Raw genomic sequence first — 57671 nt, 5'->3', positions numbered from 1 at the left:
ACCGCACCGTTTCTTCTGACGGCATGGCTGCAACAGCCCACAAGACAAATTTCCATATGCATGATGTGGCGCCGGGTGGCAATAAAGCCGTATTGATACTTGCAGACGGCAGCAACATTGTACTGGACAGTGCACGAAACGGCACCCTGATACAACAGGGCAAAACAAAAATATCCAAGCCGGAAGATGGCCGGCTGACTTATAGCCCCGGTCAAAGCGGCACAGCAGAAATACTCTACAATACCATTGCTACGCCCCGTGGCGGTGAATACGAACTCGTGCTGGCCGATGGCACCAAAGTATGGATGAATGCTGCTTCTTCCCTGCATTTTCCTACCACATTTCATGGTAAAGAAAGAAGAGTGGTGCTAACAGGGGAAGCCTATTTCGAAGTGGCTAAAAACCCGGATATGCCATTTAAGGTAACCGTAAATGATATGGAAGTAGCCGTGTTGGGTACACATTTTAACGTCAATGCCTATACGGATGAAAACAGCATCCGGACCACCCTGCTGGAAGGGGCCGTGAAAGTAACTGCAACAGCTGCTTCCACCGGTCAGCAACCCATGTTGCTTAAGCCGGGACAGCAGGCGCAGGTAAATAAAGAAGGGCAGCTGCAGCTGGTTAAAAACGTGAATGTAGATGTTGCTACCGCCTGGAAAAATGGTCGCTTTGAATTCGATGATAATTCTTTACCGTCTGTTATGCGCCAGATTACAAGATGGTATAATGTAGACGTAGTGTATGAAGGAAACATACCGGATATCAGTTTTTCCGGCGCTATCTCCCGCCAGGAGAATGTGTCACAGGTCTTAACTATGTTGGAACTGACACATATGATCCGTTTCAGGCTGGAGGGAAAAACCATCCATATCATGCGCTGATATAAGCGTCCCGACTATTAACAATGAAAAAGAACACGTATATGATTTTTTCTGTGCCATAACAGTGAACTGGCATGAAGAAGCTGATTGGCTCAAAGAAAACCGGATCCGATGGGGGTCGGACCCGGTGAATAGCTGAGTCAATGCATTAACACAATCGACTAGGACTGCTCTCCCGGCTTCAATTGCTATTGGGCCGGGATGGAAATTATTGAACTCAAACACCACAAAAGTATGCAATTAACTGTTCTTTGGAAATTCCTGCTTCAGGTAAGGCGGTTTCCAAATGCCCAAACACTGTTGAGTATGAAGCTAACGGTTGTTCTATTGCTGGCCGCCACCCTCCAGGTAACTGCCAGCGCCTATGCACAACGGATCACTTTATCCGTTAAAGATGCACCCCTTGAAACTGTTTTCAGGGATATCCGCACACAAACAGGATACCTGTTTTTGTATAGCAGGCAGATGTTGGATAATGCCAATAAGGTAAATATCCAGGTCAGAAATGCCACTATTGAAGAGGTGTTACGAATGTCTTTTAGAGATCAACCCCTGGAGTACACCATCCTGAATAAAAATGTTATTGTACGGAAAGCAACTGCGAAACCTCTGTCTGAGGTGGCATTGCTGCCGGTAGCAACAAAGGTAACCGGCAAGGTGTACGATGTATCCGGGAAACCATTGATCGGCGCTACGGTGAAAATAAAGAACAGTAACCTCGGCGCAGGAACCGATGCCAACGGACAATACACCATAGAAGCCCCCGAAGATGCTGTGTTGGTTTTCTCTTTCATCGGCTATCAGACAAAGGAGGTAGCCGTTGCAGGAAAATCCGTGATCGATGTAATCCTGCAGGTAGCTGAAAGTAACCTGGACCAGGTAGTGGTAGTGGGATATGGTACACAGAAAAAAGTTAATCTCACCGGTGCTATTGAAACATTAGACCTGGAAGATATAAAAAGCAGACCGCTCACCAATGCCAGCCTGGCATTGCAGGGTAAGGTGGCCGGTGCTTTCATCTCTCAGAATTCAGGACAACCCGGCCACGATAACGCCGAGATCCGGATAAGGGGAGTAGGTACCTTCAATAACGCATCCCCCCTGGTGATTATTGATGGTATTGAAGCCGGTTTAAATGATGTGAACCCCAAGGATATTGCCACGATCTCGGTTTTGAAAGATGCCGCTTCGGCAGCGATATATGGTAACAGGGCTGCCAATGGCGTGATATTGATCACCACCAAACGGGGTAAACAGGATAAGCTGAATGTAGAGTACACCGGGTATTACGGACAGCAACGGGTCACCTCCATGCCAAAGGTACTCCAGGGGCTTGACTACCTGGAATTGAAAGCTGAAGCCTATAAGAATACCAATGAACGTTATCCCACATGGTATACCGATAAATACATGGATAATTACAGAAATAATGTTGATCCCATCATGTTTCCATTGGACTTTGACTGGGTAAGTGCACTATTCAAACCAGCAGGCATGCACGATCATTATGTGTCTGTTTCCGGTGGCTCAAAAACCTTTCAGCATGCCACTTCTATCGGCTACCTGGACCAGGATGGTATTGCCATTGGTAATAACACCAAAAAGCTGACCTTCCGCTCCAACCTTTCTTCCAGTTTTTTACAGGATCACCTGCGCATTAATATCCAGGTATCAGGTCATGAACAAACAATAGATGACCTGGTAGATGGGATGAGCAGCGCCATCTATTTTGCATACATAGCACCACCTACTATCAGAATGGAAGTACCGGGCGTAGGCTATAGCAACTATGGCTATAGTTACGGCGCAAAAGCGGCAGGAGGGCTTAATCAGATCAAGTCCGGCCCGCTCAACCTGAGAGGATCGGTAGCACTGAATGTGGTAAAAGGATTGGAAGTGAATGTCTCCTATGGTATCTACAAATCGTTCTGGCAACAAAAAATATTCCGGCCTACTGTACAACTCCAGGCGCTGAATGATGATGGCTCCGTTGTTTTACCTACTCCGCGGGTATCTGACCTGTCTTTAAACCGGTCAGAATCTATTACCAAAACGTTCAACGCCTATACGAACTATACCAAAAACATTAGAGGCGGTCACAATATTTCAGCTATGGTTGGTTTTGAATCCAGGGAATTTAATACCGGCAACTACGGCCTTTCCCGCACCAACTTATCTGTAAATCTTCCCCAGTTCGATTTTGGCGACCCTACAACACAACTCAATAACAGCGGCGCTTCCTCCATTGCATGGCTTTCACAGTTTGGAAGACTGGGCTATAACTACAAAGGAAAATACCTGGTGGAAACAAATTTACGCTATGATGGCAGCTCCCGGTTTGAAAAGAAATGGGGACTTTTCCCTTCTGTTTCTGCCGGATGGAGAATATCAGAGGAACCATTTATGAAAAACAATTTTCCTGTCATCAACAACCTGAAGTTCCGTACTTCCTGGGGACGGTTGGGTAATGAAAGTATAGGTCAATATTATGCAGCTTCTGATGAACTCAGTCTCAACTTACTGATGAATTTCAATAACCAGTTGGTGTCCGCCGGCGCCGTTACCAAACTCGCCAACCGGAATACCTCGTGGGAAACAGCCGAGCAATATAACTGGGGACTTGATTTCGATATACTCAACAGCAAGTTTTCCGGTAGTGTGGATTATTTTATCAAGAACACCTATAACATCCTGATGCAGATTCCTGTTTCCAGTACGTTGGGATTGACCACCACGCCGTATCAGAACGTAGGAAAAATGAGGAACAAGGGTATTGAGATGAATGTGAAATACACCGGCAGTCTCGGCCCCGTAGGATTGAATGTAAACGTTATGGCATCACATGTGCAGAACCGGGTATCAGACCTGGCAGGACGTAATCCTATTATCAATGGCGATCTTATCTGGAAAGAAGGCTATCCCTATAATTCATTTTATGGTTTCCAGACAGAAGGTATATACCAGTCGCAGGAAGAAATCAATAACCACCTGATTGTTAAAAATAAGGATGGCGACCAGGTGAATGCATATGCGGGTTTGATTCCAGTACCAGGTGATATCCGGTTTAAAGATCAGATAACTGAAGATACCAACGGAGACGGTATTCCTGATTCAAGGGATGGGGTTATCAACGAAGACGACAAAGTGATTATGGGAAAATCGTATCCCGACTGGACCTTCTCTTCCACTTTTGCATTTGACTGGAAAGGCTTCGATATCTCCTTGTTCTTTCAGGGGGTGTATGGTATAAACTCGCTTAACCAGGGAATGGTAACCGCACCGTTTCACGGCGGCGAAGCCAACACCGGCGCCTGGTACAAGGATGGCTGGACAGCAGAACATCCAAGTAAAACCATCCAGCGCGTATACAGCGATCCATCAAGATTCTCCATTGTTTCCGGTTATTACCTGGAGGATGCTTCTTACCTGCGCTTGAAAAATGTGGAAGTAGGGTATACATTATCCGATCAGTGGATAAGAAAGATTGGCTTGAATCCCGGCAATTCCAGGCTGAGGGTCTATGCGAATATCCAGAACGCCATTACCTGGACCAGGATGCGGTTTGGCTTTGATCCTGAAAAGCCTGCCGGGATTGTGAATACACTGCAATATCCCCAGACACGTATTTATTCAATGGGTGTAAATGTTAAATTTTAAAGCGCCATGATCATGAAATTTATACAACAAATAGTGCTGCCGGGAATCCTGATATTATGTATTTCCTGTAGTAAAGATTTTCTCAATAAAGTTCCACAGGATTTTATCTCTCCTGATAATTATCTCACCAATGAAGCACAGGCTGAAATCCTCCTCAATGGGGTGTATAATAGTCTCGATTACATAGAGAACCCCAATGAAAACCAGCGGATGTTTCCACTTCATTTCGACACCATGTCGGATGATGTGTTTGACGCACAGCCCTGGCACAATACTACGGAGTGGGCAAGGGGACAGGGCAATGCAAACAGTCCCTGGGCGAGGTGGAAATGGGACCTGAATTACCAGGGCGTTTCCAGGGCCAATGTTTTTCTGAGTTCTATTGTAAATGCTGATTTTAAATCAAATAATATCAAGCGTTATACAGGAGAAGCAAAATTCCTGAGAGCCTGGTTTTATAATGACCTGGCAACTTTTTACGGAGACATTCCTTTAATACTGCTCCCCGGTGATCTGAGTAACAGTCGCCCGTTCCGCACACCTAAGAAAGAGGTGGTAGAACAGATCCTGAAAGATCTCGACGAAGCAATCGAAGTGCTGCCCGTGAAATATGATAATGATAAAGACAGGGGAAGAATTACGAAAGGCGCTGCGATGGGCTTTAAAGCAAGAGTACTGCTGTACAATGCACAATGGGAAAAGGCCGCTGCTGCTGCGAAAGCAGTAATGGACCTGGGTGTATATAGTTTATACCCTGACTACCAGGGGTTGTTCCTGGAAAAGAATGAAGCATCCATTGATCAGGAAATCATGTTGCAGGTTTTTTATACACCGGACATCATGCCTTCGTTTTTATATTACCCGCTGGGAGAATACCCGGCCTTTTCACCTACGCTGCAACTGGTCAACGCCTACTATATGAAGAACGGCCTGCCCATTGATAATCCCCGGTCAGGCTATGATCCTAAAAACCCGCATATGAACAGGGATCCGAGATTGAAGGCATCCATTTTTTATCCCGGTTCGCGATATCTGAATTTTATGATCAAATCACCTGATCCTGCGGTATCCAAAGATTCCATTGAAACACCCGTGTGGTTGCTGAATATAAGTGGTTTCCGGGCCAAGAAACATCTTGATGGAACCTTGACTGCCGCTACTAAAGAAGGACGTAATAAATACTTTTTAAGATATGCAGAGGTGTTGCTCACTTATGCGGAAGCAGAGAATGAAGCACACGGTCCGGCCAATGCCTATGATGCTATTGACCAGCTCAGGAGAAGAGTAGCGATGACTACACTGACGCAAGCCATGCCCGGCTTGTCGAAAGAAGACATGCGGAAAGTGATAAGAAATGAACGTCGTATTGAATTAGCATTTGAAGGACTGCGGTTGCCCGATATCTGGCGCTGGAGGATAGGAGAAGAGGTGATGGTAAATGCCCGCGGATATGATAATACAAAGCTGATCACTTATCCTGGTGATGGTATGGGTACTACCAATCTCTGGAAATACGAAACCCTGATCATTGACAACAGGCAGTTCAATCCGGCCAGGGATTACCTGTGGCCTATCCCGCGGAGTGAAATGAATTCCAATCCAAACATGGTGCAGAATCCGGGCTATTATTAAACAGGCCGCGAATGCCTGATTTAAAATTAACCGGCCTTTGTAAGGTGAACAATCCTTCATTATTTAAAGCTTACAGCGATGTTTAAAAATCATCTTTTAATACGATTACTAATCACTGTTTTTATATTTTCTGTACTGGGGGGATGTAAAAAAGATACCGCACTTCCCATGATTTCAAAAACCTACCTGAAGGGCGTGGGCCCTACGTATGCGGACGTACAGGGTAGGGTATACATTGAAGGCAGCTCGGCTATTGAACAGCGGGGTGTTTGCTGGGTGCTGAAAAATACAGCAGGACCCGGAGAAACACTTCAGTTCCCTACTATCACTAACGATACCATGAACATAGATGGAAGCACCGGTCTTGTGAATGTGCGTATCCGCGGACTGGTACCTGATACGGCCTATTTCGCCTGTTTTTATGCAAAGAACAGCGAGGGTATAAAATATAGTTATCCGGTACTGATCCGTACCCCGGCTATTCCCGATGGATTTGTTTTTGTGGAAGGAGGTGATTTTGAAATGGGTAATATCCTCGGTGAGGATGATGAAAAGCCGGTACACATGGTAACACTGGAGAATTATTTTATCGCTGCCAAAGAAGTGACCAATACCCAATACTGTAAATTCCTGAATGAAATAGAACTGGCTGCCGATGGTAGCGACGGGGGGATGAAATACATTGATATGGGTCATGCGGAAACGCTGATCACGCACAATGGTACACAGTTTATACCGGTTGCGGGTTTTGAAAATTATCCGGCTATCAGGATATCATGGTATGGCGCCAAAGCTTACTGCAATTGGGCTGGCGGGCGGTTGCCTACGGAAGCGGAATGGGAGTTTGCGGCACGCGGTGGTATAAAATCAACAGGTTTTGTTTATGCCGGCAGCAATGCGCCGGGTGATGTAGCGTGGTATGCGGCGAATGCTGCGGGTAAGTTGCATCCGGGTGGCGAAAAAACCGCGAATGAACTGGGCACATACGATATGAACGGCAATGTTTGGGAGTGGTGTGATGACTGGTATGACGCCAGCTATTATGGCGGCAGCCCTGTTGAAAAACCAGGTGGTCCATCTTCAGGCGCTGATAAAGTGCTGCGGGGCGGCTCTTACCTGGAAGGTGCCAGGTACACTACCAGCAGGTTCCGGGACAAGCCGGAAGCCACTACCAGCAACATCGGCTTCAGAGTGAAGATCGCTATATAAGCATCTCATGTAAAAAAATGCTTCCGTTAAAGGACAGCAATAATATCTACATCTTATTATAAAAATAACATGAAAAAAATACTGATATTATTATCCGGAGCAATCATGTTGGTGCTGGCATGTAAGAAGGATAAGATTAAATATAACGCGGGCGTTACACCCGCAGTAGTGACCACCTACCCCGTAAACGTAACGGCCACGTCAGCAGCATTGACGGGTATATCACTAACAGGTGGTAAAGGAATAACCAGACAGGGTTTTTATACCGTGATGGTGTCCCCGGATATGTATGACACCCGGGGGGAACTGGATATGACACGGGTAGACAGCCTGGTGGTCAGAAACGGGGTGCATGTGGAAGCGCCTGTGAAAGGGGATTTTGAGGCAACCATCACGGGACTGACCGGTGATACCATTTATTTTGTAAAAGCATATGCCGCAAATGATGCGGGTGTAACCTACGGTGAATCTGTGTTGTTCCGTTCTTCCAAACTGGTTCCTCCTGTAGTAATGCTGGCGAAGGAGTATATAAATATCGGTGATTCTGCGGCGGTTATTACGGGAGAAGTAACCGCTGTTGGCGGAGATGTGGTGACAGAGCGAGGCCTTGTATGGAGCACGCATGAAAACCCGGAAGTAACAGATCAGAAAGTCAAACTGGGCACCGACCAGGGTAGCTTTACAGATACTATTCCTTCTCTGCTTACGTTTGTAAAATACTATGTAAGGGCCTATGCTATTAATCGTTTTGGTACTGCTTACAGTGAGCAGCTGGTCGTAATATTTTTGCCGCCTTCTTTTACGGATCCCCGTGACGGAGAGGAATACACCATCAAACAATATGGCAACGCGGTATGGATGACACAGAATTTCCGCCATATTCCCGCAACAGGTTTCGGTACAGAAATGTGGATGCAGGATTATAATGGTACAGATGGCGGTGAAGCAAAAAAGAATAAATACTATCACGAGTATGGTTGTCTGTATACCTATGATAAAGCGGTGGCCGTGGCGCCCGCAGGCTGGCACCTGGCTACAGATGAAGAATGGAAACAGCTGGAAATACTCACAGGACTTACCAGAAAAGAAGCAGACGACGTAGAATGGAGAGGTGGATCAAATGAGAAATTGAAGTCGAACCTGTGGCCCGGTCAGGAAAGCGGTGCGATGGAATTTAATATTCATCCCGGCGGGAAACAGTGGTGTGGCGGCGCTTTCCAGGATTTCCAGAGCATGGCGTTCTATTGGACCGGGTTGGATGAAGGCGTTGCATCTGGTGAAAGCCCTTATTACAGATTTTACCCTCCGGGTAATGGAACCGGCCGGTGGAATAACTGGCCGAACTGTGTAGGCTTGTCGGTAAGGTATGTAAGGGATTGATATTGATAACATGCCATCCGGGTTCGTAGCATTGACCCGGATGGTTGTTTTCTCCTTCTGTAAAATAGTTTTAAAAGATTGATATGAATAAACTGTTGTTCGTATGTGCTGTTTGTTGCAGCATGGCTTTCCGGCTGCCTGGTACCAATCCGGCGCTCCGGCATGCAGATGAAAAAATAAGCCTGGAGAACAAAAAGGTAGCACTGGTATTTGATAAAAAAACAGGGATGTTGAGCAGCCTTGTTAATAAAATTACGGGAGATAATTACCTGAAAACCCCATCTGGCGGCAACCTGTTCCGGTTGTTTGTAAACACAACATCGATGCCTGCATTATCGGCGGGTGCACATAATGACAACTACGGCGGTAGTATGATAGATCCATCCACTTGTGTACTAAAGGATTTTTCTTTTGCTGCAAAAGCAGGCGCGCGTGAATTGACGTTAAAGATGACAACCGCAAAATCACTCACCGTGTTGTTGACCATAACATTACCGGATACAGCATCTTTTTTTGATTGTAAACTGGTAGTAGTTAATAACAGTAATACTTCCTGTGCAGTATATTCTTCGTTCCCTTACTTTTCCGGCATTAGCCTGGGAGAAGAACCAGCTACCAACCTGGCTGTTAATATGTGGGACAGGGGTTATCCCGGTATAAAAGCCTGGGCTGCCAACAGTGGCGGTGTATATGGAAGGGATGTGCAAATGCAATGGCAATGCGTATATGAGCCGGCATTGAAAGAAGGACTTGCTTTTATTACCATGGATACAACCTTCCGTAATAAGATCCTGACCTGCTTTCCAGGAGGCGGCATGCAGTCGTTGTATTTTGATCAGGAAACGATTCGTCAGGGCGAGGCACGCGATTGGCCGGCTGCGCGGGTACTTGTATTTAACGGCAACTGGCGTATCGCAGCAATGGCCTACCGGTCATGGGTAAACGAAAATATGCAACCAAGACCGGTACCTGCCTGGTATACAAAAGAAGTGGCTATGCGGTCAAGCACCTGGATACCGACAAAAGAAGCGGTAGAAAAAGAAAAGCTGGCGAAAGGTACCGGTGTCATCACCTCTTTTGAACAACTGCCCAAACAGTATGCCGGTGGTTACAGCGATTGCCTGGAAATGGGCATGTGGAATGAAGGGGTAAACCTGTGGCCCGAAACCTACGGCCCCTGGATGTCTTCAGGCTTTATAGATTTCCGTTCAGACCTGGGTGGCCGCACAGCATTTGTAAAAGGCGTAAAAAATGTACATCAATACGGTCGCAAAGTAGCCATGTATGTGGCGGGATATGGCATCAGAACCACCAGCCCTTTATTTAAAGGAGACGATTGGAAGAACTGGGCGATCATGACAAATGCCCAGGGTAAGATCAGTTTTGAATACAGGGGAGAGAAAGACGACGAAGTATTCGGCATCTTTACCTGTCCTGGTTATAAACCCTGGCAGGATAATATGATCAGGGTATGCACCATGCTGGCAAAAGCCGGTGTAGATGAAATAAGACTGGATGAAATAGGCTTTCCTTTCCGCCCATGCTTTAATCCGGCGCATCACCATGAAAGTCCGTATGATTGTCACCGCTGGATGCGGGAGTACCTGCGCAGGATCCGCGAAGCGGTGGATAAGATCAACCCGGATATGGTGATTTCTACAGAATTTTTTATGGATTATTTTCATACTTATACTAACGGTGCGCTGGTAATGGATTGTAGCGGAAGCGAAATAGATGCGATGAAAGTAGCGATGCCTTCTTACCTGGCTTTATCATATCATGCCGGTGCAGCGGAAGCAGCTATTACCGGTGCCGTAATGAGCAAGCCGGAAAGTCACCGGCTGAACTGGGCCTGGGGGCATGTAGGCACATCGAGCCCGGCTGATTACCCGCCAGGGCCGGGAGCCGCTTTACCCTGGTATGAACTTTATCCGCTTTTCGCCACTGCATTAACCCGCGGTGATCTGACGGAATGGGACCCCGTTTCCCTGAACGATTCCGGATGGATCGGACATTTATGGAAAGATACCAACTACTGGGTACTTACCGGCGGGCATGAAGATGCTACGCCATTGGTATCCGGCGGAGCAGAGATTCAATTGCCGGAACTACCGCCGGAAATTACACATGCCTTTGAGTTTGATGTAGCTACTGCGGCTATGCATGAAATACCCATTGTACGAAACGGGAAAGGTATTTTCATCCGGTTACAACACGCTGTATCAGCGGTATTCTTTCCTTTGCCGGATTGCCCGCCTTTACCCATGATAGCGCAACTGCAACAAAAGAACGGCGCTTCAGCTGCATTGGAAGTAAAGTTAAAATTATTTGCACCCTGGAAACCGGAAAGCGAAAAAAAGAACATGGCTGCTTTAGTATTGAAAGCACCGGGATTTACTGTTTCCAAAAAGCAGGTACAAGGAAATACGGCGTTATTTGAAATCAAAACGCCGCAAAAAACAGACAACGCCCATTACTTTTTTCAGGTAACCGGAAATTGTTTGCCCTTAAAGAAGTGGTTCAGCATAGGGATTTAGAAATTTTTTGATTTGTGAATTTAGGGATTTGAAATGCAGCGGAGATTTAAGCGTACATATTTATATATCCGCTGCATTTCAAATCCCTAAATTCGTAAATCAAAAAATCCCCAAATTTTAATCGTATTTCATCGCGTCATAACCCAATTGTCTGCGCAATAATCCTAACTGGCCAATACAGTATGATTCCCTATCTACGCAGAATATAATCGAATCAAGGAAGGTGTAATCGCCTCCCGGCATCTTCATAGGATCGGGCCCGTTCAGGGCTTCTTCACTCAAATTGGCAAAAGCATCTTTTAATACCTGCGAAATAGCATCCCAGTCTTTTATATATTCAGCAAGCGGCGGATAGGTAACATTGTCCTGTATGCCTTTGAAGTTTTCGAAAAATTGGGGGGAAGTCTGTTGAAGGTTTATTCCCACTGTTTCACCTAAAAAATACCTTTGCTGAAGAAGGCTGCCCGCAATCCATGCCATATGGTTCGCTTTTGTGTTCAACCGGTTATTGGCATCTTTATCTGAAACGTTTACGAGCACGTTATGAAATAATTTTGTGTGAAAATCATATAAGCCAAGGAAGGCTTCCAGGATGGCTTTCTTTTGTGGTTTGTCCATATGTTGCGCTTTATGAGGGTGATATAATCGTTTTGTCTTTTAAGCTACTTATACAAATATCCGCTTTATAGGAGAGAAAGACAGCGTGTGAATAGGACAATATAAGGGGTTGATTGCGCCATTTCTATAAAGCGGAGATGTTTATGGGAACAACTATTTTACTGAAAAGTAATATTCCCCGCTTGCATAATCGGTTTATAAAATGTACTTTAGAAATCAAGAATACACCAGTGAGTTACCGGGGCATCAAAATTCCACGTGCGTAAAATTATCAACCAAATTACACTTTCGTATGTCTGCAGAGAATGCCTTTGTGAATAAATATTCCCGGTATGAGGACTGATAAAACCGACATGAATGATCTGTGGCAAAGGGTTTCAAAGGAAAATGATCAACGGTCATTTGAAGAGTTGTTTCATCATTGTTACAAAGGGCTTGTGCGTTTTGCAGAAGGGTATGTTCATAACCATGAGTCTGCCGAAGAAATTGTGTCCGATATTTTTCTAAAGCTTTGGGCAGGAAGAGAGACATATAAAGATGTACTTCATATAGAAAAATACCTTTTTACCGCTGTACGCAACCAGTCGCTGAATTACCAGCGCAAGTTTTCCGGTTACCGCGTGGTAACCACAGATGATCCGGAACAATATGGTGTTTTGTCTTCCCACGATCCTTATAAGGCATCTGAGTGGAAAGAACTCCTTGCCAGGCTGGATAAAGCGGTGGAAATGCTGCCACCCAGGAGACGCAAGGTTTTCCAGCTGATCCGGGAGGAGGGGTTCAAACCTAAAGAAGTAGCAGAAATCATGAATTTATCGCACCGCACCGTGGAAAAGCAGCTCTTCACCGCTGTGAAAACGCTGCACGCCATACTCCAGCCATACTTAACTTCACAGCAAAAAACCGCTACCAGTGGCGTAGACGCCGCAGTTTTGCTTTCCTTATTGTTAGGAACCATCCTCCATTAAAATTTTTTTTTCGGGAGAGTACGTAAGTCACCCCACTTTTAGTGTCTATGTATAAAAGCAGCGCAAATCGCAGTTTTTATATAGATGGACAAAGAACGGTTTTTATGGCTGGTCACCAGGATGCTTTCCGGCGAGATCCGGGATGAGGAACAACAGGAGCTGGAAGCCCTTATGAAAGCGGATCCGCAACTCCGGAAGGAGAGCGGGGCCTTACAGTCTTTCTGGAAGGATAGTGAACGGCATGCACAAAATGACGAAACGAAGGCAGCTTTTGAAAAGCTGAAATCGCAGATGCATACAATAGATCCTCAGCTGTGGCAGGAGGAAGATCAGGAACCAACACGCATTAAATGGTGGACACTACTGGCGCGTACAGCGGCAGCCATATTTTTTTTGGTGGGTGCCTGGTATATCATGCAAACAACCGGTGTTTTGCCCTGGAAAGAAGACGGGCTCCGCTCTGAATCCAATACCAGGGGCACCCGTTCACATATCAAACTGGCGGATGGTACTTCTGTATGGCTGAATGCAGACAGTGAGCTGAAATACCCTTCGCGTTTTAAAGGAGATAAAAGAGAAGTATACCTGAAAGGAGAAGCTTTCTTTGATGTGGCGAAAGATGCCTCCAGGCCCTTCATTGTACACACGGCAACGATGAATATAAATGTACTGGGCACCAGCTTTAATGTGAAAGCCTATCCGAACGACAGTGTCAGCGAAGCAACGCTGATCAGCGGAGAAGTAGAGGTAGAGATGAAAAACCGGTCTGATAAAAAGATCCGCCTGAAACCGGCGGAGAAACTCGTACTCCCTAACGGAAAGGATTCACTGCAGGGATACCAGGCATTGGCAGTACCGATTATCAGTACGCCGACCTATTTCTCAAAAGAAGACAGCGCCATCATTGAAACGGCCTGGATTGACAATAAACTCATATTCCATGATGAATCTTTTACCAGCCTCGCGACCCGACTGGAACGCTGGTACAATGTGTCCATCTGTTTCGAAAATACAACTATTCAACAACTACGTTTTACGGGGATCTTTAAAAATGAAACAGTAAAGCAGGCTTTGGAAGCACTGCAATTAACGGAACAGTTTAATTACAGAATGGTGGACGATACCACTATTATTATCTATTAAGCAAATACCAAAATCTTTTGCCATTGAAATAAAAAAGCAAAAAAAACGGGAAATGTTGAACCCATTTCCCGTCATTAGCCTTAATGGGAACAGTCTCGGTTGAGGGATGGCTGTGCCCGATTATTAACAACTAATTCTACGTAAGTTATGAAAAAAAAGCATTTAGTGTATGCTTATAGTCCGCCGCATGCGCTAATAAAGGTACTTGTGATTATGAAACTAGCATTTTTCTTCCTTCTGTTATCATTTCTTCACGTTTCAGCAACAGTGCGATCACAGGATAAAGTGTCACTGAGCCTGGAGTCTGCAGACTTGCGGAAGATGTTACTCATGATAGAAGCACAGACAAAATATCATTTCATTTTCAGTGAACGTAAAGTGAAGATCGAAAAGAGAATTGACCTGTCTGTAAAAGATGAAAACGTTTTCAAAGTACTGGAAACGGTGTTACCGCTTGTCAATCTTGAATACCGGTTACTCGAAGGCAACCTGATTGCCATCACCACTAAAGATGAAAAAACGGAGATACTGCTGAAAAAGGATGTGCGGGGTATGGTCACAGATACAACAGGCATGCCTTTACCGGGTGTGACCATCGCTGTAAAAGAGGCGCCCAGCATCGGTACCACCACTGATCTCAATGGTAAATATGTGCTGGATCTCCCCAATAACGCCACCACACTGGTGTACAGCATGATTGGTTATGATAAACAGGAGATAGCCGTAAACGGGCGCGATGTAATTAATGTACGCCTGGCCATTGCCTCCAACCAACTGGAAGAAACAGTTGTTGTAGGTTTTGGTACACAAAAGAAGAAGGAAGTGGTGGGCGCAGTTACCACCATTAATCCGAAAGAACTGAAAATTGCTTCCAGCAACCTCACTACCGCATTGGCCGGAAGACTGGCCGGCGTTATCGCTTACCAGCGCAGTGGTGAGCCGGGAGCCGACAACGCCGATTTCTTTATCCGCGGTGTTACCACTTTTGGCTACAAAAAAGACCCCCTGATCCTGATAGATGGTATCGAACTAACGACGACCGATCTTTCCCGGATGCAGGTAGATGATATTGCCAGCTTCTCTATCCTGAAAGATGCTACCTCCACCGCGTTGTATGGCGCAAGGGGCGCGAACGGCGTAATCCTCATCACCACCAAAGAAGGGGTGGAAGGTAAAGCACGCATATCTGTACGGTTGGAAAATTCCTTGTCGGCCCCCACACAAAACGTGGCGCTGGCAGATCCCGTTACGTATATGCGTTTGGGTAATGAAGCGGTATTAACGCGCGATCCGTTGGGCATCCTGCCTTACCCGGAGGCAAAGATCGATAACACCATTGCCGGTACTAACCCTTACGTCTATCCCGCTACTGATTGGAGAAAGGAATTGTTCAAAGACTATACGATGAACCAGCGGGTGAACTTCAACGTTTCCGGTGGTGGTAAAGTAGCGCGCTATTATCTCGCTGCAACGATGAACCAGGATAATGGTATGCTGAAAGTAGACAAGCGCAATAACTTCAACAATAATATCAAACTGAAAACCTACTCCATGCGCTCCAACGTCAATATCAATCTGACAAAAAGCACAGAAGTAGGCATCCGCTTATCCGGCACCTTCGATGATTATAAAGGCCCGGTGGATGGCGGAACAGATATGTACCGGAAAGTGATCCGCTCCAATCCCGTGCTGTTTCCGGCCTACTACCCGGTAGACGACGAAAATGCCTATGTACAGCATATTATGTTTGGTAATTTCGGCAACGGCAATTACATCAATCCATATGCAGACATGGTGAAGGGATATAAGGAATATACCCGTTCCAATTTGCTGGCACAGTTTGAACTGAAGCAGAATTTATCTTTCATTACTGAAGGGCTTTCCCTGAATGCACTCTTCAATACAACACGCACTTCTTATTTTGATGTGTCACGCTTTTACAATCCTTTCTGGTACCAGTTGGGTAATTACGACAAGTATACCAACCAGTACAACCTGAGTATGCTGAACCCTAATACCGGTACAGAATACCTGAACTATAACGAAGGGCCAAAGGAGATCAAAGCTACTACCTATATCCAGGCGACAGCCAATTTTAACCGCACTTACAGGGATAAACATAATGTAAGCGCGATGATGGTGTTCCTCATGAACAACCAGATCACCGCTAATGCCGGCTCCCTGCAATTGTCGCTGCCACACCGGAATATCGGCGTGTCCGGCAGGTTTACCTATTCCTATGACAACCGTTATTTCGCAGAATATGATTTCGGATATAATGGTACGGAAAGATTTTATGCAGACAAACGCTTTGGCTTCTTCCCTTCAGTGGGCGGTGCATGGCTGGTATCCAACGAGCCGTTTTTTAAACCTTTGCTGAAAGTAGTGAGCAGTCTGAAACTGCGTGGTACCTACGGTGTTGTAGGGAACGATGCCATCGGTGATCCGAAAGACAGGTTCCTCTATCTCGCTGATGTAAGTATGAAAGATCCCGTTCGGGGTTCTGCCTTCGGAACAGATTATACTTATTACCGCGATGGTATTTTTATCAACCGGTATGGAAATAATGACATTACCTGGGAAACCGCTATAAAAACAAACTGGGGTGTGGAGATAGGGCTGTTTAATAAAATAAATATCCTCCTGGATATTTATACAGAAAACAGGAAGAACATCCTGATGAACCGTGCATACATTCCCGTTACAATGGGATTGCTGAGTAATGCAGATATACAGGCCAATCTCGGAGAGGCCACCGGTAAAGGATTCGACCTGTCAGTAGATTATAACCACAGTTTCAACAGGAACTGGTGGATCCAGGCGCGTGGTAATTTCACCTATGCTACCAGTGCTTTTAAAGTGTATGAAGAACCGGAATACGAGGAAACATATTTATCCCACAAAGGTTATCCGCTGTCGCAGTCATGGGGTTATATCGCAGAGCGTTTGTTTGCAGATGATGCGGAAGTGGCCAACTCACCGGTACAAAGTTTTGGCGAATATGGGGCGGGAGATATCAAGTACCATGATGTAAACGGCGATGGTCAGATCACGAGCCGCGACAGGGTGCCCATTGGTTATCCTACCACACCCGAAGTTGTATACGGATTTGGTTTCTCTGTGGGATATAAAAATTTCGACCTTTCTGCATTCTTCCAGGGACTGGCAAGAGAATCGTTCTGGATCAATCCTGATTCCACCGCGCCTTTTGTAAACGACCGCGCGTTGTTGCAGGTATATGCAGATAATCACTGGTCGGAAGATAACCGCGATCTCTATGCCACATGGCCACGTTTAAGTACACGACCTATTGCCAATAATACCCAGAACAGCACCTGGTTCATGCGCAATGGCGCCTTCCTGCGGCTGAAAACACTTGAAGTGGGTTACACCCTGCCGGCATCGCTGACGAAGCGGATCAAGGTGGAGAAGACCCGTTTCTATGTCAGCGGCATCAATCTTCTGGTGCTGGGCAAGTTTAAACAATGGGATGTGGAAATGGGAGGCAATGGCCTGGGATATCCCGTCCAAAGGGTTATTAACATGGGCGCGCAATTGTCGTTCTGATCAATTATTTAAAAGAGACTGTTATGAAATACTTTAAAATATGGGTGGTGGCTTTATTCGGGCCAATGCTCTTTTCCTGCGAGTACCTGGATATTGTGCCGGATAACATCGCTACGGTGGACCACGTGTTCCGGATGCGTAACACAGCAGAACAATATCTTTTTACGATTTACAGCTATCAGCCAAAATATACAGACCCCTACAACTATCCCACTTTCCTGGGAGGAGATGAATTATGGGCGAATGAATTTAATGTAAACCTGGTGCAGCCTGCATGGCAGATTGCCAAAGGGTTTCAGAACGTAGTAGATCCTTACTCCAACTACTGGGGTGGTAGCAACGGCGGCAGGGGAACATTCGTAGCTATCCGGGATTGCAATACTTTCCTGGAAAATATTTTCAAAGTGCCCGACATGGATGATTATGAAAAGGCACGCTGGGCGGCGGAAGCAAAGTTCCTCAAAGCCTATTATCATTTTTACCTGTTCCGCATGTACGGCCCTATTCCACTCATCAAACAGAACCTGCCTATTACCAGTGGTCCGGCTGAAGTAAAAGTAACCCAGGCGCCGATAGACAGTTGTGTGGAATACATCGCCAGCCTGCTGGATGAAGCAGTGCCGGATCTGCCGGAAAGGATCCTGAATGAAGCCACCGAGCAAGGCCGCGTTACAAAATCCGTTGCCCTGGCACTGAAAGCGCAGTTGCTGGTAACAGCTGCCAGTCCGCTCTTCAACGGCAACAGCGACTATGCTTCCTATACAGATAAAAAGGGCGGCAAACTTTTCAGCAACACCTACGATCCCGCTAAATGGGAGCGCGCTGCGGTAGCCTGCCGGGAAGCCATTGAGCAGTGCCATGCCGCAGGTCATAAACTGTATTACTATAATGCCGCATTCCTGCCGTTCCCCGGTTCGCCGGAAACAATAACGGAAATGAGCGTACGTAGTGCCGTGTGTGAAAAATGGAATCCTGAAATAATCTGGACAAGCACCAATAACAGGGCGGCTACATTACAGCTGGAAAACCTGCCCCGCCTGTATTCCGGCGATAAGCAAACGGCCACTTTATCTTCTTTCGGTGTACCGATGAAGATTGCAGAGGAGTTCTATACAAAGAATGGTGTGCCCATCTCCGAAGATAAAACCTGGAACTATAACGGCCGGTATACAACAAGAACTGCTACCACGGCAGATATTCTCCGCCTGAAACCCAACTACGTAACGGCTAATCTCAACTTCGACCGCGAAGTACGTTTCTATGCCAGCCTCGGTTTTGATGGCGGCAGATGGTTCGGACAAGGTCGTTTTAATGATGCAGATAATGTATACCTGGAAGCAAAGCTGGGACAGATAGCGAATAACCACGCCTGGGCATATTCTATTACCGGTTACTGGGCAAAGAAGCTGGTCAATCCACAAACCATTTCTTCCGCCACAGAAATTACCGTACAGCAATATCCCTGGCCGTTGATCCGCCTGGCAGACTTGTACCTGCTTTATGCAGAAGCCCTGAATGAATCACAGGGCCCTGGTGGAGAAACATTCAAATGGATAGACCTGGTACGGGCAAGAGCCGGTCTGAAAACCGTGGAAGAATCCTGGTCGCAGTATTCTACATCTCCCGGCGCACCACAAAACAAAGATGGGCTGAGAAAAATCATTCACCGCGAAAGGTTGATAGAACTGGCTTTTGAAGGCCCCCGCTTCTGGGATCTCCGCCGCTGGAAAGAAGCAGAAAGGGTGATGAATGAACCTATCACCGGCTGGAACTATACCGGTAAAACACCGGACACCTATTACCAGGTGCAATACCTGTATGCACAGGTTTTCCGTAAGCGCGATTATCTCTGGCCTGTGAAGGAAGAGGATCTGATCGAGAACAACCTGCTGGTGCAAAGCCCCGGCTGGTAAGGATGCCTTATCTGATAACCATAATGTAATAACAATGCGTACACATCTTCTGCCCATATTAAGTTTACTCTTACTCGCCTTTGGCTGTAAGGAAGAAAAAATTGAGCCCCTCACAAAAGGTGGCAAAGCACCCGGCGTTGTTTCCAACGTAACCGTTAAGAACGAGTCGGGAAAAGTAGTGCTCACCTACGACATTCCTGCCGACCCGGAATTACTGTATGTAAAAGCAGAATACGAAATCCGGCCAGGTAATAAAATGGAAGTGATTTCTACATTTTACAATAACAGTTTAACACTGGAAGGTTTTGGAAATACAGAAGAACGGGAAGTGAAATTATATTCCGTCAGCAAATCAGAAGTCCGTTCCGAACCCGTTTCTGTAAAGGTAAAACCGCTTACACCACCGGTTACCGCGGTGTTTACTTCGCTGGAATTTGCAGCAGATTTTGGTGGTATCAACGCGAAATTCAAGAACGAAGATTCTGCCAATATTGTGATCGGTGTAATAACAAAAGATCAAAATGGCGCACCCATTCCGGCGGATATGTATTATACCAGCGATAAAGAAGGAGAGTTTTCCGTTCGCGGATTCGATGCCAGCGAACGCTGGTTTGGCCTGTATGTAAGGGACCGTTGGCAAAACTATTCCGATACCGTTTGGCAATTGCTGACGCCACTATTTGAACAGCAGCTCGACAAGAAACTGTTTAAAGCTATGAAGCTGCCCACAGATGCTACAACCTTTCCTTCCGGCCCATTAACTAATTTATGGAATGATAAAGTAAGCGGTGGTTCCGGTAGTAACAACACCTGGTTCCGTTCGGCCAATGGATCGGGCATACCACACTGGGTTACATTTGATATGGGCGTAACTGCGCGGTTAAGCCGTTTTATCGAGATCCCCAGAGGCGCCTTTGATGAAAACAACCTCTTGTACAGCGCCGGAGATCCGCAACTGTTTGAAATATGGGGAACAGATGACCCCAATCAGGATGGTAGTTTCAACGGTTGGACCAAACTCTCGGAATGTGAGGTGGTAAAAGGTTCGGGATTAACTATCGGTGTCAATTCAAATGATGATATCAACAAGGCGCAGGCAGGACACGAGTTTAAGCTCCCAACGGATATACCGCCGGTAAGGTATCTCCGTATTAAAATGTTGCAGACGTTTGGAAATGCAGATTATTTCTGGATGGCAGAACTCACTTTCTACGGAGAAATACAGTTATAATTAAAATTGTAAAACATGACATTGTTAAGATATCTATGTTTTTCACTGGCAGCAGGCTTATGCCTCGCTGCCTGCGAAAAATCTGACAAGAATTATAAAGATTTTGCCCCCAACGGCGAAAATGTGTATCCCGGTAAGGTAGATTCGCTGAAAGCCAATCCCGGTAAGGAACGTATCCAGTTGGCCTGGTTACTGAACACGGATCCCCGCATCGTGAAATGCCGGATCTTCTGGAACCGTAAAGCGGATTCCGTAGAGATAGCGGTCTCACATAAAAATTCCGTAGATACTATCCGGCATACACTGGAGCTGGGCGAAGGACCATACATTTTCGAAGTGTATACTTACAATGCGGAGGGCGACCGTTCTATTAAAGCGGAAGTAAACGGAGATGTGTTTGGTAATTTCTATGAGAGCGGCCTCCTGAACCGGATATTGAAAAGTGCGGTGATCACCGGCGGTGATACAAAACTGGAATGGGAGGACGCAGATCCCCGCTCTCCGGGCGTGTTGCTCAGTTACCAGGACCAGGCGGGCGTTGCGCATACACAGCTGATTCCTTCCGAAGAGAAAACGACTTTGCTGACCGGTACACCAACAACAGGTACAATGGAATTTAAAACCTTGTATCTTCCGGTTGCAAATGCTATTGATACATTTGCCGCCGTTACGGTGAAAGTGGATTTATAGATTGAAACCAAAATATAACGCGAACGATGCAACGAAGAACATTTCTATCTGCTTCTATCCTGGGAGCCCTTGCTATTGCAGTTGATGTACCCGCCCTGGCATCCGGCAGTGATGAGCCGGGTTATTCCGTGATCAACGCCGGTGTGGGCGGAAACAATACCAACGACTTGTTGAAAAGGATCGATAAGGATTGCCTGGCGCACGCGCCGGAACTGACCGTGCTGATGATCGGAACAAATGATATGAACAGCATGAAGTATATCCCGCTGGAGCAGTACCGGGAAAATCTTTCCACGATCATTAAAAAGATCAGGGCAAAGAAAAGTAAAGTGCTGCTGATGACCATCTGTCCATTCATCGAAGAATATTTATTCACCCGGCATAACCCGGCGCACTATGGTACAGAAGGCCCTTCGGGCAGAAGAGCGGAAGTGAACCGCACTATCCGGGAACTGGCAGCGAAACATAAAACATCCCTGCTGGACCTGGGAGCATTGTTTGATAAAGGTGGCCAGGTTGGACTGGGTAAGCACTCGCTTATACAGAATGAGGTGAACACGCATAAAACAGACGGCGTGCATCCAACGCCCGATGGCTACCGTTTTATTGGCCTCGCCGTTTACCAGTATATTATTTATAACCGGTTGCCGAAAAGCCGCATTGTGTGTTTCGGAGATAGCATCACAGCGGGAGACGGCGGCGTTGATAAAGAAAGTTATCCGGCTTATCTGCAACGGTTTTTGTTGCCGGCATAATATTATATAAAACATAACTGATTCAAACCATGAAGTGCAAATTCCTGATCTGCGCCGTAGCTATTTTTTTATGTCATCAAGTGGCATGGGCAGACTATAAAGTAGATGTATGCGTGTATGGTGGTAGTTCCGCCGGTGTTATTGCCGCTTACACCGCAAAGAAAGCCGGACGTTCCGTATTACTGATAGAACCGGGCAAACACCTCGGTGGCCTTACCACCGGCGGGTTGGGCTATACCGATATCGGAAACAAATATGCCATCCGTGGATTATCGCTGGAATTTTACCGGCAGATAGGCCGGCATTACGGGAAGTTTGAGCAGTGGATTTTTGAACCGCATGTGGCAGACAGCCTGTTTAACGATTATATACAACGTGCAAAAATACAGGTACTCTATCAGCACCGCCTCATGGCAGCAGCGAAAGAAAACGGTAACATCAAAACAATCACACTGGATGCAAACGGTACTACTATCAACGTTTCCGCCAAAGTGTTTATAGATGCTACTTACGAAGGCGATCTGATGGCGAAGGCCGGTGTGTCGTACATCGTCGGCCGCGAAGGGAACGAGGTGTACAACGAAACCTGGAATGGGGTACAGATGCTGCATTCACACCAGTTTCCGGATAATATAGATCCTTACAAAATACCGGGTGATCCTGCCAGTGGATTGGTATGGGGTATCAGCGATGCTGCCTTACAACCAAAAGGCAGTGGCGATAAACAGGTACAGGCCTATAATCACAGGATCTGTTTAACCAATGATCCGGCAAATATGATCCCTATCACACGTCCGGAAAATTATGATCCGGCGCGTTATGAATTGCTGGCAAGACTGTTCAAAGCAGAACCGGGTAAAACAAAACTGAGCGATTATTTTATCATCAGCAGTATGCCGGGTAAGAAAACGGATATCAACAACAAGGGTGGTTTTTCTACTGATATGATCGGGATGAATTATAACTACCCCGAAGCCGATTATGCTACCCGTGCTAACATCCTCAAATCGCACGATGATTATACAAAAGGATTACTGTATTTCTGCGCCAGCGATCCCCGCGTTCCGCAACAGATGCAGGCAGAGATGCGCAGCTGGGGTTATCCGAAAGATGAATACAAGGATAACAACAACTGGACACCGCAGTTATATATCCGCGAGGCGCGCCGCATGGTGGGCGCATATGTGATGACACAGGCCAATTGTGTAGGAAAAGAAGTTGTGACCGATGGCGTGGGTATGGCTGCCTATACCATGGACTCACACAATACACAGCGGATTGTGATTGAAAAGAATGGAAAGAAGATGGTGAAGAATGAAGGGAATGTGGAAGTAGGTGGATTTCCGCCTTACCCGGTTTCTTACCGTGCATTGATTCCAAAAGCGGAAGATTGTAAGAATCTGTTGGTGCCGATCTGTTTATCGGCCAGTCATATTGCCTATGGGTCTATCCGTATGGAACCCGTGTTCATGGCGTTAGGACAGGCTACCGGTGTGGCAGCGGATCTTGCTATTGCATCCGGCATATCTGTGCAGGAAGTAGATGCTGCCAAAGTGAGCAGCATCCTTAAAAGCAATCCGCTGGCAGATGGCAGGACCGGCGATGTACTCATGGATAACGCGGATTCCCTGCAACTGGAAGGCGACTGGAAAACAGAAAAGGGAAAAGGAAGCTACGGACCGGATATGCTTACTGCGGAGAAAAATGCGAAAGCAATATTCCGCCCTTATCTCCGTAAATCCGGACAGTACAGTATCTATTTATATTATCCACATCTGAAAAGTAATGCTGCTGTTATGCAGGTGAAGATGATAAGCGGGAAGAAAGAATATCCCGTACCGGTTAGAAAAGCAGATGTGAAAGTAGTCGGGCAAACCTCCGGTGAATGGGTGAAGCTGGGTACTTTCCCGCTGAAGAAAGGTACCGGTTCCGCGGTGGAGATCTCTGCCGGCAGCGATGGGGAAGGGATCGTGATTGCTGATGCCGTGCTATGGGTACCCGAAAAAAGATAAGACAGGTATAGCTGTTTAAAACGGGGGCGGATCTTTGGATCTTCCCCCGTTTTTTTTATATGTTGCAGGTCAGGCTATGTATTTAAAATAATAATTGTTAAATTAACAATTATTATTTTAATAATTCCCCGGACCCGTTATGAAACAACTTTTGTATATAACTATTTTTTGCCTGCTGGCGCCCATGGGAGCAATGGCGCAGCCACCCGTTTCCTGGGAGTATACCAGCGGCAGTTTGCGGTTTCATTGGGACCCCGTAGCAGATAAAGCAACGCTGACGGATACCGTTACGCACGCCGTTACCTGGCAGGGTGGCCTGCTGCCTTCTTTTTGGGTAAAGGATGCTGCAGGGCAGCACCGTTACCTGAAACCGGAAGTCAGCAAAGCTATGCAGCTGGACAATGGCAATAAACTGGTATTGTCCCTGGAGCTGGCAGCAGCCGGAAACGGACAACTGATCATAGAACGGGCGCCATGGGGCATGCGTTTCAGCGAATTACAATTCACCTGGCATGATAAAGCGCCGGAAATTATAGAGATGTATATCGGGGCTTCCGCATTGCCGGCAAACGCTGCGAATGTAAAGCCGGTATGGGACCGCCCTTTTATGCCGGACTGGCAGACAATGGGTTATTGTGTACCAGGCGCCAAAGCCGGCACCGTACAAAGCTATTTCCGCATGTGGGATTTTGGTCAGCCTGATATCGCCCTGGGAAATTTTGGTCCTTCCATGAGTACACCCTACGGCGCTGCATTTCCGCGGCCGGTATTATTTACCGCCATGGGCGCCGGTAAGGGATGGCTGAACATAGGCGCCGGCAGTATACCGGATGCGGCTATGACACTCAGCATCAGGGCTACCCGCGGATGTTTCCGCTACCTGTACCGGGAAGACCTGTGGGGCGCACCCACCGGCAATACAAGGACCTGGCAGGATCTGCTGCGCATCACGATAGACACTACAGCTTTAGGCGCCTTTGAAAAATATTATACCTCATTTCCGGTCATAAAAAAAGAAAGCATACCTGCGGCTACGTCGGTATGGAATACCTGGGGCATGTGGCGCTTGAAAAAATATCCGATCCGGCCCATTGCCGATTTTATGCAACAGATGGGCAATGAGATGATGGTACTGGATGATCCCTGGGAATCTTCACAAGGCTCCGGTGAACCGGATCTCAAACGTTTTCCCGCTTTTTATGAAGACATCGCTTATATCCGGAAGAAGGGGGTGAAGATTGGTATATGGGAAACGCTCGGCTGGATAAAAGATACACTCGCATGCAAACTGGGTACCCAGGATCTTATTGTAGATAGTAATGGAAAACCCTGCATGGCCAATTGGAACTTTGACCCCAGCGGCGACGCTTATTATTGCCTGGATGTAAGCTCCCCGCGTGCCCGTGCTTTTTTACAGGAACGCACCCGCCGCGTGATGCAATCAATAAAACCGCAGCTCATCAAGCTCGATTTTGGTTACGGTCTTCCGAGTCCTGATATGGGTGCGCCCCGTGATCCGCAATTCCGCGGTGAACGCCAATCTTTTGAGTTGGTAAGCCTCATTGCCGCCGCAGCCAAAAGTGTGGATAAAAATGTGATCATCATGTATTACGGTATCAGCCCGTTGTGGGCGCCGGTAATGGATATGGTGTCACTGGATGACCAGGGCGATCTTTGGTATGATACCCGGCAGGGCCACCAGGAATGGAGTATATGGGCCTCCCTTTTATCGCGGCAGGGCATAGCTGTTAGCGGCTCTTCTTCTTACAGCTGGACAACCGATGATGAAGTACTGATGAACACCATTATACTGGGATCTCCGGGCGCCGTGCTGGGCACAGAGCTGGACAACGGCGCTCCGATACCGGAACAATACCTGAACAAACGATGGGCCGTCAATAAATGGTATCGCCGCACCGTATTGTGGACGCCTTGCTGGCTTAACAGTCACACCGGCGACCTGGAACAGCCGCCGCACCTGCGTTGCTGGGGACGCGAGGAAACAATAGCCGGTAATAAAATACTCACGGCATTAACCCTGAGAGAAGACAGCAACAAGGATTTGAAAGGTACGCCTGCTGAAAACATCCGCTGGTCCGGTAATTGGGGACTGATATCGCAGGATGACCGGCCGGTAACAGCTTCCGGTAAACTGGCCATTATTCCTTTCAGTGCCGGGCATCTTTCATTACCGTATCATAACAAGCCGAAAAAAATAACGCGGCAAAATATTCATGGTGCTTCCGCTGCCGTTAACTGGACCTGGAAGAATAAGGTACTAAACATCACAGTGACGGAAGAAGCGTTCCGGGATACAGCCGGTTTCCTGGTAGAAGCAGAATAACACTAACATTGTTGTAAACATAAACACATATGCCACAAAGATCGTATCGCATCGCCCTTATTATCCTGGCCTTATGGTTGCCGGCTTTTTTTAGCTGCAAACAGTCTCCCCCTTACCGCGACCTTACCCATAACAGTGCCGTTTTCGGGCATAAGAAGTTTTATCGCTTATACCTGCCCGATGGCTACAATAGCACCGCCACACGTTATCCTGTTATTTATTTTTTCCACGGATGGGGCGGCAGGCATTTTAAAGATGATAATGCGAAGTTGGCATACGAAAAACTGCAACAGCTGGTAGATAAATACAAAGTGATCCTGGTAATGTGGGATGGTAATATCGATGAGCAGGAACCCCGGCCATATAATGTAGGCAATCATGAAGATGTAAAGTTTGAAGTACAGATGAAGGATTATTTTCCGGAACTGGTCAACTATATCGACAGTGCTTACCGCACCGAAGCTGATCGCAGACACCGCGGCATCATCGGTTTTAGCATGGGTGGTATCATGTCTTTTTTTCTCGCAGGTAAATATCCGGATAAAGTAAGTGCTGCTGTAAGCATGACAGGCAGCCCCGAATTTTTCATCGGGTACCCCCATGACCATACGTTGTACCCTTTACGTTATACATTTAAAAACCTGCAACAGGTAAGTACGAGTATGCATACCAGTGATTCAGATATTTTATATTATCTGAATGAAGAAGTCCGCGCCGGCGCCTTATGGGAAGGCGGCGTATCATTTGCTTATCACGCTTTTAAAGGCGGGCATATGGTAGATAAACCCGGAGAGACAAAGGTTTTTGACACGGCCATGCGGTTTGTGGTGGACGCCTTTAAAAATCCGCTGCCGCCAGCGAAACTCTGGTCGCACTACGATCTGTATCCCGACTTTAAAGTATGGGGATACGAAGTGGCCAGTAACAAACAAACACCTGGTTTTATATTCCTCCGCAATGTTGATAAAAGCGGCTTTGGTCTCTATACCCGGAAATGGTTACCGGATGGGCCCTCGTTGCCGGACGTGGAATCGAGTGTGCTGACAGCGCCGGTATATACTCCCGGGCACACCTACCAGGTAGTAACCTGGCGTGCGCAGGGCAACAATACTGATGTGCGGGAAGTAAAGAGTGATGAACAGGGAAGATTGTCCTTTAAACTGGACGCTGCCGGCAGTGAGGTTGGCATCTTTGACAAAAAGGATGCACCGGCATTTATTTGCCTGGACTATAAAGTGGGCGACAATAGCAGGTACCTGGGGGTCAGTCAGCATAACCGGCTTACTTTACGATTACTGAACAGGGGCGGGGAGAATAACCTGCCGCAGGAAGTGAAGGTAACGGTAAGTGCGGTAGATAGTGCCATCGCGCTACCTGTGGCTACCAGCATTATCAAAGCAACACCGGGGCAGCGTATCCTGACGCTGCCACCGCTGGAAGTGGCATGTAATAAAGTGCCACCACCACATGCAGAGCCCTGGCAGGTAAAATTGAAAGTGGTCATCCAGGTAGGCGATCACACTTTTAATGATGAACTCACCGTGCCCGTATGGTTTAATACAACAGCATTTGATCAGATAAATATAGACGATGGCAAGGCGGTAAGAGATACTGTTTTAGGAAGTGGTAACGGCAACGGTATCGCCGAAGCAGGGGAGAAGATCATGTTGTATCAGGGAACCAACCGCCTCCGGATTTATACAGAAGATCCCTGGGTACACCAGGAACTGGTGGAAGAAATAATTCCCGCCCGCTGGCCGGATGGCTTTACCTCTGCCAGTGTACTCCGGATTGCACCCGGTTGCCCTGATGGACATGAAATAAACTGCCTGGCAAGCTATGAAACCAAAACCTTTAACCCTATCGAGCGAAAGGTGACCTGGGGAAAAGTTAAGCTAACGGTAAGGCATAAATGAATTTCTACCGGGCAGGATGAAATGAAAAATTACACGCCAAATTGTGTTAAATGATGATCTAAATGTTTATAAAACATATTATTCCATTCCTGCTTATTCAAAGCGCCGAATGAAAGAGACATTTTGTTGTCGAAGCTGGCTTCGCCTGCTGCACTGGTTTTATTGATATAGTCGATCAGGCGGCGTTTTTCTTTTTCAAAATCCCTGCTACCTTTTATTAAAAAAACAGGAGCTGTCTGTGAATTATGTTTATAGGGCGTTTCGTTTGTTACTATTCTCTTTACGAATGATTTCAAAATGAATTTCATGAGGAAATTGGGCTTGGGATGGGTATTTTCATACACCATTTCATAGGTTACATTGCAGTGCGCCAGCATTTGCGCTACATCCATTTTTCCCCAGTTGGGTGTTGTATCCGGTTTCAACTGATTGATCCTGTTAATTACTTCGTCGGCAACGGCCTGGGTGAAAATATTGGGTAATGCCATTATTCAGCTTTTTTGATGTTATTTATTAACATCAAAATAACTCCTTATTTCTTATAAATATTTTTTAATATTTCAATGAGGCTGCTTATATTATCCTTACAAATTTTTTACCCAAGGGCGTCAATTTTCTCCTGGATGCCTTGTTTTTCCGTTTGTGTTTTGGCTAAAGCATAAGCCTTTTGAAGATGTAGTTTTGCTTTGGAGGTATCGATGTTTTTGTAAAGTTCTCCCAGTAGTAAAAAATAAAAATGATTGCTTTCCAGTTTTAGTTTCTCTGCCTCCACCAGGGCCGCTTGTGGTCCATCCGCCTTGTATAGGGCAAAAGTCCGGTTAAGGGCCACGCTGGGGGAATAATTAATCTGCAGCAGCTGGTTATATAATTGCAGGATATGCTCCCATTTTTCTTTGGTATCTTCTTTTATGCAATGCCAGTAAGCGATGCTTGCTTCTAAATGATAGGAACTTATTTCATCTCCGGCTGCAGCAAGATTTAGAAAATGAATACCCTGGTGTATGAGCGTGGTATCCCATAATGCTTCATTTTGTTGTTCGTAAAGTACTACGGTGTTTTCATTGGGTTGCCTGGCATCAAACCGGGAGGCATGGAAACACATGAGGGCTATTAAAGCATTTGTTTTTGGCCGGTTAGTTCTTTCATAGGCGGTTAGCATGAGGCCCAGACGTAGTGCTTCTATACACAGGTCTTTTTGCAGGATCTGGTTCTGCGTCTGGGAATAATAGCCTTCGCTGAAAAGCAGGTAAATAATGCGCAATACATTATCCAGCCGGTTGACGATCTCATTTTCCGATGGTAGTTCCATCTTTATTTTTTCGGTCCGCAATTTTTCTTTTGCCCGGAATAACCGTTTGTTGATAGTTTCTTTATTAGATAAAAATGCTTCGGCAATTTCATCAATACCAAAACCGCAAAGGATGCGTAATGCCAGTCCTATCTGCGCTTCGCTGGCGATTACCGGATTGCAGATGGCAAAGAGCATCTGTAACTGGCTGTCTTTAATATTCTGCTGTGAGAAATCCAAGGTTTCGGGTAAGTGATTTTTTTCTTCTCTAAAAGTTAATTCGGGGATTATTTTATTTTCAAAGATTTTGTTTCTTCTAAAATGATAAAGTGTTTTTTGTTTGGCTACGGTATATAGCCAGGCGGTTGGATTTTTGGGAATCCCTTTAATGCCCCATGTTTCTGTTGCCTGCAAAAATGTTTCGCTCACAATATCTTCCGCTATTTCTATATGCTGTAAACCGTACAGCTTACTGATAACAGCCACCATTTTTGAAAATTCCTGTTGAAATAGCTGTTTTAAAGATGCATGCTCCTTTTCCATATTTAATAGTAAGCACCACTCTTGTGAAAGAGTGGTGCCATTTCTTTTATATAGATTTATCCAATGATAGCCCGTATTTCAACACTGCCGTTTGCATCCAGCGCCGGACAGCCATGTGCTAATGTGATAGCATCTTCCAGGTTGTCTGCTTTAACAATGATAAAACTGCCCAGTCGTTCCCTGATTTCAACGAAGGGACCATCCGTAATCACACCACCTGCTTTCAGTACTTTACCCTCCAGGGCAAGGCGGGTGCCATTGCTGGCTAATCTGCCCTGTGCTGCTATGCTTCCTGCCCAGTCCTGCCATTTTTTGGTAAGCGCCTGCATTTCTGTTGGCGAGGTCTGGCTGTAATCATAGTTGGGTTGCCGGAATAATAGCATGAATTCTTTCATCTTTCCGGGATTTAAAATGTGATTGAATACATAAGTTACACCAACTTTTTTTTACCATTAATGATTATTTTGCGTGCGCAAACTGACCAGGCTCATAGGTGCCTGCTGTAGTACGGAAAGCAATGTTGAGCCGGTTATAACTGTTAATGGCTATAACGGCTATTGTCAAATCTATCAATTCTTCTTCAGAAAACTGACTGCGTGCTATTTCGTATACTTCATCCGGAACATGCCCTGCCGTAACCCTTGTAACGGATTCTGCCCAGGCGAATGCGGCCCGTTCGCGCTCGGTATAGAAAGGCGCTTCCCGCCATGCATCCAGGGTATAAATACGCTGTTCTGTTTCGCCGGCAACACGCATGTCCTTTGCATGCATATCCAGGCAAAAAGCACAGCCATTGATTTGTGATACCCTGAAAGAGACCAACTCACGCAGCGATTGTTCCAGGGATGATTTTGCCAGGTACATTTCCAAGCCATACATGGCTTTAAAGGCGTTCTGACCTTTTTCGGCCAGGTTGTAAATCCTCGGTTCCATTTTGTTTATGATTTTAATCGTTATTGAATGATTACACTACAATAATGACTGAGATAACCGAAATAGGACAGGTGCTGAGATTTTTTTTGTTAAAACCTGGTTTATCTTATTTTGGTTATAACCCATCATAAAGCAAAAGGAAATGCCCAGTGCAAACGGGAGGTGTTTGCACTGGGCATTTATCAGCAATAACATCACTTTGCCTTCAGCTCCCCGATGGCAATACCACTCTCGCCTGCTACGGTATACAACAGGTATAACTTCTTTCCTTCAGAAAATACATAAGGATCGCGCAACTGCTGTACTTTTCCATAGTATAACCCTGCTTTTGATGGAACAGCCGGTATATCCGCACCTTCATAATCTTTGAGCGGCGCTGCAATTTCCACAGGATCAGATGGGGACCACGTTTTCCAGTCGTCATTCAACTTTATCCGCGACAGCAAGATCCTTTCAGGTGCATCTCCGATCCGGCTGTAAAATACCAGTAATGTATCTCCCTGTAATTTAACAGCAACATGACGGATGTAGTTATCTTTTGTTTGTTTCGCACTAAATGGATTATGCCCCTGCTCAAATGCGGCAATACCATCTGCCGATCTTCCTAATTGCCCGGCGCGGGACAGGGAATAATAATATTCCCCCCATTTGAATACGCGGAAATAGGAGAACCCAAGTACGGTTGTATCCGGATGAAAATGAATACCATCCTTTGAGGTAGCTCTGAACGTATACTGGCCCTTGTATTTGTCGTTTACAAGTGGACAATGAAAATACATGACCAGCTGCTGATGAGCGGTGTCAATCAATATATCCGGTGAGGCAACGTGCGTTACCGCATCTTCGGCGCTTTCTGCGCCATCGTGCCTGGTACTATTGCCTGCGGTGGGAAGCCCGGTTTCACATACTTTACAATCAGACAATTGCAACGTGCCCGGCTTATATATTTTCCAGGGCCCTTTCAGGTCATCAGCATAGGCCAGGCGTATGTATTTACCCTTGTGGTGGGCGAAATACAAATAGTATTTTCCTAGTTTCCGGGGCAGCCAGGAAGGCGCTTCTATCAACGTAGGTCCGTTAATGTTATCACCATCGGCACCGCTGAGCAGACTGGCTTTTATAATAGGATTATTTTCCAGCCGTTCGAAAGAATAGTTTTGTGCATAAGCGGTATGCGCCAGCATAAAACAGCAGCATACAGCGATCCATTTTTTTATATGTATCCGATCCATTTTTTAAAAGTTAATGATTACCTGAAATCGATATCTACCTGATTAATAGTACCGGTGAAAGCAAAGGGTACAGCATACTGTGTGGAGACAGGTGTGCTGATGTCCCGGCCAACTTCCAGGCCTTCATAGGAGGACGCCAGCGCAGCGTGTCCGGTTTTAAGTGCTGACACCTGCCGGTCATTTATAAACAGGGCGATACCGTTACCATTTTCCTTGTCATAAGTATGTGCGGCTTTCAGCTTCACATGCCCGGAAGGGAGAGCTGCATCACCGGTGTTTATTTCAAATACTTTATCACCGGTATTATAGGCAAAGTATAATTTCCTGTTTTTAACAAACAGGGAGAAGCCCCCGGAGCGCCCGCCATTGGCAAGCAATACACCCTCCGCACCCGAAGCCGGCAGCACCACATCTGCGGTGATGGAGAAAGAAGTTTTGTTAAAACCCGGGCCATGTGTAACCGTGGAAATACCTGGATACAGTACCACATGTTCTCTGCCGTAATAGCTGCTCCTGGTTGAACCTGGCAGCCGCTCATGCAGTGGAAACACATTGTATTTTGTTGCCTCTTCATCAAAAGCTTCCTGTAGTTGCTTCAGCTTATCCGGATATTGTGGTGCCAGATCAATCCTTTCATTTACATCTTCCGCCAGGTGATAAAGCGTCCATATGTCTGTACTGAAGTCGGTGCCTGCCTTGTGGAATGCACAGGCTTTCCAGCCATCTTTATAGATGGATCTTGCACCGGATATTTCATAGTACTGAATCGTATGACGGGAAGGTGCTTCTTTATCGCTGATAGAATAAGCAAAGCTGGTTCCTTCAAACGGGGCCTGCTCATACCCGTTTATTTTTTCGGGAACCTTTACACCGGTCAGCTCTATGGTAGTAGGTAGTATATCCGTTACGTGACTGTATTGCTGGCGGATGCCGCCCGGCTCTTTTATCAGTTTGGGATAGCGTACAATGAGGGGGTTATGGGTACCTCCTTCACTGTTGGCATATCGTTTATAATACCGGAAAGGCGTATTGGCAGCCATTGACCAACCCAGCGGATAATTTGTATTGGCTTCTGCCGTACCGATGATACCGATGTTCTCTATATTTTTCTGCAGGCGTTGTTCGTCAGTGATATCTTCATTATTCTGTTTCACATAGCCTACCTGTGTACCTTCCTGGCTGGCACCATTATCACCTACCAATACAAACACGAGGGTATTGTCGAGTTGTCCGATCTGCTCCAGGTAGTTGATCAGCCGGCCTATTTCGAAATCTGTTTGCGACAGGTAGCCCGCATATACTTCCATGAAGCGTGCGTATAGTTTGCGGGTAGCAGGGTTTAGTTCGTTCCATGCTTTCACACCGGGGTTCCGCGGAGGCAGCTGTGTGCCCGCGGGAATGAGGCCGGCCTTTATCTGGTTCTGCAATACCTGTTCCCGGTACTTGTCCCATCCGCCATCAAATTTACCTTTGTATTTGTCTATCCATTCTTTTGGCGCCTGGTGAGGCTGATGCGTGGCGCCTGGTGTATAGTAGAGGAAGAAGGGCTTCTCCGGCGCGGCGGACTTTTGTTCGGCAATATAGGTGATGGCTTTATCCGTGAGCAGTGTCGTCAGTAATTTTCCCTGTGGATCATCTCCCAGTTTGTGTGTGTCTTCCCATAGCAGCGGGTGATACTGATCTGTTGCCCCGGGTATGAATCCGTAGTAATGATCAAATCCCCTGCCGGTAGGCCACCGGTTAAAGGGGCCGGCGGGTGTTATATCTGATGGCGAAGTCAGGTGCCATTTGCCCACAGCAAAAGTATTGTAACCGTTTTCCCGCAATATCTCCGCAACGGTTGCTTTCTCAAAAGGCATATAGCCATCATAGCCTGGTGTACCGATGCCTAGCTCCGGATGCATACCGAAATGAACGGAGTGTGAATTTCTTCCGGTAACCAGTGCGGCCCTTGTGGGCGCACAGATAGCGGTAGTATGGAAATTGGCATACCTCAATCCTCCGTTCGCGAGTTTGTCGAGGTTAGGCGTTTCCACCAATCCTCCAAAGGTACTGGTAGCGCCGAATCCAAGATCATCTATCACTATCCACACCACGTTGGGCGCACCGGCGGGTGCCTTTACTTTTTCAGGCCACCATTGTTTCGTGTCCTGCAGGGTTTTGCCGATAGTGCCCTGGTACTGTGGCAAAGGCTCATGCTGTGCATAGGCAACGGAGCCACTGTTCCAGCAAACAAACATGCCTGCCGATATAAATATCTTTCTGATCACTTTCATGACTATACGCTTTTAATATGTTTTTTAAGCTCGGAATAGTTCAGTTCATAACCCAGTCCGGGCCTGTCCGGTACCGTGATGTAACCATCTTCTACTTTTTCAGTAGGGGTTAGCAGCTGGCTGCTCCACGGCACTTCATTGAATGCATATTCCATGATGGAAAAATTGGGCAGACCTGCGCATACCGCTACAGTAGCAGCTGTTGCCACAGGTCCGCTGGGGTTGTGGGGTGCTACCTGGATGTTCCCGTTGGTTTCTGCCTGTGCCGCAATGTATTTGCACTCCAGCAGACCGCCGCAATGTTTTACATCCGGCATGATAATACCCAGCGCCTGCGTGTTGAGTAAGGTGGCATATCCTTCCCTGCCGAAAATGGATTCTCCACCAGCCAGCACCTGTGTAATAGCTTCTCTGATCTCTTTTGTTTCAGCAGGATACAGGCCGGGGGCAACCGGTTCCTCAAACCAAAACAAACGGGCGGGTTCCAGCTTGCGCGCTGTTTCCTTTGCGAGGGGTACATCCAGGTGACTATGCACATCTACCAGCAGTTCAGCATCCTTGCCGATAGTGGCCCTTACCTTTTCTATGCAATCTATGGCGTAGGCAATATCTTCCTGAACCTGTTGCGGTGTAGCATTTTTCAGTGGCCTCATTTCATCAAACGGGGCCAGTTTTACAGCCTTAAAGCCATGTTGCAGGGCAAGTGCTGCATTTTCCCGGAAGGAGTCAACAGCACGCCGCCCATTGCTGTCACGTTGATTGGAAGCACGGTTAATATTGGCGTACACCCTGATCTTATCTCTTACTTTCCCGCCCAGCAGGTTATATACCGGCACTTCCAATGCTTTACCACTCAGATCCCACAATGCCTGTTCGATCCCACTGAAAACTGTTCGCGTCAGTTTATCCGTTGCCTTGGGCAGGCCGCGCTGCCTGTATTGTTCAATATTAAACGGGGATGCTCCTTTTATCAGTTGAAAAAAATCCTGCACTGTATTTTTCAATGCTCCCTCAGAAGATTGTTTTGAAAGCGCATGCGAACATTCTCCCAGTCCTGTTAACCCCTTGTTTGTTTTTAATTCAATAAAATACCAGTCGCCTCTTGCATTTACTTTCACCACATGAAGATCAATACCTGTTATTAAAAGCCCCGGTACTGTTTCAGTGGGAACGGCACTGCGCTCATTTGCGAATAATGAAGCAGGCCCCAGTAGTGGTAACAATAAGCCGAAGCGTGACAGCTGTAAAAATGATCTTCTGTCGAAAGCTGTATGTTGCGATGCTGTTTTATGCTGCATGGCTGATTCCTTTTTAAATAATGTGTAATACTTTCTCACTTCTCCGTTTCGATAATCACTTTATGGATGGTACCCGTGAACTGGTAAGGCACTGCATAGGCATCTCCTACGGCTGTAATGCCATCTCTGCCTACATCTATACCTTCATCCAATGCGTTGTACACCGCCCTTTCCAGTGGGTTGACTTTCAAATACTGCTGTGCTACCTGTGTGTGGCCGATATAAAGACTAAGGTCACCACCAGCTTTTGGATGCGCTTTATCCGGTATGAAAGCTACTTTGAAAGTATTACTTCCTGCACTCACCGGACGGTCGGCAACAAGGCTTGCTGTAACCTGGCCGTTTGTTTGCAATAACTGTAGTTTTCCATCTTTTATAAACAAACTGATACCACCGTCTTTACCGCCATCAGCAAATAAAACACCTTCCGCTCCTGTATCGGGAATAGTGGTTTCCGCCGTCACAGAAAAACTACCTTTTGAGAGGTTCGGTTTTCCATATTCATTCAGTTGGGTGATGCCAGGATATAATACGGTAACGGATTTACCGGTCTTCTTCTTTGGCTGGTAGGAACGGCCTTTTAATGGATAGACGTTATATTTCCGCGCTTCCTCATCAAAAGCTTTTTTAAGTGCTGCCAGTTTTGCCGGCTCCTTTGCTGCCAGGTCATTTGATTCTGACCAGTCTTCGGATAAGTGATACAGATTCCAGGTGTCTTCATTAAAACCTTTACCATCCTGGTGGTAAGCGGTTGCTTTCCATCCATCTTTATAAATAGCCCGGTTGCCGGTGATTTCATAATACTGAAGGGTGTGTCTGGAAGCGGCGGTGGCATCTTTTACGGAATAGGCCAGGCTGATTCCCTGAACGGGTTCCTGTTTATATCCATTAATCACATCAGGTATTTTTGCGCCTGTCAGTGCTACGGTGGTAGGCAACAGATCGATTATATGGCCGTACTGATTGCGGATACCGCGCTCTTTTATTCCTTCCGGATAAAAGATGACGAGTGGTGTATGGGTAGCCCCTTCACTGTTCGCATCATATTTCCAGTAACGGAAGGGCGTGTTGTCTGCCTGTCCCCATCCCTGTGGATATACCGCATAAGATTGCGCGGTGCCAAGTTTGTTATACTGGCTGAGCAGAGAAGGCACTTCTTTGTCTATCTCTTCCTGGTTACGGGGCTCATAAGCGCGTTCTTCCGTGATACCATTTATGGATCCTCTTTTAGTGCCTCCGTTATCTCCCAGTACAGCTATGATGAGTGTGTTGTCCAGCTGACCGGTTTCTTTCAGATAGTTGATAATACGGCCAATTTCATAATCGGTATGAGAGAGATAACCGGCATATACCTCACGGAAACGGCTATATAATTTTTGCTGATCTGCCGTCAGCGAATCCCATGCCTGTACTTCTTCGCTGCGCGGAGGCAGTTTGGTATTGGCAGGAATAACACCAGCTGCCAACTGGCGTTTGTATACATCTTCCCTGTATTTATCCCATCCGGCATCAAATTTTCCTTTGTATTTATCAATCCATTCTTCAGGTGCCTGATGGGGAGAGTGGGTGGCGCCGGGTGCAAAGTAAAGGAAGAAGGGTTTGTCGGGTGCACTGGACCGCTGGTTGGCAATATAATTAATGGCTTTATCTGCCAGCAGCTCTGTGAGGTGTTTGTTATCAGGTGCCAGGTCTATTTTATCATTGCCTTCCCATAATTGTGGGTGCCATTGATCTGTAGCTCCTGTGAGGAAGCCGAAATAATGTTCAAAGCCTCTTCCCAGCGGCCACCTGTTGAAAGGCCCTGCCTGCGTGCCTTCGCCGGGCGGTATCAAATGCCATTTGCCTACGGCGAAAGTATTATAACCGTTTTCTTTCAGTACTTCCGCGATGGTGCCGGCTTCGAAAGGCAACCGGCCATTATAGCCGGGCGTACCGATGGCGGCTTCTGCGAAATAGCCGAAGCCAACCGCATGTGAATTACGGCCGGTCAGCATGGCAGCCCTGGTAGGAGCACATACACCTGTATTGTGAAAATTGGTATACCGCAAACCATGGCTACCCAGACTATCCAGCACCGGTGTGGAGATCAGTCCGCCGAAACCGGTAGTGGTACCAAATCCTACATCATCCAGCAATATCCATATCACATTGGGGGCATGCGCGGGTGCATGCTTTCCCGGTTGCCACCATTCGCGTGTATCCGCTACCGTTGTACCGGTCTTTCCCTGGAAAACCGGTTTGGGATCATGCTGGGCCTGTGCATGATAACCGGTGAGGATTGACAATAAGAAACCGCCCATTATTTTAAGTGTGTTGCTGTTATTCATTTCAGATAGTATTTAGTTCTCCCAACCTGGGTTTTGGGTAAGGGCAGGATTTGCACTGATCTCTCCCTGTGGGATCGGGCGCAAATAATGTTTTTCTACCGCATTGGGTTTGCCCCATGCATGCAACTGGGTAAGGAGCCGTTTGGTCCGCACCAGATCAAACCAGCGTTGGCATTCATACACCAATTCCAGTCTTCTTTCCAGGTACACGGAATCGCGGAACTGGTCTTTATTAAGCCCTTCGGGAAGATCAATCAGTCCCGCCCTGTGGCGTACCCGGTTGATGCTGGTATAGGCTTCCCCAACAGGGCCGTTTTTTTCGTTCACGGCTTCTGCATGAATCAGCAATACTTCTGCAAACCTGATGACAGGTACATTCTTGGATGATTCCTTCAGATCGGATAATGCAGCCGGATCGTAGTACTTCGCAAAATGAGGAATGAAAGTGTAAACTTTTCCATTTGTGGGGCTTACCAGTGAGGTGAAGAAAGTCACGTCTCTACGTTTATCCACCGGAGAATACAAGTCGTAAAGACCTTCCGTAGGTGCATCGGAATCACCACCTGAAATACCGGGGATGATAGGGGTGCCGCGTTGACCCAGGATGTTTCCCAGGCGGTTGGAAAATCCTTTGAACTGTGCAGAGAAGATATGCTCTTTCCCATTTTTGGTAGCTACATTAAATACATCTGCAAAATTTTCAAAAAGGTCATATCCGTAAGGACCTTTTATCACTTCTTCGCTTTTCTGAATAGCTTTATCCCATTCCTGCCTGGTCAGGTAAACCTTTGCCAGCAAAGACTTGGCTGCACCGGCAGTAGCCCTGCCGAGATCGTTGCCGGTGTATACAGGTGGTAAATTTTCCGCATCGGTCAGGTCATTGATGATCTGCGCATATACTTCATCTACGGAAGCGCGGGGGATCTGATAGCCGCTTTTATCCAGCGAAGTGGTAGGATGCAATACCAACGGCACACCACCCCATAAACGCACCAGGTTGAAATAATACAGTGCCCGGAGAAATTTTGATTCATTCACCAGCCGATCCCGCAATGTGTGATCAAATTCGATCAGCGGTATTTTGTCAATGGCAATATTGGTTCTGTCAATGCCCTGGTAATGCTGCCGCCATAATTCGGATACCCGGTTATTGGTCGTGAAAAACGAGAGGAAGCCTATACCGCGCATATCGGTGTTGGTGGCCTTCGGACCGGGAATGGCATCATCAGAAGATATATCGCCGGTTAAGTGCAGTGTTCTGCCGTATATGCCCTGTTCGGATGAATTATCACTCTGGTTCAGATTGGAATACGCGCTGTTCACCGCCGATAACGCATCTTCTTTGGTTTTATAAAACTGGTCTGCGGTGATAAAAGAAGCAGGATGCTCGTCCAGTTTGGCGCATCCTGTCAGGATGGCCAGTATCAGTAAGAAATATATTCTGTTCATGGCTATTGTCTAAAAAGTGATGTTAATACCACCGGTAAATGATTTTGAATTAGGATATACACCGTAATCAAATCCCTGGTTGGTTGAATTTTGCTCGTAGTAGCTTACCTCCGGATCAAAGCCCGTGTATTTTGTCCAGGTATAGAGGTTGGTCGCACCTACCCATATCCTGACCTGTTTGAGCTTTGAATTGTTTTTTAAAGGAAGCTTATATCCGAGGGTGATATTTTTCAAACGGAGATAGGAGCCGTCTTCAAAATAGCGGTCATAGCCTATTGCGGCCGGATCATCTTTTGCGCGGGGCAATTCGTTGGAAGGATTTTGTGGTGTCCATCTGTCCAATGCGCTGATAGCTGCATTGCTGCCACCATTCAGTATCTCAATCTGCTCCTTGTTTTTGTTATACAGCATATTGCCATAAGATCCCTGGAGAAATACAGACAGGTCAAAGCCTTTGTAAGTAAAGGTGTTCCTGAAACCACCGATAAATTTGGGCTGTGAGTTACCCAATATCCTGCGGTCGCCTTCCTGTGTGATTTGTCCATCGTTATCAAGATCTTTGAACTTCAGGTCTCCCGGTTTAGCAGTAGAAGGATTCAGCGTAAAGGCCTTTCCTTTTTCATCTCCCGTTTGTAAAATACCATCCGCTATATAACCACTGTAAGAAATAAGTGGCTCTCCAACTTTTACAATCAATGGTTGTGTTCTGGTATCGGAAGGAAGTGCTACATAATAGTAATCACGGTCGCCACCCAGACTTAACACCTTATTGCGGTTGAGCGAGAAGTTCAGAGAAGTGTTCCAGGTAAAATCACCTTTCAGATTGTCTGAATTTATTTCCAGCTCAAAACCTTTGTTCTGTACAGCGCCGTAGTTCTGAAGGGAAGTAACCTGACCGGTAGTGGTAGGTACCGGAACATCCAGCAGGAGATTTTTTGTTTTCTTGTAATAGGCATCCAGCACAATACCGATCCGGTTGTTCACGATGGAGAAATCCAGCCCGGCATTATACTGGTTGGTCGTTTCCCATCCGAGGTTTGGATTGGCCAGTTTGTTAGGCGCAAATCCGGTAACGTAGTTGTCGTTGAAAACATAACCGGTGGTGATACCAAGAGTAGCGAGTGACTGGTACACGCCGATTTCCTGGTTGCCTGTGGAACCGGCGCTAAGCCTGAGTTTCAGGCTGTTGATATAGGGTGTGGCCGGTGCAAAGAATTTTTCATTGCTGATTTTCCAGGAGAGCGCACCGGAAGGGAAGTAGCCCCATTTATTATTTGTACCAAACCTGGACGATCCGTCTGCACGAAAGGTAGCGGTTACGAAATACCGGTTATCATAAGCATAATTCACCCTGCCCAGGAAGGAGTTCAGCGCCCATTCCCTGCTGCCCGAAGCAGATGCCGGCGTAAAGGAGGCACTGCCCAGGTTATTGTATTTTAGCTGGTCATTCACGAACTGCTGTCCGCTGGCGATCAGGTTTTCACTTTTAAATTCCTGCTGGGTAAAACCGGCCAACAGATCCAGTGAATGCCTGTTGAAGCTCTTTGAATACGACAAGGTATTTTCATTGAGCCAGGTATTTGAGTTGATAGAGCCTACTGATGCACTGCCATTTGCCTGGCTTCCTGCAAAAGTAGTGGTGGGCAGGTACCTGTTCTGTTTATTGTTGAGTACATCACCCCCCAGCGATACCTTCAGTTTCAGTCCTTCCAGTATTTCATATTCTGCAAAGGCATTGCCGAGGAAACGGAATAAGGAGGACTGGTTGGTCACTTCATTGAGCGTAGCCACGGGATTGGTAATGCTTCCTTCAAAAGGTGTTTCAATAGTATATTTTCCTTCGTCGTCATAAATGGAAACGGTAGGTGGTGTTCTTAACAGTGCGAGTACAATGCTTTGGTCGGCAATATTCGCAATGGATTTATTCCCGGTAACGTTGATCCCTAACTTCAGTTTTGAGGAAGCGTTTATATCCAGGTTTACACGGCCGGATATCCGGTCGAAATCAGTGTTGCGCAATATACCTTCCTGTTTTATGTAGCCACCGGATACCAGGTAATGTACGTTTTCATTACCACCTGAAATAGTGAGCTGGTGGTTTTGTTGTGGTGCAGTGCGGAATGCCGCACTTTGCCAGTCGGTACCTTTTCCCAGTTTACTGATTTCTTCCGGTGTGTATTGCAGCGGTTTGCCGGCATCGGCCAGTGCATCATTTTTTAGTTGTCCCCATTGGGCGGCATCCAGCAGATCCAGTTTTTTTATTACCTGCTGTACGCCGTAAGAGCCGTCGTAGGTGATCGCAGGGGTACCTGCCTTGCCTTTTTTAGTGGTGATAATAACAACGCCGTTAGCGCCTCTTGAGCCATAAATGGCTGTAGCGGAGGCATCTTTCAGGATATCTATTGATTCAATATCACTCGCATTTATTCCCGCCAGGGCATTGATGCTGGGGCCACTCACTACACCGGCGTCCGCAACGCTGTTATCATTGTATACCGGAAACCCGTCAATAACGTATAGCGGTTCATTACCAGCTGTGATGGAGTTGCCACCACGGATACGTATGCTGATAGCAGCGCCCGGCTGACCGGAAGTCTGCGTTACCTGTACACCAGGTACAGCGCCCTGTAAGGCCCTGTCGAAAGATGTGAGCGGCTGTCGCAGTGCCTCGGTAGGCACAGATACCACTGACCCTGTCAGGTCGCTTCTTTTTTGTGTTCCATAGCCTACTACGACTATCTCGTTCAAATCGGACTTATCCTGTACCAGCCGCGTTTGTATTTCCTGCTGGCCGGCTACGGCTATTTCTTTTGACTGGTAGCCGAGATAGCTGAATATCAGGATAGCTTTTTCATCTACCTGTAGCTCAAAATGGCCATGCGCATCCGTAGATACACCACGGTTCCCTCCTTTGATCTTGATGTTTACACCAGGCAAGGCTACGCCCTGCTCATCGGTAACTTTACCGTGAACGGGATATAGCTTAACAGAGACGGAATGTGTCGGGAAATTTAAGCCTGGAGCGGCATTAATGATACCTGGTAGCATGACCAGGTTCAAAAGAAATAGGAACGAGTTCTTGGCACCCGCGTACTTTTTCATATCTTTAATCGGTTTTATTAAATGATTTGTTCGTTGATAAAACTGCCGGGAACCCAGGAGTGATTGGCGTTACGTACTGGGCGACCGAAAGAAGGCAGGGATTAAATCCTGCCTTTTATTTTTTCCAATAAAAGGTGTAGAATGGTGAATTGCTGAAAACTCAACAACAGCAGGGAGAGGGAGAAGAAATATGTTGATAATGGTTGGCAAGGAAGCGGAGACTGAGTCGGGAATGCTTTTTCATGATTTAAAATTTATTCATTTCTGTAAGTAATTTAATTCTTCATGGGCAAATGTAATACTTAGCTTACAATTACACAACATATTCTATAGATTTAGTAGGCTAATAGAAAATATTTGCGTTTACCCGACTACCTGAGTAACCCTTCAGGGCGCATTCCTCATAGCGGAGCGGACGATATTTATCTGTCGTAAATCACCCCCTGATATTTTCATTTCTTTTGATAACACGTTGCTAAAAAGTGATTTTTTGCAGCTTTTTTATTGAAAAGTATCAGTTAAACGGAAGGGATCTACTGCTACCTTTGCGGCACGAAATGATGCATACTCCTGCGGAGCAATGGATTATTTAGCAAAAAAAATATTGCGTATCCCCTAAAACCCGTGCCTGGAAAGATGATATTCTTTCTAAAGGGGGGCTGATAAAAAATATGAAGAGTATTACATTAGATCCGACATGGTATGTAAATGATGCGGCTTTTGACTGGTTGTACCCGGAAAGGATACAACAATTGTCCAGGCAGCACTGGACACCGGTAGAAGTGGCAAAGAAAGCTGCAAAGTTCCTGGCTTCAGAAGGAGGGAAAATACTGGATATAGGTAGCGGTGTCGGTAAGTTTTGTCTTATTGGTGGGCATCATTTTCAGGAAGCTATATTTTACGGTGTGGAACAACGGAAAGAATTATATCATTTTGCGCAAGCCGCCAAAGAGTTAACAGCCGCCAGGAATGTTGATTTTATCAATGGCAATTTTACGCAGATTGATTTTGCAGACTTTGATCACTTTTACTTTTATAATGCCTTTTTTGAAAACCTGGTGGAGGATGGGCATATTGATCAGGATATGGAATATTCAGTAAGTCTGTATAAATATTATTCGCGTTATATGTTTAAAGGGCTGGACGATAAGCCGAGCGGTACCAGGTTAGTCACCTATCATAGCCTGGAAGATGAAGTACCTCCCAGTTACCAGTTAGTAGATGCAACGGTAGATTTTTTATTGAAAATGTGGATAAAGAGATAACAGATAGAACAATCAGCGGATAGCTTAAAAATTAGAAAATGGTAATAGATAAGCATACATTATTGGTGATCGAAAAACTGCAGCTGACAGAGAATAACAACCAGGTAGAAGGGGTCATTTCAGCAGCCATTTCCAACCTGGAGAAAACAGCGAATATTGAGGCAGCCAGACTTTTTATTTTGCAACTGAGCGGGTGGCTCAAAGATTTATCGCCGCTCGATTGGAACAGTACCCAATGGAGTTGTTTACGTTACGCATCTATATACCTGTCTATATACCTGCGGGAATATTCAATGACGGCGTTGGTATAAAAACGGATGGTCTGAGGCTGGCTTTTAATTATACTGATTGTAAATGTTCAATGGAGGTAATAAATGCTACGTCATATCGGAAGAAAAAGGAATTATAAGCACAACCTGCGACTGGCAGTGCTTTTATGTTTTACAGCGGGGATGGTAAATGCAGCAGGCTTTTTTGCATTTGCGGTATTGACCACCAACGTAACCGGACATGCAGCGTTATTGGCACAGAAGTTAGCAACCGGGGATCTGCGGTCTGCACGCATGGTTGGATTATGGTTACTGCTTTTTCTTGCCGGCGCATTTTTCTCCAGTTTTTGTACCGGCAAAATAGGACAGCACAAACGATTTGGCTACGTGGTGCCTATTGTAAGTGAGATAGTGATCCTTATACTGGTAGGGAGCTTCGGATATACTTTTGATCAATCTATTATCAAAACAGAATATTTTGCAGGTAGCCTGCTTTTTGCCATGGGAATGCAAAATGCGCTGGTGTCAACCATCTCGGGCTATGTGGTTAGAACTACACACCTTACAGGCATGTTCACGGATCTTGGTATTGATTTATATACACTGATATCGGCTTCCCCAAAAAACGTGCTCCATGTCAAAAAGAAAATTATCCTGCGGCTTGTGATCATATTCTTTTTTCTGGGAGGTGGTATTGTAGGAGGATATGCGTTTCTGCAATATAAATACTTCACTTTTTATTTTCCGGCTGTCATACTGGTTATTGCCATGTTTTATGAGGCTTTCCGTATCCGTGTCTCCAAAATGGTACGCCATATCAGGATACAGGATAGAAAAACGATCGCGGGAACCTGATAGTAATGGCAGCAAGAAGAAAACATCCGGCTTATCAAAGGTTATTTTAAATTGGCTATTTTAATCAACTTGTTAACATCTCTTATTATAATTTTTCTGCCTTTTGTTTCTAATATGCTGTCTTCCTTGAATTCAGTCAGAACCCTGACAACATTTTCCCTGGCGGTACCAACCAGACTGGCTAAATCTTCCCGGCTGATATTTATTTCTACGGGCATTCCTGCTACATAATTTACTTTATACTTCTCGCGGATAACAATTAATTGTAGCGCCAGTCTTTCTCTTACAGTTTTCTGTGCGAACATCGTCAAGCTGTTGGCCAGTACCGAAAATTCATGGCTTAAAGCCTTGAGTAGCCTGTTGTTGAGCACAGGAGAATGTTCCAGTGTTTTAAGAAAATCTTCTTTGGGAATGAAGGCAATGGTACTATCTTCTATCACGGCCGCAGAATCCGGGTACCTGTCTTCGGATAAAATGGCATGATACCCGATTAGTTGCCCCGTATTGGCGAGGTAGACTATCTGCTCTTTCCCTTCATTATCTACTTTATATTTTTTGACCTTGCCCTTGGTTATATAAAATATGCCGGATGGATAGGAGCCTTCTCTGAAAAGCACCTCATTTCTTTTATATACCTGCTCACTTTTATGGGCTGTCAGCAGCTCATAAATATCCGATGGCAAATCAGCAAGGATGGATTCACTTTTGAAATCCCATTTATCTATCGGAAAAACACCCTTGATACTCATAATGATTAAAATTAGCCATTTTAAAATTGATATAAATCACTTTTTGGGATGATAAAGTTTACCGCAGAGAGATAGATTGATAAATACCTTTGCTGCATAAAACAACAGGATAAAATATGCCGGTAACATCTCCTTCTTTACCTGGAGAGCTAGACAAATGGTTTACCTCCGACTTTCATTTTCACCATCTCTATCCGCTTTATATACAGGCGTTGGCTCAAAGGCATTGGACTCCGCTAAAAGTAGTTCAGAAAGCTTCGGAATTCCTGGCGGCAACGCCGGGTGTAAAGATATTGGATATTGGTAGCGGGCCTGGAAAATTTTGTCTGGGCGGCGCTTATTATAACCCGGAAGCCTCTTTTTACGGTATTGAACAGCGCATGGATCTGGTACGTTATGCAACCATTGCACAAGAAATGGTCGGACTCGGGAATGTTACTTTCATGCACGGTAATTTGATAGAACTTGATTTCAGGGAGTACAATCATTTTTACTTTTTCAACTCTTTTTATGAAAACCTTCCCGGTACTTACAAAATAGATGATAAGTTTACCTACTCCAGGTACCTGTACAATCAATATAACCGATACTTATATAAAGAACTCGAAAAAATGCCGGCAGGAACACGGTTGGCTACTTACCACTGCAATGAAGATGAAGCGCCACATGGGTATCATATTGTGGGAACAGATATAGACCACTTGTTGAAGTACTGGATCAAATTATAACCTCCCAGGACAAGAAATAGTTGATACTTTCATAAGGTGAAGGTACCTTTGAAGCCATTCAGGTTCACTGATACTTTTCAACTGGAAAGCTGAAAAAATCACTTTTTTTTATCCAATAGGTCAATTTTCTATGAGTTTAGCTGGTCTGTTTCCTATTGATAAATGGAATTTTAAATCGCAGTCCATTTTAAATAATCTGCCGGAAGATGAGTATGCTGATCTCTGTGCGCACATGCAGGAACAACGGTATAGCAAAGGGGAAGTTATATTCAGAGAGGGAGGAGTTGCTTCGGGTATTTACTTTGTTAAAAAAGGGAAAGTAAAAAAATACCAGGTGGATCAAAACGGCCGGGAACAAATTATTTATGTTGCCAATACAGGTGAATTGATTGGATACCACGCTATTTTAGCAGACGAACGTTACCCTGATTCTGCCGCTACCTTAGAAGAATGTGTCATTGCATTTATCCCCAAAGAAGATTTTATAACTACCCTGGAAAGATCCAGTGTGCTGCCACGCAGGTTACTCAAAACCCTCAGTCATGAATTCGCGGTGCTGACAAATAGCATTTCTGTATTTGCACAGCGTTCTGTGAAAGAAAGACTGGCGATTACATTAATTGTATTACGCGAAAAATTTAAAGCAGAAACATTGCCTGGCGAAGAAATTATGATCAATCTTTCCCGTAGTGATCTGGCTAATATGGTAGGTACCGGCAATGAAAATATCGTCAGGTTTTTAACAGAGTTCAAAGCTGCCGGCATTTTAAATTCCCAGGGACGAAAGATTTGGATTAAAGATGTAAAGCAACTGATTAAATTATCGGGTTGCGGTAATATCCAGTAAGAAATCTTGAAAAATCAACAATAGTGGTAAGCTATTGAACCAATCAGGTGCTCCGGAGCACTAACTTAAAGTCAACGTCTTTGCTTCCTGTCTCTTTGTAGGCATTCGTCACAGAATTTACTGGTTTGGTCACATCGCAGGTGTGTGGTAGCATGATATCGATAATATTGTTGCAGCTGTTATTTAATCCGACCTTATAAAATTATTGAAATTACTCCTCACCTGGTCCCGTTTTAAAAATATTTACTGTTACCGCCATTCTACAAAAGCAGCGGTAAGTTTGATATTCCCGAACACTAGCTTAGTTGTGCAGGATCTACCAGGTAAGGGTAGAACAGATTGAATAAGATGTTGCTGTAATGAGCTACTGCCTTACTTCCTTTCAGCTTTAGTGTTAATTCATTGTTTGATAGCCAGAAGTCTCCTATAATAAAAATTTGTGTAACAAGTGCTTGAAGTACGGTTGCCGGTATATCTCTTCTGAATACGCCATCAGACTTTAATTTTTCAAAAAAAGCCAGAAATTGCTGCTCTCTTCGTTGTGTTAATGCATAGTAATCTTTTTTTACAGCGGGGATGCGTAACCCTATTTCCACAAAATGTAAGAATATAAAGCGATACGTATAAACTAATTCGAATGAGCGCCTGGTTAAATCTTTAATTACAGTTATGTCAATGTGGCCGGGTGATTCCATTGAAAGTATGATGGCATCAAAATCGAGGGATAATCTATCGTAAAGCGTTTGAATGATTTCATCAGTATGCTTAAAGTGATAATGTAGATTACCTGGACTGATTCCCATTTCTGCTGCGATATGCCTGCTTGTAATAGTATTTACGCCCTGGCTGTTATATAGTTTCAAAGCCGTTATCAGAATGCGTTCTTTAGTATTCATATTCAAATTTAGAACAATTGAACTAATTTTTAATAAAAATAGTACATTTGTTCTAAATAAGAACAACATGGCGGACGAATTAAATGATCTACAACAGGAGGAAAGACCTTTACTTCAACGATTGAGGAACAGTATTTTTCCTGTCAAACCTGGAGATGTATTACCGGTGAAAATGCTTAAACACAGTGGGTTCTACCTGTTTGCAGTTATGTTTCTACTCATTTCATTGGTTATTTGTGGAGCTGTCATGTTTGTGTTGTAAATGAAGCAATTATTCGATCGTTTATTTATTATTTACTGCCTGGTATGGAGCGTTATTCATATCTGCCGGTATATACACCAGCCTATTCCCCTCCTCAATGGCTATTTGACCGATTTTATTGCGGTGCCGGCCATGTCACATCTAACGCTTACTTTTACCCGTATATTTATAGTCAGAAATAGGTATTATACATATTCTCTTGGATATCTTTTATTTATTGCATTGTATGTATCCCTGTTTTTTGAATGGATTATGCCTCATTTTTACACATACTATATAGGTGATTGGTGGGATGTGGCAATGTATTTTGCAGGTAGTATATTCTATTATTGCTTTCATGGTAAATGCTATAAATCAGCTGGTAAGAAGAAAACAGTTCTTTATTCAGATAATGTTGTTGGTAAGCAGAAGTTTTCGAATATTGTCCCGCAATAAGAATCTGCATTGGTCTCCTCGGGAACCCGGTATACTTTGTACAGATATAGCCATACCGGACTCCATATCTTGATTGTGAAGTTTCATCCGAAAATATTACTTTTAGTTCGATCAAGTGCTTTATGATACGCTTCGCGCATACCCTATAATACTTGACCGAGGTTGCAAAAGTGCCAAACTGTCCATGTTGAATTCGTGCGCTGAACTCATGAGGCAAAAAACTGCTTTGCCTGTGGAGTAATTGCATACCATTCCCCACATCACTCAGCTACCTACAAAAAAAGCCTTGTGATAAATTTGTACGAATTGGTCACATTCTAAGGTTTTTGTAGATTAGCGCCTGATACCCGGAAATCATATGAAAAAATTACTGTTTTTGCTATTACTTGCGCATCAGGGATGGGCACAATCAACCGCTAATTCATCCCAGCAGGCTAAACAACCGTTCGACAGCCTGTCCATATACAACCGGCAGCTTCATCCCAGTGAGATGAAGCAGGACCTGCGGTTGTTCCTTGATATCCGTAAAAAAGCTAACTCTGGTCTGTATCGCTACCGCACCCAAAGGCAAATCGACAGCATTTATAAATGGGCCTTTAAGGAGGTACGCCGGCCTATGTCTACACTTGCCTTTTATAAGATCATTTTGCAGTTGACTGATTTTGAAGGAAGCTGCCATAACTATACAGAACCGCAAGCCGATCTTGTCGGATATTACAATCGGCAACGTGGCTTCTTTCCTTTTGCCCTTAAATATATTGAAGGTAATATGATCTTTAATAGCAAAACAGCGCAAATCCCTGTAGGATCGCGGGTGATGGGTATCAATGGTATTACTGACAAGGAACTGATGCAATCTTTTTACAAATACATAACAGCAGATGGCTTTACTCAAACAGAAAAACTATCAAGCAGTGTGAACAGAAGTTATGGATTGCGTTACCTGTATGAGTACGGCATCAAAGATAGTTTTGCCATCGCGTTTGTAGCCCCGGGTGCTACCCAAGAGCAAACAGTGACAGTACCAGCTGTATCGCTGGCGCAACGAACAGCCAACTTAATATTGCGTCATAGTGCATCAGTAGATAGTGTGATCGATTACACTGTGCAACCTAAATATAGTTTTAAGATGGTGAACCCCTCAACGGGTTTATTGAACCTGCGGATATTCTCCATGGCCAGTGGACTGGAGGACCCGGCCTTTCCGGTATATGTAGCGTTTATAGACAGCGTATTCCAGGCACTTAACAATAACAATATACCCAACCTCATCCTGGACATCCGCAGCAATCCCGGTGGCAGTGATCCTACTTTTGAACAACCGATGATGTACCTGACGGATTCCAGCTTCAAAGAAAATACACTGGCTTATACGATCTTTGATGACGGGATTCCATATGAAAAATATTTTTGGGGTGTATCTACCGCAGAAAGGATGGACTCGATGGCAAAAGCTGATGGAAAGCGAATGCTGAAAGATTATTTCCCGGCATTGCATAATGGCCGGAATATGCAGAACATCAAATACAACCCGGTGTATTATCCCAAGCATCCCGGTTTCAAAGGAAAATTGTATCTACTCATTGATGAAAATGTGGCATCAGCAGCATCACACCTGGCTTCTCTTGTAAAAGCCTATGCACGCAATGTCACCATTGTTGGAGTAGAAACCGTTGGAGGATATTATGGCCACAACGGCCATATGTCGGTGATATACGAACTGCCTCATTCAAAAATAAAAACGAAATTCTCTATTGTTTATGTAGATCAGGATGCACCTGTAAAGCCGGATCAACCAGTAGGTAGGGGCATTATTCCCGATCATACGGTGTGGCCTACTTTCAGTGATTTTATGCAGAACCGCGATACGCAGATGGAATATGTGCTCAAGCTGATTACTGAGTAATTTTTATAAGATGAAAAAAATACCTTGATTCTCGTGACCTGGTCCATATAAATGTCACTCTCAGATTCAATCGTAGCTATTTTGCATATTGTGATTATGTTAGCATTTTAATAAAAAAGGATGCTTATCTTTAATGGTATGTTACGGATAATACTTTTTGCTGCTATTTTAATGTCGGGTATGGCTGTAAATGCACAGATAGACTCATCTTTCGGAGCTATGAATGGCAGGGAATCTGCCTTCAAACACCCTCAACAGGTAAGCGATACCAACAATATTTATAAGAAATGGTTTGTTACAAAATATGCCGGCGTATCCTCTGGCTTTGTAGCATTTAAAGGAGGGGGAAGTTCCTTCTTGTCGGTACCTTTGGCATTGCAGGTCAACCGTCAATTGACCAATAACCTGTACGCCTTCGGAGGCGTATCGATGACCCCTTATATTTTCCATTACAACAGTATTCCTTATCAACCTGCGATTAACAAGAACAATAGCTTGATGCAGACTAACAACTTTACCGCCTATTCGGATGCAAAAATAGGCGTAATGTATATCAATAATGAAAGAACATTCTCCATTTCCGGTAGCATTGGCGTAAGTAGAGGCGGCTACAATGGCTATTCTCCCTTTTATGTTCCGGTGTATTCTCCTATGGGGGGAAATACTCAACGATAAAGATTAAGGTCTTCCCGAAAATAAAAATGGACAAACCGAAGTTTGTCCATTTTGTGCCCAGAACTGGATTCGAACCAGCACATCCTTGCGAACGCTGCGACCTGAACACAGTGCGTCTACCAATTTCGCCATCTGGGCAACTGATATCGTGTCAGGGGCTGCAAAGATAAGCAGACAAACGATTTTACCAAATTTTTTTGAAAATATTTCCGGGAACAGAAAAGGGGGATAGGATGGATACAATACTACTGATAGTATTTCAGATTGCATCGCGTTACAATATCGATAGGCATGTAGTAACTTTTGGCGATCGGTTGCTTTAATATGAGATACTCATAAAACAGTTTGATCCCCTGGTAAGCTTGTTTGTCGGGTTGTTGATTGATGAGAAAATGAATGATTCCTTTCTCCAGGAAAAAAATATTTTCATCGGTGAGGTCATATCCCACCAGTTTGTAGCGGTTGGTATTGAGTTGACTAACGGTTGCGGCTATTTTAGAAATGCCATTCGTCACAAAGATGCCTTCAATACCTGGTTCCCGTTGCAGTAAAGCGGTGATCTCTTTCTCTATTGCACGGTCGTTACCACTTTTATTTTCATAGTGAATGATCTTCCGGTTTGCTTCCTGGAAATATGCCAGGAAACCCGCTTCCCTGGCGGAGAAATGAATGTGGTTATCATCTTTTCTGACAATAGTGGCTACCAGTAAAGTTGCTTCCGGAGAAACGCCATAGTCCAGCAGGTTGGCAGCGAGGTAGCCGCTATCCCTGGAATTCTGACCAATGAAGCTGAGATTGCCCTGGTCAGTGATGTTACTGTCAAAGAAGATCACCGGTGTACCTGTTTTGCCGGCGTGCCGCAGTAACCTGATGGTTTCATTATAGAAAACCGGTACCATAAAAATACCGTCATACTTCCCTTTGATGACTTTGTTAAGCTTGGTAGTGAAAGAAGATGCACTGTTCTGATCGAAATGGAATGTTTCCAGGTTTATGCCAAACTGGTCCAGCTCTTTTCTAATACGTTCAAAACCTTTTTGGTGTTCAAACCAGAAAGGAATTTGTTGGGTACCTTGTGGCAGGAGGATGGCCAGGTTGTATTCCTTCTTTGATTTTAATCTGCTGGCAAGGATATTGGGTTTGTAATCCAGTTCTTTGATTGCTTTTAATATCCGTAGACGCGTTTTTTCCGATACGCCGCCACGGTTATGCAATACCTTGTCAACAGGTCCGATGGAAACATTTGCCCTTTCCGCTATTTCTTTAATACCGATATTTCTGTTCTTCTCTTTAATAATTTTTTTTTCAAAAGTAGATAAAAGACCTAACAGAAAAAATAATAAAAAAAAAGTTTGGATATGCTGCAATATTGTATACTTTTGAAATAGTTAACGTACACTATTTTAGTAAAACACCTGTTGCAGGAAGAAATCGTGTGTCCATTTAACACTGTAAATCAATACTATGAAAGTAGGTATCGATAGCTATTGCTACCACCGCTTATTTGGTGAAGTATATCCCGGACAACAAGCGCCCGCGAAAGAATTGTCCTTTGACACATTCCTCTCCAGGCTGCCAGAGCTGGGCATTGACGGCATTTCACTGGAGTCTTGTTTTATTCCCTCATTCACCCCCGCATATCTCAGTGGAATCAAGACAACATTGGATAACCAGCAACTGGACAGGGTGTACGCCTGGGGCCATCCCGACGGACTGGAAGGAGGCAGCAATGAAGCAGCCTATGATGATATGCTCCGGCATATTGAATATGCGCAGCAAATCGGCGCAAAAGTGATGCGGGTAGTGGGCAGCAGCTTACAATTCAGATTTCAGCCCCATGGTCCGCAGTTGGAGAAACTTACTAAAATGTTTGCCGCCGCTACCGCCATCGCAACCAGGTATGATGTGAAGCTGGCTGTAGAAAATCATATCGACTATAACTCGGATGAAATACTTCAGTTAGTAAAAGATGTAAACTCCCCGTTCTTCGGTGTAAACTTTGACTCCGGCAATTTCCTGCGTGTAGCCGATGACCCTGTGAAGGCAATGAAAAAACTGGCGCCATACGTACTCGCCACGCATATCAAAGACCTTATGCCGGTAAAAGGCGTTCCCGTAGATGAATGGTACTTTTTCTCCTGCGTGCCTGCCGGATTGGGCCTCGTTGAAAATGTAAGGCTGGCCCGCTTACTGAAAGAAAATAATTATGAAGGCTTCCTCGCCGTGGAAATTGATTTCCTCCATCCTGATTATGCTAACCAGGAAGAAGCTGTGGTGGCGCAAAGCATCAAAGCCCTGAGGAACATCGCCTTTCAAATACAATAGCCTGATATGAAGACACTCAACATTGGTATTATCGGTTACAAATTTATGGGGAAGGCACATAGTAACGCCTGGAAAAAGGCACCCCTTTTTTTTGAGGTACCGGCGCAACCGGTATTGAAGGTAGCCTGTGGAAGAAATGAATCCCAACTGAAAGCATTCGCACAGAAATGGCACTGGGAACAAACAGAAACTGATTGGAAAAAAGTGATCAGCCGCAGCGATATAGATATCATTGATATTGCATTACCACAACACCTGCATTATGAAGTGGCGATAGCTGCCGCCGCAGCAGGTAAACATATTTTCTGCGAAAAGCCCATGGCCATGACGGCACTACAGGCCGCAGAAATGTTGCGGGTATGTACCGAAAATAAGGTGACACATTACCTGAATCATAATTACCGCCGCGTACCAGCCATCGCACTGGCTAAGCAAATGATAGAAGAAGGTGCACTCGGACGCATCTTCCACTGGCGCGCAGCATATCAGCAGGACTGGATCGTGGACCCTGAATTTCCGCTCTCCTGGCAGTTACAAAAAGAAACGGCACAGGCAGGACCACAATGGGATCTCAATTCACATGCTGTTGATCTGGCACACTACCTCATAGGCGCCATCAAAACAGTTTCTTGTCTTACTACGGGATTTATTACAGAAAGACCACTGGCCAGCGAAGATTCTGTTGGCAATCTGAAAGCCACTGCCACGGGAACCGGGAAAGGTCCAGTAACAGTAGAAGATGCTGCCCTGATGATGGTACAATTTGAAAATGGGGCCATCGGTTCTTTTGAAGCCTCCCGCTTTGCAACAGGAAGGAAAAATAAATTGTCTTTTGAAATATATGGCAGTAAAGGCAGCCTTGCTTTTGACCTGGAACGTATGAATGAATTGCAGTATTATAACGCAGACGACCCTCCGCATGCAAGGGGCTTCCGCACCATACTCGCCACTGAATCCGTACATCCATACATCAGCAATTGGTGGCCTCCGGGACACATCATCGGCTATGAACATTCATTTATACATGCCGCCGCTGATTTTCTCAAAGCCGTTGCCGGGCAAGAACCCATTGCACCTAACTTTCATGACGGTCTGCAAATTATGCGCGTACTGGAAGCAGGACTCTTGTCTGCACAAAACAAACAACAGGTCACTATTCACTAACACCCCTCTTATCTTAAAGCGATGTTGTCAATCAAAGAAAAATTTCTGAGAGACGGATATGTTATTATCGATGTTCTCTCAGCAGCAGAAATTGCTGCCTTCAGGGAAGTAATGGATGTATTACTGAGCCCCAAATCCGCCGCCGGAGATACTAAAAAACACAGCTCTTCTTTTCAGCATCTCGGCGATGAGATAGCCGATTTCGGAAAAGAAGCCAGGCAATACTATTTCCACCTGCTCACAAAGCCAGGTACGGAATCCATTCATCATGCCTTTCATCATCCGGCAATATTAAAAGCTGTAGAAGAAATCATCGGGCCCAACCTGATCGTTAATAATGCTTCTATCCTTGCGGCAAACGTAGGAACAGCCTACTCACTCGGATGGCACCGGGATATCATTCAGATTCCCCAACCCGAAATTGAAGACTGGCTGTTCTCTCCGGAACGGTTCCATAACAGTGTGCAGATCAATCTTCCGCTGGTAGACGAAAACTCGCTGTGGGTGGTACCTGCCAGTCATAACAGGGGGAATACGGCAGGAGAAAATGAAGCATTCGCAGGCTCAAAACATTATGCACCGGTTGGTGCAGTCATGCCTGGTGGTATACCTGTTATGCTCAAAGCCGGTCAGGCGGTATTGTACAATAACAACCTTATTCACCGTGGATTCACGGAAGTGATGAAGCTCCCGAGAAGAACGCTGCATATGGGATATCACAGCGCACAATATCCGCCTACCTGGCATTTCTACCTGTTGAATGGCGACTTACTGACACCGCAATACCTGGAAACACTGAGCCCTGACATGAAGCGGATGATGGAGGAATACCTGGCATGCAGACAACAATATCCTGAAATGAGTGATACCTGGAAATACGCGTATAATTTCCCTGAAAAGAAATCATAAACAGCAGGAATTTTTACGTTATGAATAAGAAGAATAACCGCCTGAAAGGAATGAAAAGATTATGCAGTAGTCTGCTGATCCTGTCTGCCGTTTCCTGTACACAAGTCAATAATCCCGATTGGAAATTTACGGGAGGAGACGAAGGACATACCAACTACGCCGCACTAAATCAGATCAATAAAGAAAATGTTGCACAGCTAAAAGTTGCGTGGACCTATCATACCGGCAATATGGCGGGGAATGTTCAAGGCAATCCCTTGATTGTAGATGGTATCATGTACATCACTACACCATCGCAGGAAGTGATTGCGGTAAATGCAGCAAAAGGAACAGAGATCTGGCGCTATAATCCCGCAAGAGCAGGTGAAACAATGGGAGGAGTTAACCGGGGCATCGCTTTTTGGGGAGAAGGAACGCAATCCCTGATCGCCTTTACTGCTGGTTCATACCTGAATGTCATCAGCGCAAAAACAGGTAAACCCATGGACGGTTTTGGAGATAAGGGAAGAATCAATTTAAACGATGGATTGGTAAGACCTGCTGCTGAAATGGCTATTACTGCTCCGGCATCTCCGGTTATCTTCAAAGACCTGGTGATAGTGGGCGCCATGACCTGGAGTGCACCCGCGAATGTAAGCGCATTCAATATTCATACAGGCAAACGCGAATGGATCTTTCATACTATTCCGCAACCCGGTGAAGCAGGATATGAAAGCTGGGGAGATAAAAATTTCTGGAAAACCGGTGCCGGCGTAAATGTATGGGGAGGCTTGTGTGTAGATAGCGATAATGGAATGGTGTTCTTTGCCACCGGGCAACCCAAAAATGATTTTTACCGGCCGGATAATACAGGCGAGCAGTTGTATGGTAATTGTATTGTTGCGCTGGAAGCAGGTACAGGGAAAAAGAAATGGCATTACCAGGCCATTCACCACGATTTGTGGGACTTAGACCTCCCTTGTGCGCCCATGTTGGTAAACCTTAGGAAAGACGGTAAAAAGGTACCGGGAGTGGCACAGCTGACGAAAACCGGCAACACCCTGCTCTTTAACCGCTTAACCGGCGAGCTGTTTTCCAAAGTAGAAGAGCGGCAGGTTCCGGTGAGTTCACTATTCGGTGAGAATGGGTTTCCTACACAACCTTATGTGTTGTGGCCGGAGCCTTTCTCCCGGCAGGTTGTTACTTCCGCAGACCTGACACAGCTAAACCCCGAAGCACATGCATCCGCATTAAAGCGTTTTAACGCTTCTGATACCGGCTGGTTTGTGCCGCCCTCCGAAAAAGGAATCATCTACTACGGCATCCATGGGGGCGCGGAATGGGGTGGTGGCTCCTATGAACCGGAAAGCAATACGCTCTACGTAAATGCAAATGAACTGGCATGGCATATCACCATGCAGGATATCAATGCTGATCCCGCTGCAACCGGCAAAAACGCCGCACCACCGGGAAGGAATGTTTATCTGTCCAGGGGTTGTGTAA

At 45.5% G+C, this 57671-nt stretch carries 41 protein-coding genes and 1 tRNA gene (2 of these 42 running past the window's edge); 27 read left to right on the top strand and 15 right to left on the bottom strand.

Features of this window, described 5'->3' with window-relative positions; translation table 11 throughout:
* The 6 genes from ABQ275_RS16700 to ABQ275_RS16675 form a co-directional block, all read left to right on the top strand.
* On the top strand, positions 1-884 hold the 3' portion of the coding sequence (locus ABQ275_RS16700) for a FecR domain-containing protein (RefSeq protein WP_349314289.1). Its footprint begins 304 nt before the window's first position; only the last 884 of its 1188 coding nucleotides appear in the window; its start codon lies off the left edge, out of view; its stop codon occupies positions 882-884.
* A 234-nt stretch (positions 885-1118) separates the two neighbouring features.
* Positions 1119-4541 (top strand): TonB-dependent receptor, encoded by a 3423-nt coding sequence (locus ABQ275_RS16695; RefSeq protein WP_349314288.1) that lies wholly within the window; start codon positions 1119-1121, stop codon positions 4539-4541.
* Between the two features lie 12 nt (positions 4542-4553).
* Positions 4554-6173, top strand: a complete 1620-nt coding sequence (locus ABQ275_RS16690) for a RagB/SusD family nutrient uptake outer membrane protein (RefSeq protein WP_349314287.1) — start codon at positions 4554-4556, stop codon at positions 6171-6173.
* A gap of 168 nt (positions 6174-6341) precedes the next feature.
* Positions 6342-7382: an SUMF1/EgtB/PvdO family nonheme iron enzyme gene (locus tag ABQ275_RS16685; RefSeq protein ID WP_349314286.1), complete on the top strand. Its 1041-nt coding sequence runs from the start codon at positions 6342-6344 to the stop codon at positions 7380-7382.
* A gap of 69 nt (positions 7383-7451) precedes the next feature.
* Positions 7452-8762 carry a fibrobacter succinogenes major paralogous domain-containing protein gene (locus ABQ275_RS16680; protein ID WP_349314285.1) on the top strand — a complete coding sequence of 437 codons (1311 nt, stop codon included), beginning with the start codon at positions 7452-7454 and terminating at the stop codon, positions 8760-8762.
* An 83-nt stretch (positions 8763-8845) separates the two neighbouring features.
* Positions 8846-11299, top strand: a complete 2454-nt coding sequence (locus ABQ275_RS16675; RefSeq protein ID WP_349314284.1) for a DUF6259 domain-containing protein — start codon at positions 8846-8848, stop codon at positions 11297-11299.
* 117 nt (positions 11300-11416) lie between these two features.
* On the opposite strand, the gene ABQ275_RS16670 is transcribed toward ABQ275_RS16675, so the two are convergent.
* Positions 11417-11917 (bottom strand): DinB family protein, encoded by a 501-nt coding sequence (locus ABQ275_RS16670; RefSeq protein ID WP_349314283.1) that lies wholly within the window; start codon positions 11915-11917, stop codon positions 11417-11419.
* A gap of 332 nt (positions 11918-12249) precedes the next feature.
* Here ABQ275_RS16670 and ABQ275_RS16665 point away from each other — a divergent pair, with 332 nt between their 5' ends.
* From ABQ275_RS16665 to ABQ275_RS16620, 10 genes are all read left to right on the top strand, one after another.
* A complete protein-coding gene (locus ABQ275_RS16665; RefSeq protein ID WP_349314282.1) occupies positions 12250-12885 on the top strand; it encodes an RNA polymerase sigma-70 factor in 636 nt (211 codons plus the stop codon).
* A gap of 84 nt (positions 12886-12969) precedes the next feature.
* The gene (locus ABQ275_RS16660) at positions 12970-14028 is read left to right on the top strand and encodes a FecR domain-containing protein (protein WP_349314281.1); all 1059 of its coding nucleotides are present in this window, start codon (positions 12970-12972) and stop codon (positions 14026-14028) included.
* A gap of 213 nt (positions 14029-14241) precedes the next feature.
* Positions 14242-17595 carry a TonB-dependent receptor gene (locus ABQ275_RS16655; RefSeq protein WP_349314280.1) on the top strand — a complete coding sequence of 1118 codons (3354 nt, stop codon included), beginning with the start codon at positions 14242-14244 and terminating at the stop codon, positions 17593-17595.
* A 23-nt stretch (positions 17596-17618) separates the two neighbouring features.
* On the top strand, positions 17619-19508 hold the full coding sequence (locus ABQ275_RS16650) for a RagB/SusD family nutrient uptake outer membrane protein (protein ID WP_349314279.1): 1890 nt from the start codon (positions 17619-17621) through the stop codon (positions 19506-19508).
* 34 nt (positions 19509-19542) lie between these two features.
* Positions 19543-20739 carry a DUF5000 domain-containing lipoprotein gene (locus tag ABQ275_RS16645; RefSeq protein ID WP_349314278.1) on the top strand — a complete coding sequence of 399 codons (1197 nt, stop codon included), beginning with the start codon at positions 19543-19545 and terminating at the stop codon, positions 20737-20739.
* A gap of 15 nt (positions 20740-20754) precedes the next feature.
* Entirely contained in the window at positions 20755-21429 is a 675-nt protein-coding gene (locus ABQ275_RS16640) for a DUF4998 domain-containing protein (protein WP_349314277.1), read from the top strand.
* 26 nt (positions 21430-21455) lie between these two features.
* A complete protein-coding gene (locus ABQ275_RS16635) occupies positions 21456-22184 on the top strand; it encodes an SGNH/GDSL hydrolase family protein (protein WP_349314276.1) in 729 nt (242 codons plus the stop codon).
* A 29-nt stretch (positions 22185-22213) separates the two neighbouring features.
* Positions 22214-24196: an FAD-dependent oxidoreductase gene (locus tag ABQ275_RS16630; protein WP_349314275.1), complete on the top strand. Its 1983-nt coding sequence runs from the start codon at positions 22214-22216 to the stop codon at positions 24194-24196.
* A 139-nt stretch (positions 24197-24335) separates the two neighbouring features.
* On the top strand, positions 24336-26540 hold the full coding sequence (locus ABQ275_RS16625) for a hypothetical protein (protein WP_349314274.1): 2205 nt from the start codon (positions 24336-24338) through the stop codon (positions 26538-26540).
* Between the two features lie 29 nt (positions 26541-26569).
* The gene (locus ABQ275_RS16620; RefSeq protein ID WP_349314273.1) at positions 26570-28456 is read left to right on the top strand and encodes an alpha/beta fold hydrolase; all 1887 of its coding nucleotides are present in this window, start codon (positions 26570-26572) and stop codon (positions 28454-28456) included.
* 29 nt (positions 28457-28485) lie between these two features.
* Here ABQ275_RS16620 and ABQ275_RS16615 read toward each other — a convergent pair whose 3' ends face one another.
* From ABQ275_RS16615 to ABQ275_RS16570, 10 genes are all read right to left on the bottom strand, one after another.
* Positions 28486-28944 carry a DUF1569 domain-containing protein gene (locus ABQ275_RS16615; RefSeq protein WP_349314272.1) on the bottom strand — a complete coding sequence of 153 codons (459 nt, stop codon included), beginning with the start codon at positions 28942-28944 and terminating at the stop codon, positions 28486-28488.
* Between the two features lie 107 nt (positions 28945-29051).
* A complete protein-coding gene (locus ABQ275_RS16610; RefSeq protein ID WP_349314271.1) occupies positions 29052-30287 on the bottom strand; it encodes a DUF6596 domain-containing protein in 1236 nt (411 codons plus the stop codon).
* Between the two features lie 56 nt (positions 30288-30343).
* Positions 30344-30682, bottom strand: coding sequence for a YciI family protein (locus tag ABQ275_RS16605; protein ID WP_349314270.1), 339 nt, complete (start codon positions 30680-30682; stop codon positions 30344-30346).
* A gap of 64 nt (positions 30683-30746) precedes the next feature.
* A complete protein-coding gene (locus ABQ275_RS16600; protein WP_349314269.1) occupies positions 30747-31220 on the bottom strand; it encodes a carboxymuconolactone decarboxylase family protein in 474 nt (157 codons plus the stop codon).
* Between the two features lie 194 nt (positions 31221-31414).
* Positions 31415-32452: a hypothetical protein gene (locus tag ABQ275_RS16595; RefSeq protein ID WP_349314268.1), complete on the bottom strand. Its 1038-nt coding sequence runs from the start codon at positions 32450-32452 to the stop codon at positions 31415-31417.
* Positions 32453-32469: 17 nt separating this feature from the next.
* The gene (locus ABQ275_RS16590; RefSeq protein WP_349314267.1) at positions 32470-34728 is read right to left on the bottom strand and encodes an arylsulfatase; all 2259 of its coding nucleotides are present in this window, start codon (positions 34726-34728) and stop codon (positions 32470-32472) included.
* A 2-nt stretch (positions 34729-34730) separates the two neighbouring features.
* Positions 34731-36026, bottom strand: coding sequence for a mandelate racemase/muconate lactonizing enzyme family protein (locus ABQ275_RS16585; RefSeq protein ID WP_349314266.1), 1296 nt, complete (start codon positions 36024-36026; stop codon positions 34731-34733).
* Positions 36027-36061: 35 nt separating this feature from the next.
* Complete coding sequence (locus tag ABQ275_RS16580) at positions 36062-38353, bottom strand: arylsulfatase (protein WP_349314265.1); 2292 nt, start codon at positions 38351-38353, stop codon at positions 36062-36064.
* Between the two features lie 12 nt (positions 38354-38365).
* A complete protein-coding gene (locus ABQ275_RS16575; RefSeq protein ID WP_349314264.1) occupies positions 38366-39802 on the bottom strand; it encodes a RagB/SusD family nutrient uptake outer membrane protein in 1437 nt (478 codons plus the stop codon).
* A gap of 9 nt (positions 39803-39811) precedes the next feature.
* The gene (locus ABQ275_RS16570; RefSeq protein WP_349314263.1) at positions 39812-42904 is read right to left on the bottom strand and encodes a TonB-dependent receptor; all 3093 of its coding nucleotides are present in this window, start codon (positions 42902-42904) and stop codon (positions 39812-39814) included.
* 671 nt (positions 42905-43575) lie between these two features.
* On the opposite strand from ABQ275_RS16570, the gene ABQ275_RS16565 reads away from it, so the two are divergent.
* From ABQ275_RS16565 to ABQ275_RS16555, 3 genes are all read left to right on the top strand, one after another.
* On the top strand, positions 43576-44169 hold the full coding sequence (locus ABQ275_RS16565) for a methyltransferase domain-containing protein (RefSeq protein WP_349314262.1): 594 nt from the start codon (positions 43576-43578) through the stop codon (positions 44167-44169).
* Between the two features lie 38 nt (positions 44170-44207).
* Positions 44208-44480 carry a hypothetical protein gene (locus tag ABQ275_RS16560; protein WP_349314261.1) on the top strand — a complete coding sequence of 91 codons (273 nt, stop codon included), beginning with the start codon at positions 44208-44210 and terminating at the stop codon, positions 44478-44480.
* A 63-nt stretch (positions 44481-44543) separates the two neighbouring features.
* On the top strand, positions 44544-45293 hold the full coding sequence (locus ABQ275_RS16555) for a YoaK family protein (RefSeq protein WP_349314260.1): 750 nt from the start codon (positions 44544-44546) through the stop codon (positions 45291-45293).
* A gap of 41 nt (positions 45294-45334) precedes the next feature.
* Here ABQ275_RS16555 and ABQ275_RS16550 read toward each other — a convergent pair whose 3' ends face one another.
* Complete coding sequence (locus tag ABQ275_RS16550) at positions 45335-46042, bottom strand: Crp/Fnr family transcriptional regulator (RefSeq protein WP_349314259.1); 708 nt, start codon at positions 46040-46042, stop codon at positions 45335-45337.
* A 116-nt stretch (positions 46043-46158) separates the two neighbouring features.
* Here ABQ275_RS16550 and ABQ275_RS16545 point away from each other — a divergent pair, with 116 nt between their 5' ends.
* Both ABQ275_RS16545 and ABQ275_RS16540 read left to right on the top strand, forming a co-directional pair.
* The gene (locus tag ABQ275_RS16545; RefSeq protein WP_349314258.1) at positions 46159-46770 is read left to right on the top strand and encodes a methyltransferase domain-containing protein; all 612 of its coding nucleotides are present in this window, start codon (positions 46159-46161) and stop codon (positions 46768-46770) included.
* A gap of 130 nt (positions 46771-46900) precedes the next feature.
* Positions 46901-47617: a Crp/Fnr family transcriptional regulator gene (locus ABQ275_RS16540; RefSeq protein WP_349314257.1), complete on the top strand. Its 717-nt coding sequence runs from the start codon at positions 46901-46903 to the stop codon at positions 47615-47617.
* Between the two features lie 296 nt (positions 47618-47913).
* Here the strand turns inward: ABQ275_RS16540 and ABQ275_RS16535 are convergent, their stop codons facing one another.
* A complete protein-coding gene (locus ABQ275_RS16535) occupies positions 47914-48513 on the bottom strand; it encodes a TetR/AcrR family transcriptional regulator (RefSeq protein WP_349314256.1) in 600 nt (199 codons plus the stop codon).
* Between the two features lie 1055 nt (positions 48514-49568).
* On the opposite strand from ABQ275_RS16535, the gene ABQ275_RS16530 reads away from it, so the two are divergent.
* Both ABQ275_RS16530 and ABQ275_RS16525 read left to right on the top strand, forming a co-directional pair.
* Positions 49569-51116: a S41 family peptidase gene (locus tag ABQ275_RS16530; protein WP_349314255.1), complete on the top strand. Its 1548-nt coding sequence runs from the start codon at positions 49569-49571 to the stop codon at positions 51114-51116.
* 138 nt (positions 51117-51254) lie between these two features.
* The gene (locus ABQ275_RS16525) at positions 51255-51791 is read left to right on the top strand and encodes a hypothetical protein (protein WP_349314254.1); all 537 of its coding nucleotides are present in this window, start codon (positions 51255-51257) and stop codon (positions 51789-51791) included.
* Between the two features lie 54 nt (positions 51792-51845).
* On the opposite strand, the gene ABQ275_RS16520 is transcribed toward ABQ275_RS16525, so the two are convergent.
* Both ABQ275_RS16520 and ABQ275_RS16515 read right to left on the bottom strand, forming a co-directional pair.
* Positions 51846-51929: transfer RNA gene (locus tag ABQ275_RS16520), tRNA-Leu, on the bottom strand.
* A 107-nt stretch (positions 51930-52036) separates the two neighbouring features.
* Positions 52037-53158 (bottom strand): LacI family DNA-binding transcriptional regulator, encoded by a 1122-nt coding sequence (locus tag ABQ275_RS16515; RefSeq protein WP_349314253.1) that lies wholly within the window; start codon positions 53156-53158, stop codon positions 52037-52039.
* A gap of 97 nt (positions 53159-53255) precedes the next feature.
* Between ABQ275_RS16515 and ABQ275_RS16510 the strand changes: the two genes are divergently transcribed.
* The 4 genes in view from ABQ275_RS16510 to ABQ275_RS16495 are tightly spaced (at most 21 nt apart) and all read left to right on the top strand, a layout consistent with a single transcriptional unit that may run on beyond the window.
* Positions 53256-54116, top strand: a complete 861-nt coding sequence (locus tag ABQ275_RS16510; protein ID WP_349314252.1) for a sugar phosphate isomerase/epimerase family protein — start codon at positions 53256-53258, stop codon at positions 54114-54116.
* Positions 54117-54122: 6 nt separating this feature from the next.
* Complete coding sequence (locus ABQ275_RS16505) at positions 54123-55280, top strand: Gfo/Idh/MocA family oxidoreductase (protein ID WP_349314251.1); 1158 nt, start codon at positions 54123-54125, stop codon at positions 55278-55280.
* A 21-nt stretch (positions 55281-55301) separates the two neighbouring features.
* Entirely contained in the window at positions 55302-56189 is an 888-nt protein-coding gene (locus ABQ275_RS16500) for a phytanoyl-CoA dioxygenase family protein (RefSeq protein ID WP_349314250.1), read from the top strand.
* A 20-nt stretch (positions 56190-56209) separates the two neighbouring features.
* On the top strand, positions 56210-57671 hold the 5' portion of the coding sequence (locus ABQ275_RS16495; RefSeq protein WP_349314249.1) for a PQQ-binding-like beta-propeller repeat protein. It continues 653 nt past the right edge of the window; the window shows 1462 of its 2115 coding nt (coding positions 1-1462); its start codon is at positions 56210-56212; its stop codon lies off the right edge, out of view.

The organism is Chitinophaga sp. MM2321 (assembly GCF_964033635.1).
Taxonomy (GTDB): domain Bacteria; phylum Bacteroidota; class Bacteroidia; order Chitinophagales; family Chitinophagaceae; genus Chitinophaga.
This window is presented reverse-complemented; position numbering and strand designations above follow the sequence as displayed.

Excerpts from the sequence above, each read along its gene's own strand:
- ABQ275_RS16695 (WP_349314288.1), top strand. The coding sequence starts at position 1,119 with ATGCAATTAACTGTTCTTTGGAAATTCCTGCTTCAGGTAAGGCGGTTT.
- ABQ275_RS16690 (WP_349314287.1), top strand. The coding sequence starts at position 4,554 with ATGAAATTTATACAACAAATAGTGCTGCCGGGAATCCTGATATTATGT.
- ABQ275_RS16685 (WP_349314286.1), top strand. The coding sequence starts at position 6,342 with ATGATTTCAAAAACCTACCTGAAGGGCGTGGGCCCTACGTATGCGGAC.
- ABQ275_RS16680 (WP_349314285.1), top strand. The coding sequence starts at position 7,452 with ATGAAAAAAATACTGATATTATTATCCGGAGCAATCATGTTGGTGCTG.
- ABQ275_RS16675 (WP_349314284.1), top strand. The coding sequence starts at position 8,846 with ATGAATAAACTGTTGTTCGTATGTGCTGTTTGTTGCAGCATGGCTTTC.
- ABQ275_RS16670 (WP_349314283.1), bottom strand. The coding sequence starts at position 11,917 with ATGGACAAACCACAAAAGAAAGCCATCCTGGAAGCCTTCCTTGGCTTA.
- ABQ275_RS16665 (WP_349314282.1), top strand. The coding sequence starts at position 12,250 with ATGAGGACTGATAAAACCGACATGAATGATCTGTGGCAAAGGGTTTCA.
- ABQ275_RS16660 (WP_349314281.1), top strand. The coding sequence starts at position 12,970 with ATGGACAAAGAACGGTTTTTATGGCTGGTCACCAGGATGCTTTCCGGC.
- ABQ275_RS16655 (WP_349314280.1), top strand. The coding sequence starts at position 14,242 with ATGAAACTAGCATTTTTCTTCCTTCTGTTATCATTTCTTCACGTTTCA.
- ABQ275_RS16650 (WP_349314279.1), top strand. The coding sequence starts at position 17,619 with ATGAAATACTTTAAAATATGGGTGGTGGCTTTATTCGGGCCAATGCTC.
- ABQ275_RS16645 (WP_349314278.1), top strand. The coding sequence starts at position 19,543 with ATGCGTACACATCTTCTGCCCATATTAAGTTTACTCTTACTCGCCTTT.
- ABQ275_RS16640 (WP_349314277.1), top strand. The coding sequence starts at position 20,755 with ATGACATTGTTAAGATATCTATGTTTTTCACTGGCAGCAGGCTTATGC.
- ABQ275_RS16635 (WP_349314276.1), top strand. The coding sequence starts at position 21,456 with ATGCAACGAAGAACATTTCTATCTGCTTCTATCCTGGGAGCCCTTGCT.
- ABQ275_RS16630 (WP_349314275.1), top strand. The coding sequence starts at position 22,214 with ATGAAGTGCAAATTCCTGATCTGCGCCGTAGCTATTTTTTTATGTCAT.
- ABQ275_RS16625 (WP_349314274.1), top strand. The coding sequence starts at position 24,336 with ATGAAACAACTTTTGTATATAACTATTTTTTGCCTGCTGGCGCCCATG.
- ABQ275_RS16620 (WP_349314273.1), top strand. The coding sequence starts at position 26,570 with ATGCCACAAAGATCGTATCGCATCGCCCTTATTATCCTGGCCTTATGG.
- ABQ275_RS16615 (WP_349314272.1), bottom strand. The coding sequence starts at position 28,944 with ATGGCATTACCCAATATTTTCACCCAGGCCGTTGCCGACGAAGTAATT.
- ABQ275_RS16610 (WP_349314271.1), bottom strand. The coding sequence starts at position 30,287 with ATGGAAAAGGAGCATGCATCTTTAAAACAGCTATTTCAACAGGAATTT.
- ABQ275_RS16605 (WP_349314270.1), bottom strand. The coding sequence starts at position 30,682 with ATGAAAGAATTCATGCTATTATTCCGGCAACCCAACTATGATTACAGC.
- ABQ275_RS16600 (WP_349314269.1), bottom strand. The coding sequence starts at position 31,220 with ATGGAACCGAGGATTTACAACCTGGCCGAAAAAGGTCAGAACGCCTTT.
- ABQ275_RS16595 (WP_349314268.1), bottom strand. The coding sequence starts at position 32,452 with ATGGATCGGATACATATAAAAAAATGGATCGCTGTATGCTGCTGTTTT.
- ABQ275_RS16590 (WP_349314267.1), bottom strand. The coding sequence starts at position 34,728 with ATGAAAGTGATCAGAAAGATATTTATATCGGCAGGCATGTTTGTTTGC.
- ABQ275_RS16585 (WP_349314266.1), bottom strand. The coding sequence starts at position 36,026 with ATGCAGCATAAAACAGCATCGCAACATACAGCTTTCGACAGAAGATCA.
- ABQ275_RS16580 (WP_349314265.1), bottom strand. The coding sequence starts at position 38,353 with ATGAATAACAGCAACACACTTAAAATAATGGGCGGTTTCTTATTGTCA.
- ABQ275_RS16575 (WP_349314264.1), bottom strand. The coding sequence starts at position 39,802 with ATGAACAGAATATATTTCTTACTGATACTGGCCATCCTGACAGGATGC.
- ABQ275_RS16570 (WP_349314263.1), bottom strand. The coding sequence starts at position 42,904 with ATGAAAAAGTACGCGGGTGCCAAGAACTCGTTCCTATTTCTTTTGAAC.
- ABQ275_RS16565 (WP_349314262.1), top strand. The coding sequence starts at position 43,576 with ATGAAGAGTATTACATTAGATCCGACATGGTATGTAAATGATGCGGCT.
- ABQ275_RS16560 (WP_349314261.1), top strand. The coding sequence starts at position 44,208 with ATGGTAATAGATAAGCATACATTATTGGTGATCGAAAAACTGCAGCTG.
- ABQ275_RS16555 (WP_349314260.1), top strand. The coding sequence starts at position 44,544 with ATGCTACGTCATATCGGAAGAAAAAGGAATTATAAGCACAACCTGCGA.
- ABQ275_RS16550 (WP_349314259.1), bottom strand. The coding sequence starts at position 46,042 with ATGAGTATCAAGGGTGTTTTTCCGATAGATAAATGGGATTTCAAAAGT.
- ABQ275_RS16545 (WP_349314258.1), top strand. The coding sequence starts at position 46,159 with ATGCCGGTAACATCTCCTTCTTTACCTGGAGAGCTAGACAAATGGTTT.
- ABQ275_RS16540 (WP_349314257.1), top strand. The coding sequence starts at position 46,901 with ATGAGTTTAGCTGGTCTGTTTCCTATTGATAAATGGAATTTTAAATCG.
- ABQ275_RS16535 (WP_349314256.1), bottom strand. The coding sequence starts at position 48,513 with ATGAATACTAAAGAACGCATTCTGATAACGGCTTTGAAACTATATAAC.
- ABQ275_RS16530 (WP_349314255.1), top strand. The coding sequence starts at position 49,569 with ATGAAAAAATTACTGTTTTTGCTATTACTTGCGCATCAGGGATGGGCA.
- ABQ275_RS16525 (WP_349314254.1), top strand. The coding sequence starts at position 51,255 with ATGTTACGGATAATACTTTTTGCTGCTATTTTAATGTCGGGTATGGCT.
- ABQ275_RS16510 (WP_349314252.1), top strand. The coding sequence starts at position 53,256 with ATGAAAGTAGGTATCGATAGCTATTGCTACCACCGCTTATTTGGTGAA.
- ABQ275_RS16505 (WP_349314251.1), top strand. The coding sequence starts at position 54,123 with ATGAAGACACTCAACATTGGTATTATCGGTTACAAATTTATGGGGAAG.
- ABQ275_RS16500 (WP_349314250.1), top strand. The coding sequence starts at position 55,302 with ATGTTGTCAATCAAAGAAAAATTTCTGAGAGACGGATATGTTATTATC.